The 56,235-nt window shown below is 72.9% G+C and carries 53 protein-coding genes (2 of these 53 only partly in view); 21 read left to right on the top strand and 32 right to left on the bottom strand.

The features are described 5' to 3' along the window. From HHL19_RS05505 to HHL19_RS05480, 6 genes are all read left to right on the top strand, one after another. Positions 1-1,111, top strand: the 3' portion of a protein-coding gene (locus HHL19_RS05505) for a penicillin-binding transpeptidase domain-containing protein (protein ID WP_169085985.1). The gene continues 338 nt to the left of window position 1, outside the view; 1,111 of the gene's 1,449 nt are visible here — the last part of the coding sequence; the start codon falls outside the window, past its left edge; the stop codon is at positions 1,109-1,111. 154 nt (positions 1,112-1,265) lie between these two features. Then, positions 1,266-1,649 (top strand): hypothetical protein, encoded by a 384-nt coding sequence (locus tag HHL19_RS05500; RefSeq protein ID WP_206324704.1) that lies wholly within the window; start codon positions 1,266-1,268, stop codon positions 1,647-1,649. A 157-nt stretch (positions 1,650-1,806) separates the two neighbouring features. After that, entirely contained in the window at positions 1,807-2,982 is a 1,176-nt protein-coding gene (locus tag HHL19_RS05495) for an MFS transporter (RefSeq protein ID WP_169085983.1), read from the top strand. A gap of 342 nt (positions 2,983-3,324) precedes the next feature. Then, a complete protein-coding gene (locus HHL19_RS05490) occupies positions 3,325-5,328 on the top strand; it encodes a SpoIIE family protein phosphatase (protein ID WP_346768267.1) in 2,004 nt (667 codons plus the stop codon). Then, positions 5,325-8,102: a SpoIIE family protein phosphatase gene (locus HHL19_RS05485; protein ID WP_169085981.1), complete on the top strand. Its 2,778-nt coding sequence runs from the start codon at positions 5,325-5,327 to the stop codon at positions 8,100-8,102. The genes HHL19_RS05490 and HHL19_RS05485 overlap by 4 nt, the downstream gene beginning before the upstream one ends. 73 nt (positions 8,103-8,175) lie before the next feature. Beyond that, positions 8,176-9,381: an amidohydrolase gene (locus HHL19_RS05480; protein WP_346768254.1), complete on the top strand. Its 1,206-nt coding sequence runs from the start codon at positions 8,176-8,178 to the stop codon at positions 9,379-9,381. On the opposite strand, the gene HHL19_RS05475 is transcribed toward HHL19_RS05480, so the two are convergent. Beyond that, positions 9,378-10,610: a hypothetical protein gene (locus HHL19_RS05475; protein ID WP_346768253.1), complete on the bottom strand. Its 1,233-nt coding sequence runs from the start codon at positions 10,608-10,610 to the stop codon at positions 9,378-9,380. The genes HHL19_RS05480 and HHL19_RS05475 overlap by 4 nt on opposite strands. A 195-nt stretch (positions 10,611-10,805) precedes the next feature. Here HHL19_RS05475 and HHL19_RS05470 point away from each other — a divergent pair, with 195 nt between their 5' ends. Continuing rightward, a complete protein-coding gene (locus HHL19_RS05470; RefSeq protein ID WP_169085979.1) occupies positions 10,806-11,585 on the top strand; it encodes an NAD(P)-dependent oxidoreductase in 780 nt (259 codons plus the stop codon). A gap of 390 nt (positions 11,586-11,975) precedes the next feature. Here the strand turns inward: HHL19_RS05470 and HHL19_RS05465 are convergent, their stop codons facing one another. Next, the gene (locus tag HHL19_RS05465; protein WP_169085977.1) at positions 11,976-12,356 is read right to left on the bottom strand and encodes a DUF3052 family protein; all 381 of its coding nucleotides are present in this window, start codon (positions 12,354-12,356) and stop codon (positions 11,976-11,978) included. Between the two features lie 311 nt (positions 12,357-12,667). Then, a complete protein-coding gene (locus HHL19_RS38420) occupies positions 12,668-13,642 on the bottom strand; it encodes an AraC family transcriptional regulator (RefSeq protein ID WP_346768252.1) in 975 nt (324 codons plus the stop codon). 56 nt (positions 13,643-13,698) lie between these two features. On the opposite strand from HHL19_RS38420, the gene HHL19_RS05455 reads away from it, so the two are divergent. Continuing rightward, positions 13,699-13,938, top strand: coding sequence for a hypothetical protein (locus HHL19_RS05455; RefSeq protein ID WP_169085975.1), 240 nt, complete (start codon positions 13,699-13,701; stop codon positions 13,936-13,938). Positions 13,939-13,983: 45 nt separating this feature from the next. Then, positions 13,984-15,210, top strand: a complete 1,227-nt coding sequence (locus tag HHL19_RS05450) for a TerD family protein (protein WP_169086343.1) — start codon at positions 13,984-13,986, stop codon at positions 15,208-15,210. A gap of 15 nt (positions 15,211-15,225) precedes the next feature. On the opposite strand, the gene HHL19_RS05445 is transcribed toward HHL19_RS05450, so the two are convergent. The 4 genes from HHL19_RS05445 to HHL19_RS05430 all read right to left on the bottom strand — a co-directional run bounded on the left by HHL19_RS05445 (position 15,226) and on the right by HHL19_RS05430 (position 20,178). Beyond that, complete coding sequence (locus tag HHL19_RS05445; RefSeq protein WP_169085973.1) at positions 15,226-16,242, bottom strand: 1-aminocyclopropane-1-carboxylate deaminase; 1,017 nt, start codon at positions 16,240-16,242, stop codon at positions 15,226-15,228. 100 nt (positions 16,243-16,342) lie between these two features. After that, entirely contained in the window at positions 16,343-17,032 is a 690-nt protein-coding gene (locus HHL19_RS05440) for a GntR family transcriptional regulator (RefSeq protein WP_169085971.1), read from the bottom strand. Between the two features lie 84 nt (positions 17,033-17,116). Next, positions 17,117-18,571: an alkaline phosphatase PhoX gene (locus HHL19_RS05435; RefSeq protein ID WP_169085969.1), complete on the bottom strand. Its 1,455-nt coding sequence runs from the start codon at positions 18,569-18,571 to the stop codon at positions 17,117-17,119. A 158-nt stretch (positions 18,572-18,729) separates the two neighbouring features. Next, positions 18,730-20,178, bottom strand: a complete 1,449-nt coding sequence (locus HHL19_RS05430; RefSeq protein ID WP_169085968.1) for a hypothetical protein — start codon at positions 20,176-20,178, stop codon at positions 18,730-18,732. Between the two features lie 245 nt (positions 20,179-20,423). Between HHL19_RS05430 and HHL19_RS05425 the strand changes: the two genes are divergently transcribed. Continuing rightward, complete coding sequence (locus tag HHL19_RS05425) at positions 20,424-22,265, top strand: endonuclease/exonuclease/phosphatase family protein (protein ID WP_169085966.1); 1,842 nt, start codon at positions 20,424-20,426, stop codon at positions 22,263-22,265. Between the two features lie 13 nt (positions 22,266-22,278). Here the strand turns inward: HHL19_RS05425 and HHL19_RS05420 are convergent, their stop codons facing one another. Beyond that, positions 22,279-22,992, bottom strand: coding sequence for an antibiotic biosynthesis monooxygenase (locus HHL19_RS05420; protein ID WP_169085964.1), 714 nt, complete (start codon positions 22,990-22,992; stop codon positions 22,279-22,281). 110 nt (positions 22,993-23,102) lie between these two features. On the opposite strand from HHL19_RS05420, the gene HHL19_RS05415 reads away from it, so the two are divergent. Both HHL19_RS05415 and dapA read left to right on the top strand, forming a co-directional pair. Continuing rightward, positions 23,103-23,570: a GNAT family N-acetyltransferase gene (locus HHL19_RS05415; RefSeq protein ID WP_169085962.1), complete on the top strand. Its 468-nt coding sequence runs from the start codon at positions 23,103-23,105 to the stop codon at positions 23,568-23,570. Between the two features lie 60 nt (positions 23,571-23,630). After that, positions 23,631-24,503 carry a 4-hydroxy-tetrahydrodipicolinate synthase gene (gene dapA / locus HHL19_RS05410; protein ID WP_169085960.1) on the top strand — a complete coding sequence of 291 codons (873 nt, stop codon included), beginning with the start codon at positions 23,631-23,633 and terminating at the stop codon, positions 24,501-24,503. 6 nt (positions 24,504-24,509) lie between these two features. Here dapA and HHL19_RS05405 read toward each other — a convergent pair whose 3' ends face one another. The 4 genes from HHL19_RS05405 to HHL19_RS05390 all read right to left on the bottom strand — a co-directional run bounded on the left by HHL19_RS05405 (position 24,510) and on the right by HHL19_RS05390 (position 26,746). Beyond that, positions 24,510-24,734 (bottom strand): hypothetical protein, encoded by a 225-nt coding sequence (locus HHL19_RS05405; protein WP_206324516.1) that lies wholly within the window; start codon positions 24,732-24,734, stop codon positions 24,510-24,512. 64 nt (positions 24,735-24,798) lie between these two features. Then, positions 24,799-25,785, bottom strand: a complete 987-nt coding sequence (dapD, locus tag HHL19_RS05400) for a 2,3,4,5-tetrahydropyridine-2,6-dicarboxylate N-succinyltransferase (protein ID WP_169085958.1) — start codon at positions 25,783-25,785, stop codon at positions 24,799-24,801. Positions 25,786-25,829: 44 nt separating this feature from the next. Then, the gene (locus HHL19_RS05395) at positions 25,830-26,426 is read right to left on the bottom strand and encodes a TetR family transcriptional regulator (protein ID WP_169085956.1); all 597 of its coding nucleotides are present in this window, start codon (positions 26,424-26,426) and stop codon (positions 25,830-25,832) included. Then, positions 26,426-26,746, bottom strand: a complete 321-nt coding sequence (locus tag HHL19_RS05390; RefSeq protein ID WP_169085954.1) for a multidrug efflux SMR transporter — start codon at positions 26,744-26,746, stop codon at positions 26,426-26,428. Before HHL19_RS05390 ends, HHL19_RS05395 begins: the two co-directional genes overlap by 1 nt. A gap of 62 nt (positions 26,747-26,808) precedes the next feature. Between HHL19_RS05390 and HHL19_RS05385 the strand changes: the two genes are divergently transcribed. After that, on the top strand, positions 26,809-27,870 hold the full coding sequence (locus tag HHL19_RS05385) for an oxidoreductase (RefSeq protein WP_169085952.1): 1,062 nt from the start codon (positions 26,809-26,811) through the stop codon (positions 27,868-27,870). Between the two features lie 69 nt (positions 27,871-27,939). On the opposite strand, the gene HHL19_RS05380 is transcribed toward HHL19_RS05385, so the two are convergent. The 8 genes from HHL19_RS05380 to HHL19_RS05345 form a co-directional block, all read right to left on the bottom strand. Beyond that, complete coding sequence (locus HHL19_RS05380; RefSeq protein WP_030746153.1) at positions 27,940-28,278, bottom strand: metal-sulfur cluster assembly factor; 339 nt, start codon at positions 28,276-28,278, stop codon at positions 27,940-27,942. Further along, complete coding sequence (sufU, locus tag HHL19_RS05375; protein WP_169085950.1) at positions 28,275-28,736, bottom strand: Fe-S cluster assembly sulfur transfer protein SufU; 462 nt, start codon at positions 28,734-28,736, stop codon at positions 28,275-28,277. Before sufU ends, HHL19_RS05380 begins: the two co-directional genes overlap by 4 nt. A 12-nt stretch (positions 28,737-28,748) precedes the next feature. Then, positions 28,749-30,017, bottom strand: a complete 1,269-nt coding sequence (locus tag HHL19_RS05370) for a cysteine desulfurase (RefSeq protein ID WP_169085948.1) — start codon at positions 30,015-30,017, stop codon at positions 28,749-28,751. Next, a complete protein-coding gene (gene sufC, locus HHL19_RS05365; protein WP_169085946.1) occupies positions 30,014-30,778 on the bottom strand; it encodes a Fe-S cluster assembly ATPase SufC in 765 nt (254 codons plus the stop codon). The genes HHL19_RS05370 and sufC overlap by 4 nt, the downstream gene beginning before the upstream one ends. A gap of 7 nt (positions 30,779-30,785) precedes the next feature. Next, positions 30,786-31,103 carry a bifunctional 3-phenylpropionate/cinnamic acid dioxygenase ferredoxin subunit gene (locus tag HHL19_RS05360; RefSeq protein WP_030322524.1) on the bottom strand — a complete coding sequence of 106 codons (318 nt, stop codon included), beginning with the start codon at positions 31,101-31,103 and terminating at the stop codon, positions 30,786-30,788. Further along, positions 31,103-32,284 (bottom strand): Fe-S cluster assembly protein SufD, encoded by a 1,182-nt coding sequence (sufD, locus tag HHL19_RS05355; RefSeq protein WP_169085944.1) that lies wholly within the window; start codon positions 32,282-32,284, stop codon positions 31,103-31,105. The genes HHL19_RS05360 and sufD overlap by 1 nt, the downstream gene beginning before the upstream one ends. A 158-nt stretch (positions 32,285-32,442) precedes the next feature. Beyond that, on the bottom strand, positions 32,443-33,858 hold the full coding sequence (gene sufB, locus HHL19_RS05350; protein WP_169085942.1) for a Fe-S cluster assembly protein SufB: 1,416 nt from the start codon (positions 33,856-33,858) through the stop codon (positions 32,443-32,445). Continuing rightward, a complete protein-coding gene (locus HHL19_RS05345; protein WP_169085940.1) occupies positions 33,855-34,580 on the bottom strand; it encodes a metalloregulator ArsR/SmtB family transcription factor in 726 nt (241 codons plus the stop codon). The genes sufB and HHL19_RS05345 overlap by 4 nt, the downstream gene beginning before the upstream one ends. Positions 34,581-34,750: 170 nt before the next feature. Between HHL19_RS05345 and HHL19_RS05340 the strand changes: the two genes are divergently transcribed. The 3 genes from HHL19_RS05340 to HHL19_RS05330 all read left to right on the top strand — a co-directional run bounded on the left by HHL19_RS05340 (position 34,751) and on the right by HHL19_RS05330 (position 37,489). Next, positions 34,751-35,686 carry an ABC transporter ATP-binding protein gene (locus HHL19_RS05340; protein ID WP_169085938.1) on the top strand — a complete coding sequence of 312 codons (936 nt, stop codon included), beginning with the start codon at positions 34,751-34,753 and terminating at the stop codon, positions 35,684-35,686. Then, complete coding sequence (locus HHL19_RS05335) at positions 35,683-36,447, top strand: ABC transporter permease (protein ID WP_169085936.1); 765 nt, start codon at positions 35,683-35,685, stop codon at positions 36,445-36,447. Before HHL19_RS05340 ends, HHL19_RS05335 begins: the two co-directional genes overlap by 4 nt. A gap of 73 nt (positions 36,448-36,520) precedes the next feature. Beyond that, complete coding sequence (locus tag HHL19_RS05330; protein WP_169086339.1) at positions 36,521-37,489, top strand: COX15/CtaA family protein; 969 nt, start codon at positions 36,521-36,523, stop codon at positions 37,487-37,489. Positions 37,490-37,496: 7 nt separating this feature from the next. Here HHL19_RS05330 and HHL19_RS05325 read toward each other — a convergent pair whose 3' ends face one another. The 3 genes from HHL19_RS05325 to HHL19_RS05315 all read right to left on the bottom strand — a co-directional run bounded on the left by HHL19_RS05325 (position 37,497) and on the right by HHL19_RS05315 (position 40,142). Further along, entirely contained in the window at positions 37,497-38,576 is a 1,080-nt protein-coding gene (locus HHL19_RS05325; RefSeq protein WP_169085934.1) for an amidohydrolase family protein, read from the bottom strand. A 181-nt stretch (positions 38,577-38,757) separates the two neighbouring features. After that, positions 38,758-39,102 (bottom strand): hypothetical protein, encoded by a 345-nt coding sequence (locus HHL19_RS05320; RefSeq protein ID WP_169085932.1) that lies wholly within the window; start codon positions 39,100-39,102, stop codon positions 38,758-38,760. 92 nt (positions 39,103-39,194) lie between these two features. Beyond that, complete coding sequence (locus HHL19_RS05315; RefSeq protein ID WP_169085930.1) at positions 39,195-40,142, bottom strand: heme o synthase; 948 nt, start codon at positions 40,140-40,142, stop codon at positions 39,195-39,197. A 361-nt stretch (positions 40,143-40,503) separates the two neighbouring features. On the opposite strand from HHL19_RS05315, the gene tkt reads away from it, so the two are divergent. The 5 genes from tkt to pgl are packed head-to-tail and all read left to right on the top strand — an operon-like array spanning position 40,504 to position 47,106. Beyond that, the gene (tkt, locus tag HHL19_RS05310) at positions 40,504-42,591 is read left to right on the top strand and encodes a transketolase (protein WP_169085928.1); all 2,088 of its coding nucleotides are present in this window, start codon (positions 40,504-40,506) and stop codon (positions 42,589-42,591) included. Positions 42,592-42,627: 36 nt separating this feature from the next. Further along, complete coding sequence (gene tal, locus HHL19_RS05305) at positions 42,628-43,752, top strand: transaldolase (RefSeq protein ID WP_169085926.1); 1,125 nt, start codon at positions 42,628-42,630, stop codon at positions 43,750-43,752. Positions 43,753-43,757: 5 nt separating this feature from the next. Continuing rightward, entirely contained in the window at positions 43,758-45,290 is a 1,533-nt protein-coding gene (zwf, locus tag HHL19_RS05300; RefSeq protein ID WP_169085924.1) for a glucose-6-phosphate dehydrogenase, read from the top strand. Beyond that, positions 45,287-46,357, top strand: coding sequence for a glucose-6-phosphate dehydrogenase assembly protein OpcA (gene opcA, locus HHL19_RS05295; protein WP_169085922.1), 1,071 nt, complete (start codon positions 45,287-45,289; stop codon positions 46,355-46,357). The genes zwf and opcA overlap by 4 nt, the downstream gene beginning before the upstream one ends. Then, on the top strand, positions 46,354-47,106 hold the full coding sequence (pgl, locus tag HHL19_RS05290) for a 6-phosphogluconolactonase (RefSeq protein ID WP_169085920.1): 753 nt from the start codon (positions 46,354-46,356) through the stop codon (positions 47,104-47,106). Before opcA ends, pgl begins: the two co-directional genes overlap by 4 nt. A 28-nt stretch (positions 47,107-47,134) precedes the next feature. On the opposite strand, the gene HHL19_RS05285 is transcribed toward pgl, so the two are convergent. The 9 genes from HHL19_RS05285 to HHL19_RS05245 all read right to left on the bottom strand — a co-directional run. Beyond that, positions 47,135-48,667, bottom strand: coding sequence for a PH domain-containing protein (locus HHL19_RS05285; protein WP_169085918.1), 1,533 nt, complete (start codon positions 48,665-48,667; stop codon positions 47,135-47,137). Next, complete coding sequence (locus HHL19_RS05280) at positions 48,664-49,164, bottom strand: PH domain-containing protein (protein ID WP_169085916.1); 501 nt, start codon at positions 49,162-49,164, stop codon at positions 48,664-48,666. The genes HHL19_RS05285 and HHL19_RS05280 overlap by 4 nt, the downstream gene beginning before the upstream one ends. Positions 49,165-49,167: 3 nt before the next feature. Beyond that, complete coding sequence (pgi, locus tag HHL19_RS05275; RefSeq protein ID WP_169086337.1) at positions 49,168-50,823, bottom strand: glucose-6-phosphate isomerase; 1,656 nt, start codon at positions 50,821-50,823, stop codon at positions 49,168-49,170. Between the two features lie 163 nt (positions 50,824-50,986). Further along, positions 50,987-51,322 carry an RNA polymerase-binding protein RbpA gene (locus tag HHL19_RS05270; protein WP_003957010.1) on the bottom strand — a complete coding sequence of 112 codons (336 nt, stop codon included), beginning with the start codon at positions 51,320-51,322 and terminating at the stop codon, positions 50,987-50,989. A 77-nt stretch (positions 51,323-51,399) separates the two neighbouring features. Continuing rightward, positions 51,400-51,630: a preprotein translocase subunit SecG gene (gene secG, locus HHL19_RS05265; protein ID WP_169085914.1), complete on the bottom strand. Its 231-nt coding sequence runs from the start codon at positions 51,628-51,630 to the stop codon at positions 51,400-51,402. A gap of 113 nt (positions 51,631-51,743) precedes the next feature. Next, on the bottom strand, positions 51,744-52,520 hold the full coding sequence (gene tpiA / locus HHL19_RS05260; protein WP_169085913.1) for a triose-phosphate isomerase: 777 nt from the start codon (positions 52,518-52,520) through the stop codon (positions 51,744-51,746). Between the two features lie 7 nt (positions 52,521-52,527). Next, positions 52,528-53,739 carry a phosphoglycerate kinase gene (locus HHL19_RS05255; protein ID WP_169085911.1) on the bottom strand — a complete coding sequence of 404 codons (1,212 nt, stop codon included), beginning with the start codon at positions 53,737-53,739 and terminating at the stop codon, positions 52,528-52,530. Between the two features lie 117 nt (positions 53,740-53,856). Then, positions 53,857-54,867 carry a type I glyceraldehyde-3-phosphate dehydrogenase gene (gene gap, locus HHL19_RS05250; protein WP_169085909.1) on the bottom strand — a complete coding sequence of 337 codons (1,011 nt, stop codon included), beginning with the start codon at positions 54,865-54,867 and terminating at the stop codon, positions 53,857-53,859. A gap of 223 nt (positions 54,868-55,090) precedes the next feature. Beyond that, a protein-coding gene (locus tag HHL19_RS05245; protein WP_169085907.1) for a M14 family metallopeptidase crosses the window boundary here: on the bottom strand, positions 55,091-56,235 show its final stretch. The gene runs 1,810 nt beyond the window's last position; 1,145 of the gene's 2,955 nt are visible here — the last part of the coding sequence; the start codon falls outside the window, past its right edge; it ends in the stop codon at positions 55,091-55,093.

The following is a 56,235-nucleotide window of genomic DNA, read 5'->3' as shown; positions in this document are numbered from 1 at the left end:
CGACCGGCTGAAGAACCCGGTGGACGCGGTCACCCGCACGCAGCAGGAGCCGGGCACGGTCGTCACCACGATCGACCCGGCCGTGCAGAAGGCCGGCTACGAGGCGCTCGGGAAGAAGAAGGGCGCGGCCGTCGCGATCGACCCGGTGAGTGGCCGGATCCTCGGCATGGTCTCCACACCCTCCTACGACCCCTCGGACATCGCGGGCACGAACGACGGCGCCGCCTGGAAGGAGCTGACCGAGGACCCCGACAAGCCGCTGGTCAACCGGGCGCTGCGGCAGCCGCTGCCGCCCGGCTCCACCTTCAAGCTGGTCGTCGCGGCCGCCGCCCTGGAGGACGGCCTGTACTCCTCCGTCGACGTGCCGACCACGAGCCCGCAGCCGTACACCCTGCCGAACACCCGGACCGTCCTGAAGAACGAGAACGCCTCCGCGCCCTGCGAGAACGCCACGATCCGCACCGCGCTCCGCTACTCCTGCAACAACGTCTTCGGCAAGATGGCCGCCGACCTGGGGCAGGACAAGGTGAAGGCGATGGCGGAGAGGTTCGGCTTCGACGACGACGAGCTGGACGTGCCGGTCCGGGCCTACGCGAGCGTCTACCCGTCCGGGATGGACCCGGCGCAGACCGCGCTCACCGGCATCGGGCAGTTCGACGTGACCGCCACCCCGCTCCAGATGGCGATGGTCTCGGCGGTCATCGCCAACGACGGGCGGCTCGCCGCCCCGCACATGGTCTCCGAGGTCGTCGACTCCGACGGCGACGCGCTGGAGTCCTTCGAGGACGGCGACGCCACCCGGATCGTCTCCTCCGCCACCGCCGAGCAGCTGCGCAGCGCGATGGTGACGGTGGTGGAGCAGGGCACCGGCACCAACGCGGCGATCGCCGGGGCGGAGGTCGGCGGCAAGACGGGCACGGCGCAGCACGGCGAGAACAACAGCAAGACGCCGTACGCCTGGTTCACCTCCTACGCCAAGGACCCGTCGACCGGGAAGCAGGTGGCGGTGGCCGTGCTGATCGAGGACTCGGGCGCGGCCCGCTCCGAGGTCAGCGGCAACGGCCTGGCGGCGCCGGTGGCGCGGAAGATGATGGCGGCGGCCCTGAAGTGACGTTCGCGGGGGCCGGATTGGCCCCCGCGGCCCTTCGTGCGATAGGCAGGGAACGTTCGAACAGAACATGCGTTCCCGAACTGCCGATCCTGTTCCGCGGAGGACCGTCGTGCGTCGCCTGCACCGCCTGCCCCGTTCGCTCTCCGGCTGGACCATGGCGGTCTTCGGCGTCCTCGCCGCCTCCCTCGGGGTGGTGGGCCTGGTCTCCCCGGACGTCCTCCTCACGACGATGGGCTTCGAGCCGGTGCCGGCCGGCGGGCGCGCGGAGGGCGACCACACGCTGGTCTTCCTCACCGCCTCCTCGATGGCGGCGCTCAACATGGGCGTCTACTACGTGCTCGCCGCGCTCGCCGACTGGCGGGCGTTCTTCCGCTGGACGGTCCCCTTCCGGCTGCTGACCTGCGCGGTCTTCACCGCGGCGGTGATCACGGAACGGGCCCCGTCCGGCTTCCTCGGGGTGGGCCTGTGGGAGGGGCTCGGGGCGGTGGTCACGGGCGCGGCGCTCTGGCGCGAGGACCGGGCGGCGGCCGGGGCGTAGGGGCCGGGAGCGCTCCGGACAGGGTTGGGAGCACCCGGTCGCGCTCCGGAATAGGGCGGGGAGCGCCCGGGAGCGCTCCGGAATAGGGCCCGGCAGCGCTTCGGAATAGGGCGGTTGCCCGATCCGGGCGGGACGCCTCAGACGCGAGTCTCCCTCCATGCGCTGGTATCTGACAGGTGTGGTCGTGTCCGGGTTCGGGACGACGGCGATGTGGCTGGTCTCCGGGATCTGGGTCAAGTCGCTGACGGGTTCCGACGGGCTCGCGGCCCTCACCGCCTTCGCCCTCTGGGCCCCCGCCCTCCTCGGGCCGCTGCTCGGCACGCTCGCGGACCGGGTGCGCCGCCGTCCGCTGCTGATCGCCCTCGACCTCGCCATGGTGGCGGTGCTGCCCCTCCTCCTCTGGGTGACCTCCGCCGACCGCGTGTGGCTGCTCTTCGCCGTCCTCGTCCTGTACGGGACGCAGGGCGCCGTCCATGACGCCGCCGAGCAGGCGCTGCTGTCGACCGGCTTCGACAAGGAGCGGCTCGGCTCGGTCAACGGGTGGCGGATGACGGCCAACGAGTCGATGAAGCTGATCGCCCCGCTGGCCGCGGCGGGGCTCTTCGCCCGGTACGGGGGCGGTCCCGTCGCCCTCCTCGACGCGGCGAGCTTCGCCCTCGCGGCGGGCGCCTTCGCCGCGATGCGGGTGCGCGAGGAGCGGCCGGTCCCGGCCGCGCGGGAGCCGGGGGCCGGGGGTCGGTCGTGGTGGCGGGAGACCGCCGAGGGCGTCCGGCTGCTCGCCGCCTCGCCGGTGCTGCGCCCGCTGGTCGCCACCGGGTCCTTCACGATGCTGCTCGCCGGGGTGAACGGGGCGGCGGTGTACGCGGTGGTGGACGGGCTCGGGCGGCCGGCGGCGTACGCGGGGGTGCTGTACGCGGTGCAGGGCGCCGGCTCGGTCCTGGCGGGCCTGACGACCGGACCGCTGCTGCGCCGGGTGCCGGAGCGGCTGCTCGCCGCGGCCGGGCTCGCGCTCTTCGCGGCGGCGGCCGGGGTGCGGGCGGTGCCGCACGAGGCGGCGGCCCTGGCGGCGAGCGCGGTGATCGGCCTCGGCATGCCGTGGGTCCTGGTGGCGACGATGACGGCGGTCCAGCGGGAGGCCCCGGCGGAGGCGGCCGGCCGCCTCGCGGCGACCGCGAACACCGCGCTCTTCGTCCCGAACGCCCTGGCCCTGGCCCTGGGCGCGGGCCTGGTCACCACCATGGACGTACGCCTCCTGCTCCCGGCCCTCGCGGTGGCGGGCCTCGCCTGGGCGCTCCGCGCGGCGACCGCGCCGGAGCGCGTGGCCGTGGCCTAGGCCGTGTCTTCCGGATCAGGGCCGGGCGTGCCAGGGGTCGCGGCCCCGGCCGTGATCCGCCGGACAGGCCCTGGCTCGGACCGTCTCGTGGTGCGTGCCCGCGGGGGGCCGGGGAGCATGGAAGGGACGTGGGTCAGGCGGGAGGAGGGCAGGGTGACGGCCGGTTCCTTCCCGGAGACGGGCACGGGGGCGGAGGAGGCAGGCACCGCCGTGCCCGGAAACGCCCGGTCCGGTGCCGGTTCCCCGCCCGGTTCCCCGTCCGGTTCCCCGCCCGGATCCCCGCCCGGTTCCCCGTCCGGATCCCCCTCCGGGACCGTCTTCGGCGGGCGGGGGCTGCTCGACGTGCTCGGCGTGGCCGCCGTGGTGGTGGACGCGACCGGGCGGATCGTGCTGTGGAGCCCGCAGGCGGAGGCCCTCTTCGGGTACCGGGCCGACGAGGCCCTGGGGCAGTACGTGGCCCGGCTGATCGTCGGCGAGGAGCACCGGGCCGAGGCGATGCGGCTCTTCGGCGAGGTCCTGGAGCGCGGCACCACCTGGGCGGGCACCTTCCCCGTACGGCACAAGGACGGGACGACCCGCCAGGTGGAGTTCCGCAACATGCGGCTCACCGACGACCTGGGCGACCTGTACGCGCTCGGCATCTGCGCCGACCGGACCGTCGTCGCCCGGATGGAGACGGAGCTGGCGCTCTCCGACCGGCTGGTCGACCAGTCCCCGCTGGGCCTCGCGGTCCTCGACACCGAGCTGCGGTACGTCCTGGTCAACCCGGCCCTCGAACGGTTCAACGGGCTGCCGGCCGACCGGCACCTGGGCCGCAGGCCCGCCGAGGTGCTGCCGGGCGTGGACGCGGCGCCGCTGGAGGCGGCGGCCCGGCGGGTCCTGGAGACCGGGGAGCCGCTGCTCGACCTCCAGGCGACGGGCGCCACCCCTGCCGACCCGGGCGGCGACCGGCACGCCTGGTCGGTGTCGTTCTACCGCCTGGAGGCGGCCGGCGGCCGGGTCCTCGGCGTGGCGGCCTGGGTGGTCGACGTCACCGAGCGGCACCGGGCGGACGCGGAGGCCGACCGGTCCCGGCGGGGGCTCGCCCTGATCGCGGACGCCTCGGCCCGGGTCGGCACCACCCTGGAGGTGGAGCGGACGGCCGACGAGCTGGCGTCGGTGGTGGTGCCGGCCCTCGCCGACGTGGCCGCCGTCGACGTCCTCGACTCGGTGCTCGCCCTGCGTCGGCCCGGCACCTCCGCGCAGGGCCCGGCGCTCTTCCGGGCGCTCGCGGTGAAGGCCGGGCACGACACGGAGGCGCTGGCGGCCGCCGACCCGCCGGGCTCGGTCGCGCTGTACGGCGCCGACCGGCTCGTGACCCGCTGCGTGCACACCGGGCGGCCGGTCCTGGTGGCCCGGGTCGGCCCCGAGGACCTGCCGCGGATCGCGCGCGGCCCCGAGGCCGCCGGGCGGCTCGCGCGGGCCGGGGTGCACTCGTACCTGGCGGTGCCGCTGATCGCGCGCGGCGAGGTGCTCGGGGCGCTCGACCTGAAGCGGGACCGGAACAGCCCGCTGCCGTTCGACGCGGACGACGTGCTGCTCGCCGTGGAGCTGGCGGCCCGCGCGGCCGTCAGCATCGACAACGCCCGCTGGTACCAGAGCATGCGGAACGCGGCCGTCACCCTCCAGCGCAGCCTGCTGCCCGGCGATCCGCCCGCCCGCCCGGGCCTCGCGGCGGCGGCCCGCTACCAGCCGGCGCAGGCGTCGAGCGAGGTCGGCGGGGACTGGTACGACGTGATCGCGCTGCCCGACGACCGGACGGCCCTGGTGGTCGGGGACGTGATGGGCAGCGGCATCGAGGCGGCGGCGACCATGGGCCGGCTGCGGACCGCCGTCCGCGCCTTCGCGGACCTCGGCCTCTCCCCCGGGCAGGTGCTGCGGCACCTGGACCGGATCGCGGTCGGCCTGGAGCCGTCCATCGCCACCTGCCTCTTCGCCGTGCACGATCCGGCGCGGCGGCGCTGCCGGATCTCCAACGCGGGCCATCTGCCGCCGGTGCGGCTCCCGGCCGACGGCCCCGCCGAGCTGGTCGCCGTCTCCACCGGGGTGCCGCTCGGCGTCGGCGGCGGCACCTTCCGCACCGCGCGGGTGCCGTTCCTCCCCGGCGACCGGCTCGTGCTGTACACGGACGGGCTGATCGAGACCCGGGACGCCCCCATCGACGAACGGCTCGCGCTGCTCGTCCGGCTCGTCGAGGCCACCCGGGAGCTGTCCCTGGAGGAGAGCTGCGACCGGCTCCTCCGGGAGCTGCGCCGCCCCGGCGCCCAGGACGACGTGGCGCTGCTCATCGCCCGGAGCACCGGATGACGGCCCGCCGGGACGGTGCGCGCCCGGGGCACGGCTCCGGGCTGCGGAGCGTCGCCGGGCAGGTCCTCGCCCTGGAGGCGCTGATCGCCCTCCTGGTGATCGTGGCGGCGGTGCTCGTCACCTTCCAGCAGGCCCGCGGCGACGTGCTGCGGGACGCCCGGACGCGGTCGCTCGCGGTGGCGGAGGCCTTCGCGAAGGCGCCCGGCGTGGACGCGGCGCTGACCTCGCCGGACCCGACGGCGGCGCTCCAGAAACGGGCGGAGCAGACCCGGGTGGCGACCGGGGTGGACTTCGTCGCGGTCCTCGGCCGGGACGGGGTGCGGTACACGGACGCCGTGCCGGAGCTGATCGGCGAGCGGGCGACCGGCGACCTGTCGCGGGCGGTGGAGGACGGCGAGTCGTTCACGGAGACCTTCCGCGGCTCGCCGACCGACGCCGTGCGGGCCGTGGTGCCGGTGGTCGCCGACGACGGCCGGATCGTCGGCATGGTGACGAGCGGCATCGAGGTGCAGTCGATCAGCGAGGTGGTCCAGGGCCGCCTCGTGGTCCTCCTCGCGGCGGGCGGCGGCGCGCTGCTGCTCGCGGTGGGCGGCGCGGCGCTGGTGTCGCGGCGGCTGCGGCGCCAGACGCACGGCCTGGGCCCGAGCGAGATGACCCGGATGAAGGAGCACCACGAGGCGGTGCTGCACGCGGTCCGCGAGGGCGTGCTGATCGTCGGCGCGGACCGGCGGCTGCTGCTCGCCAACGACGAGGCGCGGCGGCTCCTCGGCCTGCCGGCGGACGCCGAGCGGCGCCCGGTCTCCGAGCTCGGGCTCGATCCCCGTACGGTCGAGCTCCTGGAGTCCGGGCGGACCGCGACGGACGAGGTGCACCGGGCGGGCGACCGGCTGCTCGCGGTCAGCGTGCGGCCCACCGCCCCGGACGGCTCCGGCGTGGGCAGCGTGATGACGATGCGGGACACCACCGAGCTGGCCGCGCTCTCCGGTCGGGCGGCGGTGGCCAGGGGCCGGCTCCAGCTGCTGTACGAGGCGGGGGTGCGGATCGGGACGACGCTGGAGGTGGTGAGGACCGCGGAGGAGCTGGCGGAGGTCGCGGTGCCGCGCTTCGCGGACTTCGCCACGGTGGAGCTGCTCGAACCGGTACTGCGGGGCGAGGAGCCGCCGCAGGACGCGACGCTGGCGGAGATGCGCAGGACCGCGCTGAGCGGCGTACGGGAGGAGCAGCCGCTGCAGCCGGTCGGCGAGGTGATCCGCTTCCACGTGCCGAGCACGCCGATGGCGACGGCGCTCGCCGAGGGGCACGCGGTGGTGCAGGCGGAGCTGGCGGCGGCGGACGGCTGGCGGGCGCAGGACCCGGAGGGGGCGGCCCGGGCGCTGGCGTACGGGATGCACTCGCTGCTCACGGTGCCGCTCCTGGCCCGGGACGTGACCCTGGGGATGGCGAACTTCTGGCGGGCGGACACGGCGGAGCCGTTCGGGGAGGAGGACCTGGAGTTCGCGGAGGAGCTGGCGGCGCGGGCGGCGGTGGCAATCGACAACGCCCGGCGGTTCACCCGGGAGCACGCGATGGCGGTGACGCTCCAGCGGAGCCTGCTGCCGAGGGTGCTGCCCGAGCAGAACGCGGTGGAGGTGTCGTACCGCTACCTGCCCGCGAAGGCGGGGGTGGGCGGCGACTGGTTCGACGTGATCCCGCTGCCGGGGGCGCGGGTGGCGCTCGTGGTGGGCGACGTGGTGGGGCACGGGCTGCACGCGGCGGCGACGATGGGCCGGCTGCGGACGGCGGTGCACAACTTCTCGACGCTCGACGTGCCGCCGGAGGAGATCCTCGGCCATCTGGACGAGCTGACCGGGCGGATCGACGAGGAGGGCGAGCCGGCCCCGGGAGGCGACGGCGGACGGGGGCGGGGGCAGGAGACCATCACCGGCGCGACCTGTCTGTACGCGATCTACGACTCGGCGTCCGGGGTGTGCACGGTGGCGAGCGCCGGCCATCCGGGGCCCGCGGTGGTGGACGCGGAGGGGCGGGTGGAGTTCCCGCCGCTGGCGCCGGGGCTGCCGCTGGGGCTCGGGCTCGGGGACGTGCCGTTCGAGTCGACGGAGCTGCGGCTCGCGGAGGGCAGCAACCTGGTGCTGTTCACGGACGGGCTCCTGGAGGACCGGGGGCGGGACGTGGGGACGGGGCTGCGGCTGCTGCGCCGGACCCTGGAGCGGCCGGCCCGGAGCCCCGAGCAGATCTGCGCGGACGTGCTCGCGAACCTGCTGTCGCCGACGCCCCGGGACGACATCGCGCTGCTCGTGGCCAGGACCCGGCGGCTGCCGGCGGACCGGATCGCGGAGTGGGAGGTCGCCCGGGACCCGGCGGCGGTGTCGCCGGTGCGGAACGCGGCGGCGGCCAAGCTGGCGGAGTGGGGCCTCGACGAGGCGGTCTTCGCGGTGGAGCTGATCCTCAGCGAGCTGGTCACCAACGCGGTGCGGTACGGGGTGGAACCGGTGCGGGTGCGGCTGCTGTACGACCGGACGCTGGTGTGCGAGGTGTCGGACGGCAGCAGCACCTCGCCGCATCTGCGGCACGCGGCGGACACGGACGAGGGCGGCCGCGGGCTGTATCTGGTGGCGCGGTTCGCCGAGCGGTGGGGCACACGGTACGGGCGGCGCGGCAAGACGATCTGGGCGGAGCTGCGGGTCGGCGGGGACGGCGGCCCGGACGTCGCCGGTCCCGGGCCCGCGCCGTCGGCGCCCCTGGACCTGGACGCGCTGGAGAAGCTGGCCTGGTGACGGGGCGGGCCGCGCCGAAAGACAGCCCCATGGTATACCAAACGGGTTGTGTCCGAGCCCGAAGGAGACCCCCGTGAGCCCCACGCCCCGCACCGCGACCCTCTTCCACGGCGTACGGCCCTTCGGCGGGCCGGCCGGCGAGCTGATCGCCGTCGACGGGGTGCTCGTCGCGGAGGTCCCCGAAGGGGCGGTCGTCGAGCGGGTCGACGGCGGCGGGCGGCTCGCCCTGCCGACCCTGGTCGACGCGCACATCCACCCGGACAAGACCTCCTGGGGCGAGCCCTGGCACCGCCGCCGCCCCGCCGCCGGCATCGCCGAGTACGTCGCCGGGGACGTGGAACTCGCCCGCTCGCTGCCCACGCCGGTGGGCGAGCGGGCGCTGCGCCTGATGTCCCACGCGGCGGCGCGGGGCACCCGCGCCATGCGGGCCCACGCGGACGTGGCCCCCGCCTACGGCCTCGCCGGCATCGAGGGCATCGCCGACGCCGCCGCGAGGCTGGCCGGGATCGTCGACGTCGAGCTGGTCGCCTTCCCGCAGCACGGCGTGGTCCGCGAACCGGGCGCGGCGGAGTTGCTCGCCGAGGCGGCGGCGAGCGGTCTGGTCAGCCATCTGGGCGGCATCGACCCGACCGGATTCGACGCCTCCGGCGGCCGGGACGGCGACCAGCTGGGCCTGGTCTTCGGCCTCGCCGAGAAGCACGGCCTGGGGCTCGACATCCACCTCCACGACCGGGGCGAGCCGGGCCTCGCCGTGATCCGGGACATCGCCGCCCGCACCCGCGCGGCCGGGCTGCACGGCAGGGTGGCGGTGGCACACGCCTTCGCGGTGGCGGGCCTCGAAGGCCGGGAGCTCGACGAACTGGCCGACCTGCTCGCGGAGTCCGGCGTCGCGCTGACCACGGTCGCCCTGGGCGAGACGACGATCCTGCCGTTCCGGCGGCTCGCCGAGCGCGGGGTGACGGTCGGCCTCGGCTCGGACGGCGTCCGCGACAGCTGGAGCCCGTACGGCGACGCCGACATGCTGCACCGCGCCTGGCTGGCCGGCTGGGCCCTGGACGCCCGGCTCGACGAGGAGCTCGAAGCCTGCTTCGCGCTCGCCTCGCACGGCGGCGCCGCGCTCCTGGGCCTGCCGGCCGCCGATCTGCGCCCCGGCTCCCCGGCCGACTTCATGCTGGTCGAGGGCGAGTGCCTGCCGCAGGTCGTGGTGGACCTGCCGCGCCGCGACCTGGTGGTCCGCGCGGGCCGGGTGGTGGCCAGGGACGGCCGCCTGGTCGGCTAGGCCGTGCCTTTCGGATCAGGTCGGATCAGCTCGCGGTGCCAGGCGCCGCGAGCCCGGCATGATCCGGAAGACACGGCCTGACCGAGCTCGGCCAAGGCGGTGCGGACCGCCGCCAGGTCGGCGTCGGAGGCCAGGCCCGCGTGGTAGAGGCGGAGTTCGGTGGCGCCGTCGGCGAGGGCCCGGCGGGCGTCCTCGGCGAGCCGGCCGGGGGCGCCGCCCATGCCGGCGACGACGGAGAGGTTGGCGGCGACGGTGCCGCCGGGCGGCCGGTGGGCGGCGAAGGCGGCGAGCCGGCCGGGCCGGGCCACCACGCCGTCGGCGAGGCCGAGGACGTGCGCCGGGTCGGTGCCGGCGTCCGCGCCGCAGCGGTACGGGTCCGGGTCGGCGTGCAGCAGGATCCGGAAGCCGGGCGGGGCGGCGGCCCGTACGGCGGCGACGGCCGCCTCCTGGAAGGAGCGGGCGGTCGCGGTACGCCATGCGAGGACGGGCTCGGCGAGCTCGCCGAGCTCCCCGGCGGGCCCGGTGCCGGTCCAGACGGGCGCGAGGGCGGTGCGGACGGCGGCGGCCAGCGCGTCCGGGTCGGCGCCCCCGTCCGCGTACCCCCGCCGGCAGTGCGGGCAGAAGCAGAGCGACAGCAGCGACTGGGCGCGGTCGTCGAGCGGGACGCCGCCGGTCTTGTCGTGGGCGTGCAGATGGGCGTAGCCGTACCAGCCGCAGGACTCCAGCTCGGTGCCGGTCGCGCCGGGGCGGACGGCGGCCTCGGCGGCGAGGTCGACGAGCAGGGCCCGGACCTCGGGGTGGGCGATGCAGGGGGCCCACGGGTAGCGGTCGCCGTGGGCGTTGACGACGGAGGTGTCCGGATGGTCGGCGCCGAGCCGGGAGTTGTGGGCGAGGACGACCCAGCTGTGCACGTCGAGACCGGTGCCGTCGAGCGCCTCCGCGGCCCGCGCCCAGGCGTCGCCCGGAGCCCAGCCGCCCGCCGGGTACGGGGCGAGCCGGCGGCCGGCCCAGCGCGCCGGGTCCGGCGGGTAGAGCACGGCGGCGTGCTCGGCGGCGACGACCCGCCGGGCCGGGTGGCGGGGGCTGAGCGCCCGGGTGGAGTGGTACGCGGCGGCCAGCGTCACCTGGCGCACGCCGAGCCCGGCGAGGAGCGCGGGGGCGGCGGGGTCGCCGTCGACGTCCCAGGGATACAGGAAGGCTCCCGTACGGGGGCGGGCGGGGCTGGTCACGGGCGCTCCGAGGGTACGCGTCACACGGCGGCTCATACGTTCACATCCATGAACGCCCCGCGAACGCTAACCGCGCACAAGGCCCCGGTCAAGCCCTGAAACCCCCGCAGGACCGCATCTTGACGCCCCCTCACCCCCTCCCTAGCGTGTCCACGTCCATGAATGCGCGACCCTTCCGGCCGAGGAGTACCACCGATGCCCGCACCCCGCACCCTTCTGCTCACCGGTGCCGCCGGCGGCGTCGGCACCCTCATGCGGGGCCTGCTCCCGGAGTACGGCTACGAGCTCCGCCTCCTCGACGTCGCGCCCGTGCCCGACGCGCCGGACGCGACCGTCGCCGACCTCGCCGACCGGAAGGCGGTACGGGAGGCGGTGCGCGGGGTGGACGCGATCGTGCACCTCGCGGGCATCTCCGTGGAGGCCGACTTCGACGCGATCGTCGCGGCGAACGTCACCGGCCTCCACCGGCTCTACGAGGCGGCCCGCGAGGAGGGCGTCCGCCGCGTCGTCTTCGCCTCCAGCAACCACGCCGTCGGCTTCACCCGCCGACCGCGCGACGGCGAACCCCTGGTCCCGGTCACCACCCCGCACCGGCCCGACACCTACTACGGCCTCTCCAAGTGCTTCGGCGAGGACCTGGCGCAGCTGTACTGGGACCGGCACGGCATCGAGACGGTCTCGGTACGCATCGGCTCCTGCTTCCCCGAGCCGACGACGGTCCGCATGCTGTCCCTCTGGCTCAGCCCCGCGGACTGCGCGCGCCTGCTGCACGCGGCGCTCACGGCGGAGTCCGTCGGGCACACGGTGGTGTACGGCTCCTCGGCCAACACCCGCGGATGGTGGGACCTGGCGCCCGCCCGTGCCCTCGGCTACACCCCCGAAGACGACTCCGAACCCCACGCCCCCCGCCTCCTCTCGACCCACCTCCCCACCCCGGAAGACGACTACCTCGGCGGCACCTTCACCGCCCCCTGACCCCGCAGGCCCCGCGCCCGCCACCCCTGTGGGCATACGTCCCCGCAGGGCGGTGCCCACCCGCAGGCCCCGCGCCCGGCGTCCCTGTGGGCATACGTCCCGCAAGGGCGGGACGGGTGGGCACAGGGACGGCGCCCCCTGCCGCGCCTCGGCTTCCCGTGCCCGAACCCGCACCCGATGTACGGCTCCGTACGGGTGCGGGTTCAGGCCCGGAAGCGGAGGCACCCGCTAACGGTGCCGTTCCGTTGTGCCCACCCGTTCCGCCCCAGCGGAACGTATGCCCACAACGGAACGGCGGCGGCGACGGGTGGGCACCGCCCCAGCGGAACGATTGCCCACAACGGAACGGCGGCGCGGCGCGTGCGCCCACAACGGAACGGCGGCGGCGCTTCAGGGGCGGTACAGGTCGTGGCCCGTCCAGCTGCCGAGGGGGGTTGCGACGCGTACCCGGAGGCCCGCGTCGTCGGCGAGTTCGGCCATCTCCAGGACGGGGATGTGCCCCGGCTTGCCCTGCCGCGGCGTCAGGACCCAGATCGACCCGCCCTCCACCAACGGCCCCGCCTCGTCCGTCAGCTCGGACACCAGGTCCCCGTCCCCCTCCCGCCACCACCACAGCACCGCGTCCGCCACCTCCTCGGAGGTGTCGTCCAGCAGCTCCCGTCCCGTCACCCGCCGGACGTCGTCCCGGATCTCGTCGTCGGTGTCGTCGTCCGCGCCGATCTCCCGTACCGCCTGCCCCGCCCTGAGGCGCATCGTCTCCGCGTAACCCATCGACCCGCCCTTCTGCGACTCCCCGCGGGCCGACCGTACGAAGGGGTCGAAGAGGCTGTCCAGAGGCGGGAATCCGGCATCGCCGCGTTCCTCGGCGCCCCGGAGGGACAGCGTGCTCCCGAGGCGCGCCGCGGGCCCGGCCGGTGATACGGGGGAGCCGGCCGGGCCCGGTTCGACGGCGCGCGCTGGCAGCGCCGGACGCATCCACCGTAGGCGGCCACCAAGATCGCCGCGAGCCGCCTAACGCGGCCTCTGTCCGGAATGCGCGGTCGACGGGTGCGCGCGGGGGCACAGGGGCGCACCGGACCGCGTCAGGGGGCCGTCCGCAGCGTCCGGGAGGGGGACTCGCCGAAGCGCTCGCGGTAGCGCGCGGCGAAGCGGCCCTGGTGGGCGAAGCCCCAGCGCCAGGCGACCTCGCTGACGCTCACCTCGTCCGGTTCGGCCGCCCGCAGCTCCTCCCTGACCCGTTCGAGCCGGACCTCGCGGACGTACGCCATCGGCGACATCCCGACGTACTCCCGGAAGGACTCCTGGAGGCGGCGGACGCTCACGCGCGCGTGGAGGGCGAGTTCGGTGGTGGTGAAGGGGTGCTCGGGGCGCTCCAGGACCGCGTCCATGGCCCGCTTGACCGGGGCCGGGCGGCGCGGCCCGGCGGGGTGGGCGAGCTCGTCCCGCCAGGGGTGCTCGGCGGCCAGGAGCAGGCCGTTGAGCAGCGCCTCCTGGAGGGGGCGGGCGACGAGTTCGTGGTGGGCGAGGCCCTCCCCGGCGAGCGCCTCGGCGGCGACCCGGCGGGCGAAGCGCACCCAGCTCAGGCCCGGGCCGCGCGAGATGTCGAGGCCGGACCGGAAGGCGAGGCCGCCCTGCGGCGGGCGGCCGAGGAGGCTCTCCAGGCGGTCGCGCAGCTCGGCGGCGCCGACCTTGACGGAGAGGATCCGCCCGTCGCCGCTCCACCGGTCGAGGAAGGTGTCGCCGGCGGGGTCGAGGAGCAGCGCGTCGCGGGCGGAGGCGTACACGGCGGGGCCGTGGCCCTGGCGCATCTCCATGGTGCCGCTGAGCGGCGCGTTGACGTGGTACGCGCCGAGCTCGCCGAAGCTCATCCGGACGTCGGCGCCGCAGCTCAGGTCGCCGATGACGAGCGGCCCGAACTCGACGATGTCGAACCGGGCGGCGAAGGAGCGGTGCTCGTCGACGACGTCCATCCGGCTCGTGTAGTAGCGCGCGTCGAGTTCCTGACGCGCCTCGTCGACGTCCCCGGTCGTAAAAGAGTTCCCACCCACTGCACCCACGGTGCGAAAGATAATTCATATGACGGACCTGCCCCGGGGCGGGCAGGATGCCCGGCATGCCACGACCCCAGGGATTCACGTACGAGGAGCGCAAGGACGGTTCCGTCGTCCTCACCCACCACGGCCGCCCCGCGGGGGTGCTGCGCGGTGCCAGGGCGGCGAAGTTCCTGGCCGAGGCGGAGTCCGGCGACGTCCAGCTGCTGCTGGCCCGCTGGACGGGGGCGTACCGTTTCGGCAACGAGCGGCAGGCCAGGAACCATCCCCGTAACCAGGGTGGCCGAACCCGTCGCGGGTAAGGGAACGGCAAAGCGCCCCGGAGCGTTAGGCCTGGCATGACCGCAATGACCCCCGGCTCGAACCTCCCGCTCACCACCCCCCGCGTGGCGGTGGACGTCGCCGCCCCCGTGCGGCTCGACGTCTCGGGCCTGCTGCTCGGCGCCAACGGCAAGGTGCGCTCGGACGACGACTTCATCTTCTACAACCAGCCCGCGGGCCCCGGTGTCACCTACCGCTCCGGCGGCGGCACGGCGCCGGACGCGATCCTGGTGGACACCGGCGGCCTGCCCGCCGGCATCGAGAGGATCGTGGTCACGGCCAGTCCGGACGCCGCAGGACAGACCTTCCAGGGCATCGAGCCCACCGCGACCGTCCGCGACGCCGACAGCGGCGCGGTCATCGCCACCTTCACCCCGCCGCAGCTGGCCACCGAGACGGCCCTGGTGGTCGTCGAGATCTATCTGCGCAACGGCGCGTGGAAGGTCCGCGCCGTCGGCCAGGGGTACGCGAACGGCCTGGCCGGCATCGCCACCGACTTCGGCGTGAGCGTGGACGAGGAGCCCGCCGCCGCCCCGGTCCCGCCGGCTCCGGTGGCGCCGCCCGCGCAGACGGTGCCCTCCTTCACTCCCCCGCCGATGCCGCCGGCCCCGCCGGTGGACCCGCGGCTCGCCGCCGCGGCCCCGGCCGCCGCCGCGCCCGCGCCCGCCGCCACCGGCAAGATCAACCTCGACAAGGGCCGGGTCAGCCTCCAGAAGAACCAGACGGTGTCGCTGGTCAAGGGCGGCCGTCCGCTGCTCTCCCAGGTGAAGATGGGCCTCGGCTGGGAGCCCGCGTACCGGGGCAAGGACATCGACCTGGACGCCTCGGTCATCGCGTACGGCCCCCAGCGCAACCACCTGGACAGCTGCTACTTCGGCAAGCTGACCATCCTCGGCGGGGCGGTCCGGCACTCCGGGGACAACCTGACGGGCGAGGGCGCGGGCGACGACGAGGTCATCACCGTCGACCTCGGCCGGCTGCCCGCCGACGCCACCGGCCTGGTCTTCACGGTGAACTCCTTCTCCGGGCAGAAGTTCACCGAGGTCGCCAAGGCGTACTGCCGGCTGATGGACGCGGCGACCGGCGAGGAGCTGGTCCGCTTCGACCTGACCTCCGCCGAGCCGCAGACCGGCGTGATGATGGCCAAGCTCATCAAGCAGTTCACCGGCGAGTGGGAGATGACGGCGATGGGCGACTTCGTGAAGTCGCGGACGGTCCGGGGCATGGTGAAGCCGGCCGCCCAGGCGCTCTGAGCGGCCGCAGGGGCCTCAGAACAGCGCGCTGTAGGCGTTGAGGGCGGGCTGGCCGCCGAGGTGGGCGTAGAGCACGGTCGAGTCGCGGCCGATCTCGCCCCGGTCCACCAGGTCGATCAGGCCCGCCATCGACTTCCCCTCGTAGACGGGGTCGGTGACCATGCCCTCGGTGCGGGCGGCGAGCCGCATCGCGTCGAGGGTGGCCTCGTCCGGGACGCCGTAGACGCCGGCGTGGTAGCGCTCGTCGAGCTCCACGTCGGCGCCGGTCAGCTCGCGCTCGACGCCGATGAGGGCGGCGGTGTCCCGGGCGATGCGGGTGATCTGCTCGTGGGTCTCGGCGGGCTTCGCGGAGGCGTCGACGCCGATGATCCGGCGCGGCCGGCCGCCCTCCTCGGCGAGCGCGGCGAAGCCGGCGACCATGCCGGCCTGGGTGGAGCCGGTCACCGAGCAGACGACGACCGTGTCGAAGAAGACGCCGAGCTCCCGCTCCTGCTCGGCCACCTCGTAGGCCCAGTCGGCGAAGCCGAGGCCGCCGAGCGGATGGTCGGAGGCGCCGGCCGGGATCGCGTACGGCTTCCCGCCGCCCTCCTCGACCTCGCGCAGGGCCTGCTCCCAGCTCTCCTTGAAGCCGATCCCGAAGCCGGCCCGCACCAGCCGCACGTCGGCGCCGGCGAGCCGGCTGATCAGGATGTTGCCGACCTTGTCGTAGACGGCGTCGGGCCACTCGACCCAGCTCTCCTGCACCAGCACGCACCTGAGCCCGGCGCGGGCGGCGACGGCGGCGACCTGGCGGGTGTGGTTGGACTGCACGCCGCCGATGGAGACGAGGGTGTCGCAGCCTTGTGCGAGCGCGTCCGCGACCAGGTACTCCAGCTTGCGCGTCTTGTTCCCGCCGTACGCGACACCGGAGTTGCAGTCCTCGCGCTTGGCCCACAGCGCGGCCCCGCCGAGATGGTGCGCGAGCCGCTCCAGCGGATGCGTCGGCGAGGGCCCGAAGAGAAGCGGGTAACGGTCGAAGTCGCTGATCGGCACGGCTGGCTCTCCCTGGGACGACGGACGGAACGACGAGGGGTACGACTCCGAGGACGGAGGCACGGGGCGACGCGGGCCCTGCTCCGCGGGCGCGGGCGGGTCAGACCGGGGCGGGGATGCCGGTGACCTCGGCCACCTCGATGGCGTCGTCGGCCAGCTGTTCGAGCGCGGCCCAGATCTCGCTGGTGATGCGGACGGCCGCCTCCGCGTCGCCCGCGGCGCAGGCGTCGATGAGGCGGGCGTGGAGCTCGACGGAGCCGCAGCTGCCGGAGTCGCCGAAGAGCCGGCGCTCGACCCGGCGGATCAGCGGGGTGTAGCGGGCGATGGTGGCGGCGGCCGCGTGGTTGCCGCTGGCGCCGACGAGGACCTGGTGCAGCTCGTCGTCGGCGGCGAGGGCTGCCTCGACGTCGGAGGCCAGGACGGCGGCGGCGAAGCGCTCGTTGGCCTCGCGCATGGCGCGGATGGCCTCGGGGCCGAGGAGCGGCACGGCGGTGCGGGCGGCGAGTTCGTGCATCACCCGCACCACGGAGGCGGCGTCCCGGACGATCCGGCTGACCGGCCGGGTGACCCGGGTGTAGCTCTGCGGCTTGGTCTCCACCAGGCCCTCGACGGTGAGCCGGGCGAGGGCGTCGCGGACGGGGGCGCGGGAGAGCCCGAGGCGGTCGGCGAGGTCGCAGTCCTTGAGCAGCGCGCCGGGGGCGAGTTCGCCGCGCACGATCGCCTCGCGCAGCGATTCGTAGGCCCGGTCGCGCAGCAGGGTCCGGCCCACGGGCCGCAGAGCGTCGTCCATGGACTGACAGGTTAGATGTCAGTCCATGGAGGCGACAGGGGGTCGGGGAAGTCGGCGGGAACCCGTCGCGGACCCGACGGGGTGTCAGCGGCGGGGCTGGCGGCGCCAGGGACCGGTGATCGCGACCATGATGCCCGGGTTCTGGATGGAGGCGTACAGGGTGTCGCCGTCGGGCGAGAAGACGACGCCGGCGAACTCGCTGTCGTTGAGGTCGTTGCGCGCGATCGGGTAGGTGCGGCCCGAGCCGGTGGCGCCGACGAGGTGCTGGACGCCCTCGCCGTCCTCGGCGATGACGAGACCGCCGTACGGGGAGACGGTGATGTTGTCCGGGGAGTCGTAGGCGCCGTCCTGCTCGGGCGCGGGGTTCACGCCGAACAGCACCTTGAGGGTGAGGGTGCGGCGCTTGGGGTCGTAGAACCAGACCTGGCCGTCGTGGTCCTCGCCGGGGCTCTCCTCACGGGCGTACGAGGAGACGACGTACGTGCCGCCGTCGGCCCACCACATGCCCTCCAGCTTCCGGCCGCGGGTGACCTGGCCTTCGGTGAACTGCTTGCGGACGGGCGTGGTGCGGGCGTCGCGGTCGGGGACGTCGACCCAGTCGACGCCGTACACGGTGCCGATCCGGGTGGCGCGGGAGAGGTCGTCGACGAACCGCCCGGCGGAGTCGATGCACCGGGCGGCCTGGAGCACGCCGGCGTCGTCGGCGAGGGTGCGCAGCCTGCCGCGGCCGTGCTCGAAGCCCTGCGGCGGGACCCAGCGGAAGAGGAGGCCGTTGGGCTTGGAGGCGTCCTCGGTGAGGTAGGCGTGGCCGCGCCTGGGGTCGATGACGACGGCCTCGTGGTCGTAGCGGCCGAAGAACTTGAGGGGCTTGGGGTCGAGGTTGGCCCGGCGGTCGCGGGGGTCGACCTCGAAGACGTACCCGTGGTCCTTGGTCATGCCGTTCTTGCCGGCGAGGTCGGAGTTCTCCTCGCAGGTCAGCCAGGTGCCCCAGTCCGTGCGGCCGCCGGCGCAGTTGGTGGAGGTGCCGGCGATGCCGACCCACTCGGCGACGCTGCCGTCGCGGTGCACCTCGACGACGGTGCAGCCGCCGGCCGCCTTCGGGTCGTAGACGAGACCCTCGGCGAGCGGGACGGGGAACTCCACCTTGGCGCGGTCGCCCTTGATCTCGTGGTTGTTCACGAGGTACGTGGTGCCGCGCGGCCCGGCGAAGGCGGCGGTGCCGTCGTGCTTGGCCGGGGTGAACTCGCCGCTCTCCAGGCGGGTGACGCCGGTGCGGGTGATCACGCGGTAGGCGAAGCCCTCGGGCAGCGCGAGGATGCCCTCGGGGTCGGCGACGAGCGGGCCGTAGCCGAGGCGGTCGTGACCGTGACCGTGGCCGTCGTCGTGGCCGTGGTCGTGGTCGTGGCCGTGGTCGTGTCCGTGGGCGTCCTCGTCGCCCGCGAGGGCCTCGGGGGCGGTGGCGAGGACGCCGACGGCGCCGGTGAGCGCGAGGCCCGCGACGGCGGACCTCCGCGTGAACTCTCTGCGGTTGAGGGCCATGGTGTGCGGTCTCTCCCCTGCTGCTGGCCGGTTGTCGCGCACACCCTCGCGCGCCCACGGGAACGGCGGCTGAACGCCACGGGAACGTCCGCGGAGCGCCTCCCCCCGGACCGGGGGAGGACACCCGCCCACCCGGCACGGGCGGCCCCGGACGGGGGTCAGGCCGCGCCGGTGCGGGAGCGGGCCTTGAAGGCGGCCTTGCGGGCCTCCTTGGCGGACGTCCTGTCCGGGTGGAGCCGGCCGATCGCGTCGAGGACCTCGGCCGTGTACGGGTGCTCGACCCGCCAGGCGGTCTCCAGGAAGCCGGTGTGGCGGCTCGTCAGGCCCTCGACGAGCTCCCGGAGTTCCTCCAGGTCGCCGCCGGCGTCGAGCTGGGCGGCGATGGTGTCCACGGCGAGCCAGAAGATCATGGACTCCGGCGGGGCGGGGACGTCCGCCGCGCCCCGCTCGGCGAGCCAGACGCGGGCGAGGCCGCCGAGCTCGGGGTCGTCGAGGACCGCGCGGACCACCGGCTCGGCCTCGGCGCCGACGAGGGCGAGGGCCTGCTGGCAGTGGAGGCGGCGGAGCGGGGAGGCGGGGTCGGAGCCGCGGGCGGCGGCGAGGAGTTCGGCGGCGGCGGGCACCGGCTCACGCCCGTCGAGCCAGGCCTCGGTCTCGGCGCGGGCGGCGGCCTCCGGGTAGCCGGTGAGCCCGGTGAGGAGGGTCTCGGCGTCCTTCTCCGCGAGGTCGCCGACGGCGGGGGCGTCCACGCCGGCCTCGACCATGCGGGTGCGGACGCCGTAGAGGCCGAGCGGGGTGAGCCGGACCATGCCGTAGCGGGAGACGTCCTCGTCGTCGACGGGCGGGGCGGGCTCCTCGCCCTCCTCGGCCATCAGGGCCTCGTCGACGGGCTGGTACTCGACGAGGCCGATCGGCTCCAGGAGCCGGAACTGCTCGTCGAGCCGCATCATCGCGTCGGAGACCTGCTCCAGGACGTCGTCGGTGGGCTCGCCCATGTCGTCGGGGACGACCATGGAGGCGGCGAGCGCGGGCAGCGGCACGGGCCCCTCGCCGGGGCCGGCCTCGCTGACGGTCAGCAGGTAGAGGTTGCCGAGGACGCCCTCCAGGAATTCGGCCTCCGCCTCCGGGTCCCAGTCGAGGGTGTCGAGGTCGAGGCCGCCGTCCTCGTCGAGCAGCGGCTCCAGGTCGTCGAGGACGGGCGCGACGGCGTCGGCGAAGACGGCCTCGAAGGCGTCGAGCCAGAGCGCGAGCACGTCCTTCGGCGCGCCGCCGGTGACGACGGCGAGGTTCTCGCCGGGGGCCGCGGTGCCGGGGGTGTCGTCGTCGGCGCCGTCCTCGACGTCGACGAGGCCGGTGTCGACGGCGAGCCGCCAGGCGTCGCCCGCCCAGTACTCGGCGTCCTCGTCGTCGCCGAGGCCGAGGACTCCGACGGCGTCCGGCAGCTGCTCGTCGACGAGTTCGCCGCCGGCGCCGACCCGGGTGTCGGGTCCGGCCCAGCGGGCGAGGCGGACGGCGTGGGCGAGGAGGGGGGCGGCCAGGGCGTCCCGAGCCAGCTCCGCGTCCGAGGGCAGCCGAACGGGGGGAAGGGTGGGGTGCTCCGCAGCCATGTGGGGGACTCCTCGACGCGTGCGTGGACCGGTGTAGGGGATCGCAATGGGGACCGGCGGGAAACCGGTCCGGTACCGGTGGGACCGGCTTCCTCAGCGTAGACGCATCCGGGGGGCCTCCCGACGGTTCACGGGCCCGTCAGCCTTCGTACACCCGTCGACCCTTGACAAGTGGTGGGCTCTCGAAAGAGATTGACGCGCGTAGATCTCTCTGCCGTTCCTCCAAGCACCCTCGGAGCCTCCTGATGTCTTCCTCCATACCGAGAACCGCCGCCGTCTCCGCGGTCGTCGCGGCCGCCCTCGCGGCCGGACTGCTCGTCGGCTCGCAGACCGCCGCGGCCGAGGACGCCGCCGCGGTCCGCATCCACGACGTCCAGGGCACGACGCGGGTCTCGCCGCTGGTCGGTAAGCAGGTCACCGGGGTGACGGGCATCGTCATCGGTGTCCGCGGCTACGGCTCCTCGCGCGGCTTCTGGATGCAGGACCCGCAGGGCGACGAGAACCCGGCCACCAGCGAGGGCCTGTTCGTCTTCACGGGCTCCGCCCCGACGGTCGCGGTCGGCGACGCGGTCAGCGTCGACGGCACGGTCACCGAGTACGTCCCCGGCGGCCTGAAGTCCGGCAACCAGTCGCTGACCCAGCTCTCCCGCCCCAAGATCACGGTGGTCTCGCAGGGCAACGCGCTGCCCGCCCCGGTCACCATCGCCCCCTGGTCGGTGCCGGACGCCTACGCGCCCGCGGGCGACCCGGCGAACGGCGGCTCGATCAACGGCCTGGAGCTGGACCCCGAGACGTACGCCCTGGACTACTACGAGTCCCTGGAGGGCACCAACGTCCGCGTCGGCTCCTCGCGGGTGGTCGGCGCCACCGACCCGTACTCCGAGCTGTGGGTCACGGTGAAGCCCTGGGAGAACGACAACGAGCGCGGCGGCACGGTCTACGGCTCCTACGAGTCTCAGAACACCGGCCGGCTCCAGATCCAGTCGCTGATCCCGCTCGCCCAGCAGCCGTTCCCGAAGGCGAACGTCGGCGACTGGCTGGCCGGTTCGACCGAGGGCCCGCTCGACTTCAACCAGTACGGCGGCTACACGCTCACCGCCCGCACGATCGGCACCGTCCAGGACATGGGCCTGGAGCGCGAGGTCACCGAGCGGCAGCACAAGAACGAGCTGGCCGTGGCCACGTACAACGTGGAGAACCTCGACCCGAGCGACCCGCAGGAGAAGTTCGACGCGCTCGCGAAGGCGGTCGTCGAGAACCTCGCCGCCCCGGACATCCTCGCCCTGGAGGAGATCCAGGACGACAACGGCGTCAAGAACGACGGCACGGTCTCGGCCGGCCAGACGCTGAAGAAGTTCACGGACGCGATCGTGGCGGCCGGCGGCCCGGCGTACGAGTGGCGCGGGATCGACCCGGAGAACAACAAGGACGGCGGCCAGCCCGGCGGCAACATCCGTCAGGTCTTCCTCTTCAACCCCGAGCGGGTCTCCTTCGTGGACCGCGCGGGCGGCGACGCGACCACCCCGACCGGTGTCACCGGCTCGAAGGGCCGCGCCGCCCTCACCCTCTCCCCCGGCCGGATCGACCCGGCGAACACCGCCGCCTGGGAGTCCAGCCGCAAGCCGCTCGCGGGCGAGTTCACCTTCCGCGGCCGGACGGTCTTCGTCGTCGCCAACCACTTCGGCTCGAAGGGCGGCGACGAGTCGCTCGTCTCCCACCACCAGCCGCCGAACCGTTCCTCCGAGGAGCAGCGCCTCCTCCAGGCGCAGGCCGTCAACGCCTTCGTGAAGGAGATCATCGCGGTCGACAAGCAGGCGGACGTCCTCGTCGTCGGCGACATCAACGACTTCGAGTTCTCCGGCACGACCGAGGCGCTGACCGACGGCGACGCCCTCTACCCGGCCGTGACGTCGCTGCCCCGCTCCGAGCGCTACTCGTACGTCTACCAGGGCAACAGCCAGGTCCTCGACCAGATCCTGACCAGCCCCGGCGTGCACCACTTCGAGTACGACAGCGTGCACATCAACGCCGAGTTCGCGGACCAGAACAGCGACCACGACCCGCAGGTCCTGCGCTTCCGCCCGTAACCCGGATCCCGCGCTACGCGCCCGCGCTCAGGCTGAGCGCGGGCGCGTACGCGCGTACGCGACTCCCGACCAGGCCCGGGTGGTGGTGGACGGCCCGCCAGGCCTCGTTCGGCTCCCCGGCGCCCGCCTGCCACGCCACGTGGTCCTCCTCGCGCACCCACTCGGCGTGGTTGAAGACCCGGGTGCCGTCCACGGAGAGGTGGAAGTGGGCGCCGATGCCCCCCGTGGCCGGCCGGCGTCCCTCGTCGTCGGCGAGGGCGGCGGCCACCGCGTCCACCCAGGCCCGCTGCCGCTCCGGGTCGGGCCCCTCGAAGTCGGCCTCGACGGCGACGAGCGCCCCGGGCACGGCCCCGGCGGCCTCCCCGCTCAGCGCGACGGAACGGAACGGCGGCGCGTAGGGGCGCAGTTCGATCCGCCGGATGCCGGGCACGGCCGCGTCGATCTCGCCGTTGCGGTCGTCGCGGTGGGTGGCCACGAAGTCGAGGTACGCCTCCCAGGCCGTCCACTGCGAGTAGTGCAGCAGGGTGTCGCCGTCGCGGCCGGCGTAGATCGTGTACGAGAGCAGCCGGGGGTCCGGCCAGGGCCGGGACTCCCAGGCCTTGCGGACGGCCTCGACGGCGGCGCGCTGGCGCTCGGGGGTGCCGACGCTCCAGGTGCTGATGAGGACCTGGCCGACGCCGGGGCGGTACAGGTCGGGGCGGGCGTCGGGGTGCACGACGGCGTTCATGGGTGTCTCCTCCTGAGCGGTCCGGATGTTCGGTGCCGAGGTCGACCCTCCTTCCTCGACCTAGGTCGAGGTCAAGGGTGTCCGGCAGGCGGCATGGGAGACTTCCGGCCATGATCCTCCGCCCCGCCACCCGCGCCGAACTCCCCGCCGTCCTCGCCCTCCTCGCCGACGAGGAGCGGGTCGTCGACCCCGCGACGGTCAGGGTCACCGAGGCGTACGAACGGGCCTTCGCCGCCATCGAGGCCGACCCGCGCAACGAGATGCTCGTCCTGGTGGACGGCGGCCTCGTCGTGGGCTGCCTCCAGGCCACGTACATCCCGGGACTCGGCAAGGGCGGCGCCGAGCGGGCCCTGGTCGAGGCGGTCCGGATCCGGGCCGACCGGCGCGGCGGCGGGCTCGGCCGCCGGCTGATGGAGCTGGCGGCCGACCGGGCGCGCGGGCGCGGCTGCGCCCTCGTCCAGCTGACCAGCGACAAGAAGCGCGCCGACGCCCACCGCTTCTACGCCTCGCTCGGCTACGCCCCCAGCCACGAGGGCTTCAAGCTGCCCCTCGGAGCCGCCATTTCTCAGCCCGGATGAACATTCCGGCGAAGCAGATCTAAGTGGACCCTCACGCTCGTCGCCGCCCAGACTTCCCGCATGAGCACTCACCGGCCCTTCGGCCGCGCCCTGTGCGCGATGGTCACCCCGTTCACCGACTCCGGCGCCCTCGATCTCGACGCCGCCGCGAAGCTGGCCGCCCGGCTCCTCGGCGACGGCTGTGACGGTCTGGTCCTCAACGGCACCACCGGGGAGTCCCCGACCACCACGGACGCCGAGAAGGCGGCGCTGATCCGGGCCGTGCGGGAGGCGGTCGGCCCGGCGGCCCCGCTCGTCGCGGGGGTCGGCACGGCGGACACCCGGCACACCGTGGAGCTCGCGCGCCAGGCCGAGGCGGCCGGCGCCGACGGACTGCTCGTCGTCACCCCGTACTACAGCCGCCCGCCGCAGGACGCGGTCGCCGCCCACTTCCTGAAGGTCGCGGACGCCACCGGCCTGCCGATGCTTGTCTACGACATCCCCGGCCGCACCGGCACCCGCGTCGAGCCCGACACCCTGCGCCGGCTCGCCGGCCACCCGCGGATCACGGGCGTGAAGGACTGCTCGTACGACCTGCTGGCGGCGGCCCGGCTGATCGCCGAGACCGGGCTGGCGTACTACTCCGGCAGCGAGGAGCTGAACCTCCCGCTGTACGCGGTCGGCGGCGCCGGTTACATCGGGACGGTCGCCAACGTGGCGCCGCGCCCGTTCGCGGCCGTCCTCGACGCGTACGACTCCGGCGACACCGCCCTGGCGGCCCGGCTGCACGCCCGGACGCTGCCGCTCGTCGAGCGGATGATGGCCGGCGGCCTGCCGGGTACGGTCACCGTGAAGGCGCTGCTCGGCGGCCCGGTCCGGGAACCGCTGCGGCCCGCCGACCGGGAGACGGCCGACGGGCTGCGGGTGCTGCTCGAAGAACTGCTGCGGGACTGAGCCGGCTCAGGCGGAGTCGGTGGTGTTCGTCCGCCCGAGGATCGCGGCGTGCTCCAAAACGTCCTCCAGCGGATCGTCGATCTGCCCGGTGTGCAGGTTGAGGGCGGGGCCGTTGGTGACGGTCGGCCCGTTGTGCGTGTGCGTCTCGTCCGCCGCGGCCGTCCCGGCGGGCAGCAGGGCCGCCGCCATCGTGAGCATCCCCGCGACCATGGGCCTCGTCCCCAACCTCATGCCGACTCCTCGCCTCGACCGATTGCGGTGATCTCCGCACCCGGCTAACGCAGAGTCACCGGAATCAGTTGTGGCTGTGGAGGATCTCGTTCAGGCCGCTCCAGACCGCGTTGTTCGGGCGGGCCTCGACGGCGCCGGTGACCGAGTTGCGGCGGAAGAGGATGTTCGAGCGGCCGGAGAGGTCACGGGCCTTGACGATCTCGCCGTCGGGCATGGTGACCCGGGTGCCGGCGGTGACGTACAGACCGGCCTCGACGACGCACTCGTCGCCGAGCGCGATGCCGACGCCCGCCTCGGCGCCGATCAGGCAGCGCTCGCCGATGGAGATGACGACGTTGCCGCCGCCGGAGAGGGTGCCCATGGTGGAGGCGCCGCCGCCGATGTCGGAGCCGTCGCCGACGACGACGCCCGCGGAGATGCGGCCCTCGACCATGGAGGTGCCCAGGGTGCCGGCGTTGAAGTTGACGAAGCCCTCGTGCATGACGGTGGTGCCGGCGGCCAGGTGGGCGCCGAGGCGGACCCGGTCGGCGTCGGCGATGCGGACGCCGGCGGGCACGACGTAGTCGGTCATGCGGGGGAACTTGTCGATGCTCGTGACGGCGAGGTGGAGGCCCTCGGCGCGGGCGTTGAGCCGGACCTTCTCGACGTCCTCGACGGCGACCGGGCCCAGCGAGGTCCAGGCGACGTTGGCGAGCAGGCCGAAGACGCCGTCCAGGCTCTGGCCGTGCGGCTTCACCAGACGGTGGCTGAGCAGGTGGAGGCGGAGGTACGCGTCGTGGGCGTCGAGCGGCTTGTCGTCCAGGGAGGCGATGACGGTGCGGACGGCGACCACCTCGACGCCGCGGCGGGCGTCCACGCCGAGGGCCTTGGCGGCGCCCTCGCCGAGGGCGTTCACCGCCTCGTCCGGGGAGAGTCGCGTGGTGCCGGCCTCGCCGGGCTCTTCGGTGAGCTCGGGGGCGGGGAACCAGGTGTCGAGAACGGTGCCGTCACCGGCGAGGGTGGCGAGGCCGGCGGCGACGGCGCCGGTGGTGCGGGGAGCAGTGGTGGTCATGACGGAAAACCTAACGGTCGGGCCCCCGCCCGGGCCAACCGGTCTCAGGTGCCGGGCGGGCGCGCCGGAGCTTCCGACAAGCCCGCGGCCCGCGTCTTCGGGCCTTCGTTCAGGATCCGGGCGAGCATCTCCCGGGCGTGGGCCTCGTCGTACGGCGCGCCGGTGAGCAGGACCTGGAGGCCGATGCCGTCGAGGAGGGCGACCAGGGCGCGGGCGGTGGCCCGTCCGGTGCGGGGGGCGAGGGCGGCGGCGGCCTCCTCGGTCCATTCGGCGGCGACGGGCCGCAGCGCGGGGCGGCGCAGGGCGGCGAGGTAGAGCTCGTACTCCAGCTCGACCCGGCTCCGTTCGGCGCCGAGCCACTCCCCCAGGAGCCGGGCGAGTCCGCCGGCGAGGTCGTCCCCGGCGCGGCCGGCGCCGCTCCGCAGCCAGGCGGCGAAGCCGGCGTTGACCTCGCGGAGGGCGGCGACGAGGAGTTCGTCGAGGGAGGAGAAGTGGTAGGTGGTGGAGCCGAGCGGCACATCGGCCTCGGCGGCGACCGCGCGGTGGCTCAGCGCGGCGATGCCGTCCCGCCGCACCACCCGCAGGGCGGCGGCGACGAGCCGGTCCCGGCGCTCGGGGTCGTACCGCCGGGGGCGGGCCATCAGTGCGCCCCGCCGAGGTTGAGGACGGCGACCCCGGCGACGATGAGGACGATGCCGGCGACCTTGGCGAGGCTCAGGGTCTCCCCGAGGAAGAGGATCCCGATGCCGGCGACGGCCGCGGTGCCGGCCCCGGACCAGATCGCGTAGGCGGTGCCGACCTGGAGGGTCTTGAGGGCCTGGGCGAGCAGTGCGAAGGCGATGAGGTAGCCGGCCCCGGTGATCAGCGAGGGCCAGAGCCTGCTGAAGCCCTCGCTGTACTTCATGGAGGTGGTGGCGATGATCTCGGCCGCGATGGCCCCGGCGAGCAGTCCGTAACCCATGCGCGGAGGCTACCCGCCGTTGTGTACGGGCGTACACAACGGTGGCCGATACCGTATGGCGCATGACTTATGCCCCTGGGCCGTACGGGTACGGCTACGCGCCCGCCCCGCCGCCGCCGAAGCCCGGCGTGATACCCCTGGCGCCGCTCGACCTGAACCACGTCCTGTCGGGTGCGTTCGGCGCCTACCGCCGGCACTGGAAGACGCTGTTCGGCATGGCGCTGGCCTCCTACGCGCTGGCCGCCGTGGTGGTCGTCGGCCTGGGCATCGCCGCCTGGGCCACTCTCGGCGACCAGTGGGAGGCGAGCCCCGCCTCCCAGGATCCCAGCCTCTCGGACCTCGCACCCTTCCTCGTCGTCCTCGGCGCCCTCTGGCTGGTCGTCGCGCTGGGGATGCTGCTCGCCACCGGTCTGCTGCACGCGGCCGCCGCGGTCGTGGTGCAGGAGGCGGTACTCGGCCGCCGGGTCGGTTTCGGGACCGTATGGCGCCGGGCCTGGTCCCGGCTCGGCTCGGTGCTCGGCACGATCGTCCTGTCCGCCCTGGCTGCCCTCGTGCCGATGCTGCTCTTCCTGGTCGGCCTCGTCCTCATGCTGGGCGCGATGATCGCGGGCATCGCCGCGAGCGAGGGGAACCACGTCGACGACGGCACGGGGCTCGCGCTCACCGGCCTGCTCGTCCTGCTCCTGGCCCTGGGGACGATCCCGGCCGTCGTCTGGATCTGGGTGAAGTTCAGCCTGGCCCCCACGGCCGCGGTCATCGAGTCCGCCGGCCCGCTGACCGCGATGCGCCGCTCCGCGCAGCTGGTCCGCGGCGACTGGTGGCGGATCTTCGGCTACACGCTGGTGATGGTGCTGATCGTCGGCGGCATCTCGTTCGCGGTGCAGATGACCCTCCGCCTGGCGACGCACCTGACCGTCTTCGCCGAACCTCTCACCCGGCACGCCACCCCCGGCACGGTCTTCGCGGCCGCCACCACCGCGATAGCCGTCACCGGTCTGCTCCAGCTCCTGGCCCAGGTCCTCCTGGGCCCCCTCCAGCCGCTGGCCTCCGGTCTCCTCTACGTCGACCAGCGCATCCGCCGGGAGAACCTAGGCCCGGCCCTGGCCGCCCAGACGGCGGCGTAACGACATGAAGGTACGAGAAGAGGCCCCCGGCGGAAGGCATGCCGGGGGCCTCTTCTCGTACGTCACCGCTCAGACGTTGAAGCCGAGCGCGCGGAGCTGCTCGCGGCCGTCGTCGGTGATCTTGTCGGGGCCCCACGGGGGCATCCAGACCCAGTTGATCCGCAGCTCGCTGACGATGCCGTCGGTGGCGGAGCGGGCCTGGTCCTCGATGACGTCGGTCAGCGGACAGGCCGCCGAGGTCAGCGTCATGTCCAGCGTCGCGACGTTGGAGTCGTCGATGTGGATCCCGTAGATCAGGCCGAGGTTGACGACGTCGATGCCCAGCTCGGGGTCGACGACGTCGTACAGCGCCTCGCGGACTTCTTCTTCGGAGGCCGGCTTGATCGTGGCCTCGATGTTCTCAGTCATGCCGACTTCCTCTCCGCGTCGCCCAGGGCCTGGGCGGTCGCGTCCTTCCACGCCATCCAGCTGAGCAGCGCGCACTTCACCCGGGCCGGGTACTTGGAGACGCCCGCGAACGCGACGGCGTCCTCCAGGACCTCCTCCATGGCGTCGTCCGGCTCGACCTGGCCCTTGGACTGCATCAGCTCCAGGAAGGTCTCCTGGATCTTCCGCGCCTCGGTCAGCTCCTTGCCGACGAGCAGTTCGTTGAGGACGGAGGCCGAGGCCTGGCTGATGGAGCAGCCCTGGCCCTCGTACGACACGTCCGCGATGCGCTCGCCGTCGTACTTCACGCGGAGCGTGATCTCGTCGCCGCACGTCGGGTTGACGTGGTGCACCTCGGCGTCGCCGTCCCGCAAGCCCCGCCCGTGCGGGTGCTTGTAGTGGTCCAGGATGACGTCCTGGTACATCGAATCCAGCTTCACAAGTCGCCGCCTCTAGCCGAAGAAGTTCCGGACGTGCTCCAGTCCCTCGACCAGGGCGTCGACCTCGGCCGGGGTGGAGTACAGATAGAACGACGCCCGCGTGGTCGCAGGAATTCCGTACCGCAGGCAGACCGGCCGCGCGCAGTGGTGGCCGACCCGGACCGCGATGCCCTGCTCGTCGAGGACCTGACCCACGTCGTGCGGGTGGATGTCGCCGAGCGTGAAGGAGATCGCCGCGCCGCGGTCCTCGGCCGTGGTGGGGCCGATGATCCGCAGGTCCGGGACCTCCTGGAGGCGGCGGACGGCGTACTCGGTGATCGCGTGCTCGTGGCGCGCGATGTTCTCCATGCCGATCGCCGACAGGTAGTCCACGGCCGCGCCGAGGCCGACGGCCTGGGCGATCGGGGGCGTACCCGCCTCGAACTTGTGCGGGGCCGGCGCGTAGGTGGAGGAGTGCATCGAGACGGTCTCGATCATCTCGCCGCCGCCGAGGAAGGGCGGGAGGTCCTCCAGGAGCTCCTGCCGTCCCCACAGCACGCCGATGCCGGTCGGGCCGCACATCTTGTGGCCGGTGAAGGCCACGAAGTCGGCCTGGAGCGCCTGCACGTCCAGAACCTGGTGCGGGGCCGCCTGGGAGGCGTCGATGCAGACGAGCGCACCGACCTCCTGGGCACGCCGGACGATGGTCTCGACCGGGTTCTGGGTGCCGAGCAGGTTGGAGACCAGCGTGAAGGAGACGATCTTCGTCTTCTCCGTGATGACCTCTTCGATGTTCGACAGGTCGAGGCGGCCGTCGTCGGTGAGGCCGAACCACTTCAGCTTCGCGCCGGTGCGCTGCGAGAGCAGCTGCCACGGGACGATGTTGGAGTGGTGCTCCATCTCCGTGATGGCGATCTCGGTCTCGTGGTCCACGCGGTAGGGCTCGTCGGCCCAGCCCAGCATGTTGGCCACGAGGTTGAGCGACTCGGAGGCGTTCTTGGTGAAGATCACCTCGTTGCGGCTCGGCGCGTTGATGAAGGCGGCGACCTTGTCGCGGGCGCCCTCGTACAGCGCGGTGGCCTCCTCGGCGACCGTGTAGACGCCGCGGTGGACATTGGCGTTGTGCCGCTCGTAGTAGGCATTGAGCGCGTCGAGGACCTGGCGCGGCTTCTGCGAGGTGGCCGCGGAGTCCAGGTACACGATCTTCTTGCCGTCGTGGACCGTGCGATCCAGGAGCGGGAAGTCCTTGCGGATCGCCTCGGTGTCGAGGAGGCCGGTCAGCCCCTGATGGGCGGAAGTCACGCGGATGCGCCACCCTTCACGTACTTGTCGTAGCCCTCGTTCTCCAGCTGGTCGGCGAGCTCGGCGCCGCCGGACTCGACGATGCGGCCGTTCGCGAACACGTGCACGAAGTCGGGCTTGATGTAGCGCAGGATGCGCGTGTAGTGGGTGATGAGGAGGGTGCCGACCTCACCGGTCTCGCGGACGCGGTTGACGCCCTCGGAGACGATGCGCAGGGCGTCGACGTCGAGGCCGGAGTCGGTCTCGTCGAGGATCGCGATCTTCGGCTTGAGGAGCTCCAGCTGGAGGATCTCGTGGCGCTTCTTCTCACCGCCGGAGAAGCCCTCGTTGACGTTGCGCTCGGCGAAGGCCGGGTCCATGGACAGCTTGTCCATGGCCTCGCGGACCTCCTTGACCCAGGTGCGCAGCTTGGGGGCCTCGCCGCGGACGGCGGTGGCGGAGGTGCGCAGGAAGTTGGAGACCGACACGCCGGGGACCTCGACCGGGTACTGCATGGCGAGGAAGACGCCGGCGCGGGCGCGCTCGTCGACGGACATCTCCAGGACGTCCTCGCCGTCGAGGGTGACGGTGCCGCCGGTGACCTTGTACTTGGGGTGGCCCGCCAGGGAGTACGCCAGGGTCGACTTGCCGGAGCCGTTGGGGCCCATGACCGCGTGGGTCTCACCCTGCTTGATGGTCAGGTCGACGCCCTTGAGGATCTCGCGGGGGCCGTTCTCCGCCTCGACGGAGACGTGCAGGTCGTGGATTTCGAGCGTTGCCATGGGTGACTCAGGACTCCTGGGTGACGGAGACGAGCACATCGTCCCCTTCGATCTTTACGGGGTACACGGGGACGGGGCGCGTCGCGGGAAGGCCGGACGGCTTGCCGGTGCGGAGGTCGAAGCTGGAACCGTGCAGCCAGCACTCGATGGCGCAGTCCTCGACCTCGCCCTCCGAGAGGGAGACGTTGGCGTGCGAGCAGATGTCGTTGATCGCGAACACCTCGCCCTCGGTGTGGACGACCGACACCGGCGTGCCGTCGACCTCGACCCGCTTCGGGGTGTCGGCCTCCAGCTCGCTCAGCGCGCAGACTCGGACGAAGGCCATCAGACGGAAGCCTCCAGCTCGGCCTCGACCTTGGCGATCAGGCGCTCCTCGACGTCCGGCAGACCGATCTGCTGGACCAGCTCGGCGAAGAAGCCGCGGACGACGAGGCGGCGGGCCTCGGTCTCCGGGATGCCGCGGGCCATCAGGTAGAAGAGCTGCTCGTCGTCGAAGCGGCCGGTGGCGGAGGCGTGGCCGGCGCCGGCGATCTCGCCGGTCTCGATCTCCAGGTTCGGCACGGAGTCGACCCGGGCGCCGTCGGTGAGGACGAGGTTCCGGTTGAGCTCGTAGGTGTCGGTGCCCTCGGCGGCGGCCTGGATGAGGACGTCGCCGATCCAGACCGCGTGCGCGTCCTGGCCCTGGAGCGCGCCCTTGTAGGCGACGTTCGAGGTGCAGTGCGGGGTGTTGTGGTCGACGAGGAGGCGGTGCTCCTGGTGCTGGCCGGCGTCGGTGAAGTACAGGCCGAAGAGCTCGGCGGCGCCGCCGGGGGCGGTGTACTCGACGCGCGGGTGGATGCGGACCAGGTCGCCGCCGAAGGTCACCACGACCGACTTGAAGGAGGCGTCGCGGCCCACGAGGGCGTTGTGCTGGGCGACGTGGACGGCCTTCTCGTCCCAGTCCTGGACGGAGACGACGGTGAGCTTGGCGCCGTCGCCGAGCACGTAGTCGACGTTGGCGGCGAGCACCGCGTCGCCGGTGTGGTCGAGGACGACGACGGCCTCGGCGAAGGCGCCGAGTTCGATCACCTGGTGGCCGAAGGCGACGCCGCCCTCGCCGTGCACGGCGATCCGGATCGGCTCGGCGAGCACGGCCTCCTTGGCGACGGTGACGACCGACGCCTTCTCGAAGGAGGAGTACGCCTGGGCGGCGACCCGGTCGACCGGCTTGGCCTTGCCGAGGCGGGCGTCGTCGCGGCCGACGGTCTCCACGGTGACGCCCTCGGGGGCCTCGATCTCGACCCGGACGCCCTCGCCGGTGGCGACGGCGGTGCCGTCGTGCAGACCGCGGAGGCGGGCGAGCGGGGTGAACCGCCACTCCTCCTCGCGGCCGTGCGGGACGGGGAAGTCCGCGACGTCGAAGGACGGCGGGGCGCTCATGCGGGTGGCGACGGTGGACTCGGCGGCCACCGCGATCGAGCCGGCGGTCGTGGAACCGGCCGGGATGTTCTGCTGAGCCTCAGCCATGGCTAACGTGTTGCTCTCTTCCTGCCTCGTCGTACGTGCCCGCTCGCGTGGCCGGTCCGGCCGGACGCCTTCCGGCGCCCGCCGTACCCTGCCGCCGTGTGGCGGGCTCGCGGGGCTCAGCGAGTGAGCCCGGGTCGTTTACCTGGTCCGGGGGCGCTCTAGCCCACCGCGCCTTCCATCTGCAGCTCGATCAGCCGGTTCAGCTCCAGCGCGTACTCCATCGGCAGCTCCTTGGCGATCGGCTCGACGAAGCCGCGGACGATCATCGCCATGGCCTCCTGCTCGGTGAGACCGCGCTGCATCAGGTAGAAGAGCTGGTCCTCGGAGACCTTGGAGACGGTGGCCTCGTGGCCCATGGTGACGTCGTCCTCGCGCACGTCCACGTAGGGGTACGTGTCGGAGCGGGAGATCGTGTCGACGAGCAGCGCGTCGCAGAGGACGTTGGACTTGGCGCCGGGGGCGCCCTCGCCGATCTCGATCAGACCGCGGTAGGAGGTGCGGCCACCGCCGCGCGCCACCGACTTGGAGACGATGGACGAGGAGGTGTTCGGGGCCAGGTGGACCATCTTGGCGCCGGCGTCCTGGTGCTGGCCCTCGCCCGCGAAGGCGATGGAGAGCGTCTCGCCCTTGGCGTGCTCGCCCATGAGGTAGACGGCCGGGTACTTCATGGTGACCTTGGAGCCGATGTTGCCGTCGACCCACTCCATGGTGGCGCCCTCGTAGGCGACGGCGCGCTTGGTCACCAGGTTGTAGACGTTGTTCGACCAGTTCTGGATGGTCGTGTAGCGGCAGCGGCCGCCCTTCTTCACGATGATCTCGACGACCGCGGAGTGCAGCGAGTCGGAGGAGTAGATCGGGGCGGTGCAGCCCTCGACGTAGTGGACGTAGGCGTCCTCGTCGACGATGATCAGCGTCCGCTCGAACTGGCCCATGTTCTCCGTGTTGATACGGAAGTAGGCCTGGAGCGGGATCTCGACGTGCACGCCCTTCGGCACGTAGATGAACGAGCCGCCGGACCAGACGGCCGTGTTCAGCGAGGCGAACTTGTTGTCGCCGACCGGGATGACGGTGCCGAAGTACTCCTTGAAGAGCTCCTCGTGCTCCTTCAGCGCGGTGTCGGTGTCGACGAAGATGACGCCCTGCTCCTCCAGGTCCTCGCGGATCTGGTGGTAGACGACCTCGGACTCGTACTGGGCCGCGACACCGGCGACGAGCCGCTGCTTCTCCGCCTCCGGGATGCCGAGCTTGTCGTACGTGTTCTTGATGTCCTCCGGCAGGTCCTCCCAGGACTCGGCCTGCTTCTCGGTGGACCGCACGAAGTACTTGATGTTGTCGAAGTCGATGCCGCCGAGGTCGGAGCCCCAGGTGGGCATGGGCTTCTTGTCGAAGAGCCTCAGGCCCTTGAGGCGGAGCTTCAGCATCCACTCGGGCTCGTTCTTCTTCGAGGAGATGTCGCGGACGACGTCCTCGTTCAGGCCGCGCTTGGCGGTGGCGCCTGCGGTGTCGGAGTCGGCCCAGCCGTACTCGTACCGACCCAGGCCCTCAAGCTCGGGGTGGCTGATCTCGGTGGTCATGCGGGCTTCCTCCCGGCCGTACTTGCGGATGCTGTCTCAGTGGTCTGCGGGGTGCTGTGCGGGATGAACGTGGTGCAGACGCCGTCACCGTGGGCGATGGTGGCCAGACGCTGGACGTGCGTTCCCAGGAGGCGGGAGAAGATCTCCGTCTCCGCCTCGCACAGCTGGGGGTACTGCTCGGCGACGTGGGCGACCGGGCAGTGGTGTTGGCAGAGCTGCTCGCCGACCGGCGCGTTCCGCGCAGTGGCAGCGTACCCGTCCGCCGTCAAGGCCTTGGCCAGAGCCTCGGCCCGCCGTTCGGGCTCGACCGACTCGACGGCCTCGCGGTAGTTCTCGGCCTGGGCCTCGATCCGGTCGCGGGCGAAGGCCGCGACGGCGGCCTCTCCCCCGGCGTTGCGCTCGATCCAGCGGAGCGCCTCGACGGCGAGGGAGTCGTACGACTGGTCGAAGGCGTCCCGGCCGCCGTCGGTGAGGGCGAAGACCTTGGCCGGGCGGCCGCGGGTACGGGCGCCGTAGACGCGCTTCTCGCGCGCCTCGACGACCTGCTCGGCGACGAGCGCGTCGAGGTGCCGGCGGACGGCGGCCTGGGTGAGGCCGAGCCGCTCGGCGAGGTCGGCGACCGTCGACGGGCCGTGATCCAGGATGGACCGCGCAACCCGGTTGCGGGTCGACCGCTCTCGGGTCGCGAGTTCCTCCGCAGGAGCCGCGCCAAGGTTTTTCACAACGCCATTGTTGCGTAATTAATCGGGCAGTGACAAGCCACGCCGGAAGCGGTCACGATGGCGTGCATCACTCAGGTAAGGCTTACCTGACCTGCGGAAACGATCATTGGTGGGATGAATCCGGGGCCCGGGCGGACGGGTCGCGCACGCCCTCTCCTAGACTTCCCGGCATGCGAAACGAGTCCGTCGACACCGCCGTCCGCGTCCGCGGCCTGGTCAAGCGGTACGGCACCAAGACCGCCGTCGACGGCCTCGACCTCGACGTGCGGACCGGCACCGTCACCGCCGTCCTCGGCCCCAACGGCGCCGGCAAGACCACCACCATCGAGACCTGCGAGGGCTACCGCAGGCCGGACGCCGGCACCGTCCGCGTCCTCGGCCTCGACCCGCTCGCCGACGCCGCCGCCCTGCGCCCCCGCGTCGGCGTGATGCTCCAGTCCGGCGGCGTCTACTCCGGCGCCCGCGCCGACGAGATGCTCCGCCACATGGCCAAGCTGCACGCCCACCCGCTCGACGTCGACGCGCTGATCGAACGCCTCGGCCTCGGCTCCTGCGGCCGGACCACCTACCGGCGGCTCTCCGGCGGCCAGCAGCAGCGGCTCGCCCTCGCCATGGCCGTCGTCGGCCGCCCCGAACTCGTCTTCCTCGACGAGCCCACCGCCGGCCTCGACCCGCAGGCCCGCCGCGCCACCTGGGACCTCGTCCGCGAGCTGCGCGCCGACGGCGTCACCGTCGTCCTCACCACCCACTTCATGCAGGAGGCCGAGGAGCTCGCCGACGACGTCGCCATCGTCGACGCCGGCCGGGTCGCCGCCCAGGGCAGCCCCGAGCTGCTCTGCCGCGGCGGCGCCGAGAACACCCTCCGCTTCACCGGCCGCGCCGGCCTCGACCTCGGTTCCCTGCTCAAGGCGCTCCCGGACGGCACCGAGGCCGCGGAGCCGCTCCCCGGCACGTACCGGATCACCGGCACCGTCGACCCCCAGCTGCTCGCCACCGTCACCACCTGGTGCGCCCAGCACGGCGTGATGCCCGACCGCATCGCGGTCGAACGCCACACCCTCGAAGACGTCTTCCTGGAACTGACCGGCAAGGAGCTGCGCGCATGAGCGCCGGTACGTACGCGCCGAAGCCGGGGGCCGCCCCCGTCGGACGGATGATCGCGGCCCAGACGGCCCTGGAGACCCGGATGCTGCTCCGCAACGGCGAGCAGCTCCTCCTCACGGTGATCATCCCGTCCCTCCTGCTCGCGCTCTTCTCGACCGTCGACGTCGTCGACACGGGCGACGGGAAGGCCGTGGACTTCCTCGCCCCGGGCATCCTCGCGCTCGCCGTGATGTCCACCGCCTTCACCGGCCAGGCCATCGCCACCGGCTTCGAGCGCCGCTACGGCGTCCTCAAGCGGCTCGGGGCCTCCCCGCTGCCCCGCTGGGCCCTGATGACCGCCAAGACGCTCGCCGTCCTGGTCACCGAGGTCCTCCAGGTCGCGCTCCTGACCGCCATCGCCTTCGGCCTCGGCTGGTCCCCGCACGGCAACCCCCTCGCCGTGCTGCTCCTGCTCGTCCTCGGCACCGCCGCCTTCTCCGGCCTCGGGCTGCTGATGGCGGGCACGCTCAAGGCCGAGGCGACCCTCGCCGCCGCCAACCTGGTCTTCCTGCTGCTGCTCGTCGGCGGCGGGGTGATCGTCCCGCTGGAGAAGTTCGGCGCGGCCGGCGACGTGCTGGCGCTGCTGCCGATCTCCGCCCTCTCCGACGGCCTCAGGGACGTCCTCCAGGACGGCGCGGGGATGCCGTGGGCCGACGCCGGGATCCTCGCCGTCTGGGCCGTCCTCGGCCTCGGCGCGGCGGCGAGGTTCTTCCGCTGGGAGTAGCGGCACCGAGCCAGAGGGTGACGTTTCCTGACAAGCCCCCCCTCGTGAAAGCGTGCACAAGCCCGCGCCTACGATAGGGCCCGTGCAGACCCCCCTCGCCTTCATCGCCCAGCGCTGGACCCCGACCCCCCGGATCCTCCGGCGCGCCGCGCTCTCCGCCGTCGTGATGAGCGTGCTCATCATCGTCACGGGCGGCGCGGTCCGGCTGACCGGTTCCGGTCTCGGCTGCGACACCTGGCCGAAGTGCACGGACGACAGCCTGATCGTGACGCCCGAGCAGGGCTACCGCGGGCTGATCGAGTTCGGCAACCGGATGCTGACCTACGTCCTGTCGGCCGCCGTCGGCTGGGCGATCATCGCCGCCCGCTCGACCAAGCCGTGGCGCCGCGGCCTCACCCGCTGGGGCTGGGCGCAGTTCTGGATCGTGATGAGCAACGCCGTCATCGGCGGCATCACCGTCTGGATGGGCCTGAACCCGTGGACCGTGGCCGGCCACTTCCTCGCCGCCAACGCGCTGCTGACCGTCGCCGTGATCACCTGGCACCGGACCGGCGAGGGCGACACCGCCCCGCGTCCGCGCGTGCCGGGACCGGTACGGAAGCTGTCCTGGGCGATCACGGTCACCTCGGGCCTGCTGATCGTGCTGGGCACCACGGTGACCGGCGCCGGCAAGCACGCGGGCGACAGCAGCGACGTGCCCCGCATGCCGTGGGACTGGACGAACGCCGCCCACCTCCACGCCGTCGCCGCCTGGGCCGTCTGCGCCCTCGCCGTCGCGATGTGGCTGGTGCTGCGCGTGGTCGACGCCCCGGACGACACCCGTGCCCGCGCCCGCGACCTGCTGATCGTGCTGCTGCTCCAGGGCGGCATCGGCTACGTCCAGTACTTCACCGGCGTCCCCGAGCTCCTCGTCGCCGCCCACATGCTCGGCTCATCGCTGATGTGGATCGCGGTGCTCCGCCTGGCCCTGAGCCTGCGCGAGCGCCCGCTGCCGACGGCGGAGATCCCGGCCCAGGCGGACCCGGAGCTCGCGAAGGCGTGAGCCCGGCTCAGCCCAGCCGGTAGACCCGCGTCGCGTTCCCCGCGGCGATCATCGCGGCGACCCGCTGGGCGTCGGTACGGGACCAGGCGCCGTCCTGGACCCAGGCGCCCAGCACCCGGCCGAGGGCGGTGCGGAAGGCGCTGGCGGCGACCACGTGCAGCTCGGGCAGGGCGCGGGCGCCGCTGGAGTACAGCAGCTTGCCGAACGGGGCGAGCTCCAGGACCTCGGCGAGGACGTCCGCCGCCCGCGCCCCGGTGTGCGCCAGGGCGGCGCCCAGATCGGCGTAGAGGTGCGGGAAGACCGCCGCCATCCGGGCGGCCGTGCGGTGGTGCGGCGCGCCGTGCAGCAGCACGAGGTCGGCGCCGAGCCCGGCGGTGGCGGCGGCGAAGCCGGCCAGTGCGGCCGGGTCCCGGTCCCCGGTGTGCAGCTGGAGCGGCCGGCCCGCGCCCACCGCGATCCACAGCAGCCGGCGCAGCAGCACCGGCGAGTCGAGGGGGCCGCCGGCGGGCCGCTGCGCGAGCCAGCGCCCGGCGGCGCGGCGGGTCTCGGCGCGCCCGGGGGGCTCCGCGTCGGCGGCGAGGCCGCAGTGCGCGGCGGAGACCGAGGAGAAGGCGACGGAGCGCGTCGCGGCGTCCTGGACGGCCTCGGTGAGGTTCGCGAGGAAGGCGTCGACGGTGCCCGAGGTGTCGGCGACCTGCTCGGCGAGGGGTTCGAGGCGGACGATCTCGTGGGCTCGGGCCTCGCCCGCGGCGGCCAGCTCGGAGGGCCCGGTGAGGTCGCCGGGGAGGCCGGTGTCGACGAGGTACGTGGCGATGCCGGCGGCCCGCAGCAGCCGGCGGCCGGTCTCGGCGACGCCGAGCTCGCGGCGGCGGGCGAGGTAGCGGGCGGGCGGGCAGTGCGGTTCGAGACCGAGGAGCGGCGGGCACCAGCGCCGTACGGCGAAGCCCGTCTGGGTGTCGAAGAAGGTGGTACCGGAGGCGGGCAGCACGGCGGCGGGCCCGAGGTGGGCCTCGAAGGTGCCGAGACCCAGCTCCGTCCGGAGCACCCCGTGGCAGTACTGGTCCACCAGGCGTGGCATGTCGATCATCTCGGGGGCTCCCTGCGTGGACGTGTCTCCACACGTCCTAACGGGTGACCCCCGGGTGAGGTTGTTGCCTACCGCCCACGCCTCGCCCGACCCGGCCGCCTCGCCCGACCCGGCCGCCGTGGGCGGTGCGGCCCCTGGCCGTGGTCGGGTCGGCCGTGGGGCCCGGTCCCGCCCCGCCCGTTCAGGCGTTCGTGGGGCCGCCGAGCTGGATGCCGGCCATGCGGGTCCACTCGTAGGGGCCGGTGACGACCTTCGCGGCGAACTCGCCGTCGAACTCGTCGTGGAGGGTCAGCTCGGCCTTCTCCGCGGCCTGCTGGGCGATCGCGTAGGTGGGGGCCACCAGGTCGCCCCAGCCGCCGTCCTCGCCGACGAGGACGATGCGGGTGCCGGCCTGGCCGATGTGGGCGAGCTGGCCCTCGACGCCGCCGTGCTCCTTGCCGAAGGCGCGGATCTCCTTGGCCAGCTTGGCCGCCTTGCGCGCGTCGCGCGGGGCGACGGCCGTGGTGTCTTCCTTGGTGTCTGCCATGGCAAGGATGCTACCGAGCGGTAGATCGACTGACGACGGCCGGGCCGCGTGGGACAGCCCACACGACCCGGCCGTCGGAGCCGGAGGTCCCGCTAGCGCAGGAAGGGGTCCACCGCGACCGCCACGAAGAGCAGCGAGACGTAGGTGATGGACCAGTGGAAGAGGCGCATCTCCTTGAGCTTCGCGCCGGTGACCTCGGCCTTGGCGCGGTTGAGGAGGCCGTGCGCCTCCCAGAGCCACCAGCCGCCGGTGGCCAGGGCGACGGCGGTGTAGAACCAGCCGGTGTAGCCCAGCGGGGTGAGCAGCAGCGAGACCCCGACCATGACCCAGCTGTACGCGACGATCTGCTTGGCGACGACCTTGTTGGAGGCGACCACGGGGAGCATGGGCACGCCCACGCGCGCGTAGTCCTCCTTCACCTTCATCGACAGCGGCCAGTAGTGCGGCGGCGTCCAGAAGAAGATGACCATGAAGAGGATGACGGCGGCCCAGGACATCGAGTTCGTGACCGACGACCAGCCGATGAGGACCGGCATGCAGCCGGCGATGCCGCCCCAGACGATGTTCTGCGCGGTGCGCCGCTTCAGGAGCATCGTGTAGATCACGACGTAGAAGAGCAGCGCGCCGAGCGAGAGCCAGGCGGAGAGCCAGTTGACGAGCAGGCCGAACCACAGGGTGGAGACGACGGCGAGGGTGAGGCCGAAGACCAGGCCCTCGCGCGGCGACACCACGCCGGTGACCAGCGGGCGCTGCGCGGTGCGGTCCATCAGCGCGTCGATGTCGCGGTCGATGTACATGTTGAGCGCGTTGGCACCGCCGGCGGACAGGTAGCCGCCGAAGCAGGTGGCGAGCACCAGCCACAGGTCCGGCACGCCCTGCTCGGCGAGGAACATCACCGGAACGGTGGTGATGAGCAGCAGTTCGATGATCCGCGGCTTGGTCAGCGCCACGAATGCCTTGACGCGGGCCCCGAACGGCCGATGGCCCCCCGGGCCGTTAGCCAGGACGACCCCTGCGGGTCGGGACTCGACGGCCGTCACGCACACCCCTGACAGAGAAATTCCCAGCAAGTTCCCCGGATAAAGGCGGGGTGAAACTTGCGCGTACCACGCCACTGTAGACGTTGCCCAGACACCGATCTTCGCGGGGGTGGGGTCGTGTTGGCGGGGCTCACCCGTGGGCGCGTGTCCCCTCTCCCGTCCCCCCTCGTATCAAGGGGCGGACACCGTTCGGCGCGCCGTTCGGGAGGCGGAGCACCACGGCCACCGGCACTCTTGCTCTGTCCGCTCATTTGAGGGGCATGGACACGAAAAGAGGGGGCTTTTTCGGGGGTAGGCTCGACAGCGCCGGTACACCCTCAGTCACCGGCTACAGACATGTGGAGAGGAGCCCTGACCCAGGGTGAGCACTAAGCCGACCACCACAGACCTCCAGTGGACCGAATTGGACCAGCGGGCCGTCGACACCGCCCGCATCCTGGCCGCGGACGCCGTACAGAAGGTCGGCAACGGCCATCCCGGTACGGCGATGAGCCTCGCGCCGGCCGCGTACACCCTCTTCCAGAAGGTGATGCGCCACGACCCCGCCGACCCCGAGTGGGTCGGCCGCGACCGGTTCGTGCTCTCCGCGGGCCACTCCTCCCTGACCCTGTACACCCAGCTGTACCTGGGTGGCTTCGGTCTGGAGCTCGACGACCTCAAGGCGTTCCGCACCTGGGGCTCGAAGACCCCGGGCCACCCCGAGTACGGCCACACGGCCGGCGTCGAGACCACCACGGGCCCGCTGGGCCAGGGCGTGGCGAACGCGGTGGGCATGGCGATGGCCGCCCGCTACGAGCGCGGCCTCTTCGACCCGGAGGCGGCCCCCGGCACCTCCCCCTTCGACCACAAGGTCTACGTGATCGCCGGCGACGGCTGCCTCCAGGAGGGCATCTCCGCCGAGGCGTCCTCGCTCGCGGGCCACCAGAAGCTCGGCAACCTGATCCTGCTGTGGGACGACAACCACATCTCGATCGAGGGCGACACCGAGACCGCCGTGTCCGAGGACACGATGAAGCGGTACGAGGCGTACGGCTGGCACGTGCAGCGCGTCGAGCCGAAGGCCGACGGCGACCTGGACCCGGCCGCCCTGTACGCGGCGATCAAGGCCGCCGAGGCCGAGACCGAGCGTCCGTCGTTCATCGCGATGCGCTCGATCATCGCCTGGCCCGCGCCGAACGCGCAGAACACCGAGGCCGCGCACGGCTCGGCGCTCGGCGACGACGAGGTCGCGGCCACCAAGCGCGTCCTGGGCTTCGACCCGGAGCAGAGCTTCGAGGTCACCGACGAGGTCATCGGCCACACCCGCGCGCTCGGCGACCGGGGCCGCGAGGCCCGCGCCGCCTGGGACAAGCAGCTCGCCGAGTGGCGTACGGCCAACCCGGAGCGGGCCGCCGAGTTCGACCGGATCCAGGCGAACGAGCTGCCGGCCGGCTGGGAGGAGAAGCTCCCGGTCTTCGAGGCGGGCAAGTCCGTCGCCACCCGCGCCGCCTCGGGCAAGGTCCTGCAGGCGCTCGGCGGAGTCCTCCCGGAGCTGTGGGGCGGCTCGGCCGACCTCGCGGGCTCGAACAACACGACGATCGACAAGTCGTCGTCGTTCCTCCCCGAGGGCAACCCGCTGCCGGAGGCGAACCCGTACGGCCGCACGATCCACTTCGGCATCCGCGAGCACGCCATGGCCGCGGAGATGAACGGCATCGCGCTGCACGGCAACACCCGCATCTACGGCGGCACCTTCCTGGTCTTCTCGGACTACATGCGCAACGCGGTGCGCCTGTCGGCCCTGATGCACGTGCCGGTGACCTACGTGTGGACGCACGACTCGATCGGTCTCGGCGAGGACGGCCCGACCCACCAGCCGGTGGAGCACCTGGCCTCGCTGCGCGCCATCCCGGGTCTGAACGTGGTCCGCCCGGCCGACGCCAACGAGACGGCGATCGCCTGGCGCGAGATCATGAAGCGGCACACCCGCGAGTACCTGAAGGGCGCGCCGCACGGTCTGGCGCTGACCCGTCAGGGCGTGCCGACCTACGCGCCGAACGAGGACGCGGCCAAGGGCGGCTACGTGCTGTTCGACGCCGAAGGCGGCGAGCCGCAGGTCGTGATCATCGCGACCGGCTCCGAGGTGCACCTGGCCGTCGAGGCCCGTGAGCAGCTCCAGGCCGACGGTGTCCCGACCCGCGTGGTCTCGATGCCGTCCGTCGAGTGGTTCGAGGAGCAGGACCAGGCCTACAAGGACTCCGTTCTGCCGCCGTCGGTGAAGGCGCGGGTCGCGGTCGAGGCCGGTGTCGGCCTGACCTGGCACCGGTACGTCGGTGACGCCGGCCGGATCGTCTCCCTGGAGCACTTCGGTGCCTCGGCCGACGCCAAGGTCCTGTTCCGTGAGTTCGGTTTCACGCCGGAGGCCGTCGCTTCCGCCGCTCGGGAATCGATCGCCGCCGCCGCGCGCTGACGCGGATACGTACGACTTTTTGGAGATGCATTTCTCATGACAGACGCTCTCAAGCGCCTCTCCGACGAAGGCGTCGCGATCTGGCTGGACGACCTGTCGCGCAAGCGGATCACGTCCGGCAACCTGGCCGAGCTCATCGACCAGTCGCACGTGGTCGGGGTCACCACCAACCCGTCGATCTTCCAGAAGGCGATCACCTCCGGCGACGGTTACGAGCAGCAGCTCGCCGACCTGGCCGCCCGCAAGGTGACCGTGGACGAGGCCATCCGCATGATCACGACGGCGGACGTCCGCGACGCCGCCGACATCCTGCGCCCGGTCTTCGACGCGACCGACGGCCAGGACGGCCGGGTCTCGATCGAGGTCGACCCGCGGCTCGCCCACGAGACGGCCGCCACGATCGCCGAGGCCAAGCAGCTGGCCTGGCTGGTGGACCGCCCCAACACGCTCATCAAGATCCCGGCCACCAAGGCGGGTCTGCCGGCGATCACCGAGGTCATCGGCCTGGGCATCAGCGTGAACGTGACGCTGATCTTCTCCCTGGAGCGCTACCGCGCCGTCATGGACGCCTACCTGGCGGGCCTGGAGAAGGCCCGCGAGCGCGGCCTCGACCTGTCGGAGATCCACTCGGTGGCGTCCTTCTTCGTCTCCCGCGTGGACACGGAGATCGACAAGCGCCTGGACGGCATCGGCACCGCCGAGGCCAAGGCCCTCAAGGGCAAGGCCGCGCTCGCCAACGCGCGCCTGGCCTACGAGGCGTACGAGGAGATCTTCTCGGACTCCTCGGAGCGCTGGGCGGCCCTGGACAAGGCGCACGCCAACAAGCAGCGTCCGCTGTGGGCCTCGACCGGCGTCAAGGACCCGGCGTACAAGGACACGCTGTACGTGGTGGACCTGGTCGCCCCGGGCACGGTGAACACCATGCCGGAGGCGACCCTGGAGGCCACCGCCGACCACGGCGAGGTCACCGGCGACACCATCCGCGGGACGTACGAGCAGTCCCGCGCCGAGCTGGCGGCCGTCGAGAAGCTGGGCATCAGCTACGACGACGTCGTGCAGCTCCTGGAGGACGAGGGCGTCGAGAAGTTCGAGGCGTCCTGGAACGACCTGCTCGCCTCGACCGAGGCGGAGCTCGCGCGCCGCGTCCCTTCGGAGGGCTGACCACCTTGAGCACCGTCGACGGAGCCAACCCGCTCCGTGACGCCGCCGACCGACGGCTCCCGCGCATCGCGGGGCCGTCGGGCCTGGTCATCTTCGGCGTCACGGGCGATTTGTCCCGTAAGAAGCTGATGCCCGCCGTCTACGACCTGGCCAACCGCGGCCTGCTGCCGCCGGGCTTCTCGCTCGTCGGCTTCGCCCGCCGGGAGTGGCAGGACGAGGACTTCGCGCAGGAGGTCCACGACGCGGTCAAGCAGCACGCCCGCACCCCCTTCCGCGAGGAGGTCTGGCAGCAGCTCATCCAGGGCATGCGGTTCGTCCAGGGCGACTTCGACAGCGACGAGGCCTTCGAGCAGCTGAAGGAGACCATCCAGGAGCTGGACAAGGCCCAGGGCACCGGGGGCAACTTCGCCTTCTACCTGTCCGTGCCGCCGAAGTTCTTCCCCCTGGTCGTCCAGCAGCTGAAGAAGCACGGCCTCGCCGACCAGAAGAACGGCTCCTGGCGCCGCGCCGTCATCGAGAAGCCCTTCGGCCACGACCTCGCCTCCGCCAAGGAGCTCAACGAGGTCGTCCACGAGGTCTTCCCGCCCGAGGCGGTCTTCCGCATCGACCACTACCTCGGCAAGGAGACCGTCCAGAACATCCTGGCGCTCCGCTTCGCCAACACGCTCTTCGAGCCGACCTGGAACCGGTCGTACGTCGACCACGTCCAGATCACCATGGCCGAGGACATCGGCATCGGCGGCCGCGCCGGCTACTACGACGGCATCGGCGCCGCCCGTGACGTCATCCAGAACCACCTGCTCCAGCTGCTCGCGCTGACCGCGATGGAGGAGCCCGCCTCCTTCGACGCCGACGCGCTCGCCGCGGAGAAGACCAAGGTCCTGGGCGCGGTCCGGCTGCCGAAGGACCTGTCGAAGTCCACCGTCCGCGGTCAGTACGCGGCCGGCTGGCAGGGTGGCGCGAAGGCCGTCGGCTACCTCGAGGAAGAGGGCATCGACCCCCAGTCGAAGACCGACACCTACGCGGCGATCAAGCTGGAGATCGACAACCGCCGCTGGGCGGGCGTCCCCTTCTACCTGCGCACCGGCAAGCGCCTCGGCCGCCGGGTCACCGAGATCGCGGTGGTCTTCCAGCGCGCCCCGCACTCCCCCTTCGACCACACGTCGACGGAGGAGCTGGGCCGCAACGCCATCGTCATCCGGGTGCAGCCCGACGAGGGCGTCACCGTCCGCTTCGGCTCCAAGGTGCCCGGCACCCAGATGGAGATCCGGGACGTGTCGATGGACTTCGCCTACGGCGAGTCCTTCACCGAGTCCAGCCCCGAGGCGTACGAGCGGCTCATCCTGGACGTCCTGCTCGGCGACTCCAACCTCTTCCCGCGCGTGGAGGAGGTCGAGCTGTCCTGGAAGATCCTCGACCCGATCGAGCAGTACTGGGACAGGCACGGCAAGCCCGCCCAGTACGAGTCCGGGACCTGGGGTCCGATCGAGGCGGACGAGATGCTCGCACGAGACGGCAGGAGCTGGCGCCGGCCATGAAGACCGACCTGACGGACACCACGTCCTCGAAGATCAACAAGGCGCTGGTGCTCGGGCGGCGGGCGATCGGCACCCCGGCCGTCGGCATGGTACTCACCCTCGTCATCGTCACCGACGAGGAGAACGCCTACGACGCCCTGAAGGCGGCCAACGAGGCCTCCCGCGAGCACCCCTCGCGGACCCTCGTGGTCATCAAGCGGGGCTCGCGCTCGCCCCGTGACCGGGCCAACACCCGGCTCGACGCCGAGGTCCGCCTCGGCGCCGACGCCGGCTCCGGGGAGACGGTGATCCTCCGGCTGTACGGCGAGGTCGTCGACCACGCCCAGTCGGTGGTGCTGCCGCTGCTCCTCCCGGACGCCCCCGTCGTCGTCTGGTGGCCGGTGAACGCGCCGACCGACCCGGCGAACGACCCGCTGGGCGCCCTCGCCCAGCGGCGGGTGACCGACACGTACGCCGCCGAGCAGCCCATCGAGGAGCTGACCGCGCGCGCGGGCACCTACACCCCCGGCGACACGGACCTGTCGTGGACCCGGATCACCCCGTGGCGCTCGATGCTGGCCGCCGCGCTCGACCAGGTCCACTGCACGGTGACCTCGGCCGACGTGGCGGGCGAGGAGTTCAACCCGAGCGTCGAACTCCTCGCGATGTGGCTGGCCGAGCGGCTGGAGGTGCCCGTGCGGCGCTCCCGGTCGAACGGCCCCGGCCTCACCTCCGTACGGCTGCAGACCAGCGCCGGACCGATCGTCCTCGACCGGCCCGACGGCTCGCTCGCCACCCTCTCCATACAGGGACAGCCGGACCGCGCGGTGGCGCTCAAGCGGCGCGAGACGGCCGAGCTGATCGCGGAGGAGCTGCGCCGGCTCGACCCGGACGACACCTACGCGGCGGCACTGCGGTTCGGTCTGGAGCGGCTCGACGAGGAGGCGGCCACCATGGCCCCCGCGCCCGAGGAGCCGGTGGACGTGACCGCGGCCCCCACGGCCGAGGCGGAGGCAGAGGTCGAGGCGGAGGCGAAGAAGAAGGCTCCCGCCAAGAAGGCCCCGGCGAAGAAGGCGGCGGCCAAGTGAGCGCCCCGCGCCTGGTGGTCCACCGGACCAAGGAGCTGATGGCCGAGGCCGCGGCGGCCCGGCTGATCACCTCCGTCGTGGACGCCCAGTCCGCCCGGGGCACCGCCTCGGTCGTGCTGACCGGCGGCCGCAACGGCAACGGCCTGCTCGCCGCGCTCGGCGCGGCGCCCGCCCGGGACGCGATCGACTGGTCGCGGCTCGACCTGTGGTGGGGCGACGAGCGGTTCCTGCCCGAGGGCGACCCGGAGCGGAACGTCACCCAGGCCCGTGAGGCGCTCCTCGACCGGGTCCCGCTGGACCCGGCCCGGGTGCACGCCATGCCGGCCTCGGACGGTCCCTACGGGGACGACGCCGACGCCGCCGCGGCGGCCTACGCGGCCGAGCTGGCCGCCGCGGCCGGTCCGGGGGCCGAGGTGCCGGCCTTCGACGTGCTGATGCTGGGCGTCGGCCCGGACACCCACGTGGCCTCGCTCTTCCCCGAGCTCCCGGCGGTCCGGGAGACCGGGCGGACGGTGGTCGGGGTGCACGACGCGCCCAAGCCGCCGCCGACCCGGATCTCCCTGACCCTCCCGGCGATCCGGGCGGCCCGGGAGGTCTGGCTGCTCGCGGCCGGCGAGGACAAGGCGAAGGCCGCGGCCCTCGCGCTCTCCGGCGACGCGGACGAGGTGCGCGTCCCGGCGTCCGGCGCCCGGGGCGCCGAGCGCACGCTGTGGCTGATGGACACGGCGGCGGCCTCGGAGCTGCCGTAGCGCCGGCAGGCCCTGACGGAGGCCCGGTTCACCGAGAGGTGGGCCGGGCCTCCGGCGTCCGCGCCGGTACGAGGAAGGGCGCGAGCAGCCCCGGTACGGCCGCGTCGGCGAGGGCGAGGCCCTGGGACTCCCCGGCGTCCAGGACGTCGTAGGCGCCCTCTCCGGCGGCCGTGGTGGCGGTGACGGTGAGGATTCCGGCGCGGCGCTGGAAGTACGACTGCTTGACCGTCCAGCCGATGATCCCGGTCCGCTGCAGGGCGACGGTGGCCCGGCGCACCGTGCCCGAACGGGTCACCAGATAGCCGCCGCTGACGGTGTGCCCGAGGGAGCGGTACGCGTCCCGGGCGAGGAGCACGGCGAGCGGCGCGAGCACCACGGTCCAGCCGGCTGCCACGTACAGCAGCGCCGGGGTGAGGAGTGCCCCGAGGAGGGCGAGGACGGCGGCGGGGATCAGCACGGCGGCGAGGGCCCAGCGGAGCCTGCGGGTGCGGGCGGCCCGGGGGTGGGCGGTGAGCGGGGCGGAGGTGGGCGGTTCGGGCTCGCGCAGCACCTCGGCGGCGACGCGGTCGGCGACGGCCCGGGGCGCGGCCGGCAGGAGGGCCTTGAGGTCGGTGTGCTTCTCGTCGTCGTCCTCGGTGAGGCCGGTGGCGACGGCGTCGAGCCGGGCGGCTCCGAAGAACCGGACGCCGAGGGGCTCGACCCGTTCGACGCCGCGGAGCCGGCGCTCCTCCAGGGTGACCGAGCGGGTGGTGAACAGGCCGCGGCGGACCCGGAGGGTGCCGCCCGGTTCGCGTTCGAGCCGGAAGTTCCACCACATCTCGATCCAGAGGCCGAGGGCGCCGACCGCGCCGGCGAGGGTGGCGAGGAGGATCAGGTCGACGATCATCCAGGGCAGCGAGACGGACGCGAAGCGGTCCCCTATCCAGTCGATGACCTCGGCCTGGGCGCCGAACCACTCGCTGACCTGCATGACCGCTCCGGCCGCGGCGCCGCCGAGGGCGGGGGCGACGAAGGAGACGGGGGCGTAGCGGATCCAGCGGGGGTCGAGGACGGCGAGGGTGCCGTCGTGGGCGGGGTCGGCCGCTGCGGCGGGGCGGGTGAGGAGTTCGCGGCGGAGCCGTTCGCCCTCGGCGCGGGTGACGAGTTCGAGTTCGAGGGTGGACTCGCCGCCGCCGGTGGACTCGCCGGTGCCGATGCGGACCTCGACGAGGCCGAGGACGCGCTGGAGCGGGTTGGCGGTGAGGTCGACGCTGCGGATCCGGTCGCGGGTCAGCGAGCGGCGCTTGAGGAGGAGGAGCCCGGTGTGGAGTTCGACCCGGTCGGGGCCGATCCGGTAGCGGGTGCGGCGGCAGCGCACCCAGTCGGCGACGGTGCCGCCGCCGACGAGGAGGGCGGCGCCGGCGAGGACCCAGGAGACGGCCCGCCACAGCGGCATGCCGCCGGCGAGTCCGGCGGCCACGGGCACTCCGGCGCCGACCGCGATCCCGCAGAACACGGCGGCGGTGACGAGGAGGGTGCGCGGGTCGAGCCGCCGCCACTCCCCCTCAGGTCCGGCGCTCACGTGGCGTCCCCGGGGGTGGCCCGGGTGAGCGCGGTGAGCCGTTCGGCGAGCTCGGCGGCGAGCTCGTGGTCGAGCCCCTCCACCCGGAGCGCGCCCTTGGAGGAGGCGGTGGTGACGGTGAGGGTGGCGAGCCCGAAGAGCTGCTCCAGCGGGCCGCGTACGGTGTCCACGGTCTGGATCCGGGACATGGGGGCGATCCGCCACTCCTGCCACAGGGCTCCGGTGCGGACGTACACGGCCTCGTCGGTGACCTCCCAGCGGTGCACCCGGTACCACCAGGCGGGGAAGAACGCGGTGCAGGCGAGCCCGAGGGCCGCCAGGACGGCGGCCGCGGCGAGCAGCCAGGTCCTGGCCGGTCCGATCAGGACGCCGAGCACGGCCGGGACGGCGACCGGGACGGCGGTGCCGAGCAGGCACTGGGCCCGCCACCAGCCGACCGCCCTGCGGTCCACGGCGTTCCTGGGCGGCCGGAGCCGTACCGCGTCCTCCCCCGCCATCGGTCAGCTCCGGCCGCGCAGCGCGCGGTAGGCGGAGACGAGGGCCGCGGTGGAGCTGTCGAGGCCCCCGGTGTCCCCCTCACCGGTCAGGACGGGCTCGATCCTCTTGGCGAGGACCTTGCCGAGCTCGACGCCCCACTGGTCGAAGGAGTCGATGTTCCAGATCGCGCCCTGGACGAAGACCTTGTGCTCGTAGAGCGCCACCAGCTGGCCGAGGACCGAGGGGGTGAGGGCGTCGGCGAGGATCGTGGTGGTGGGGTGGTTGCCCCGGAAGGTCTTGTGCGGGACGAGCTCCTCCGGCACGCCTTCGGCGCGCACCTCCTCGGGCGTCTTGCCGAAGGCGAGGGCCTGGGTCTGCGCGAAGAAGTTGGCCATCAGCAGGTCGTGCTGGGGGACCAGGCCGGGCAGCAGGTCGTCGACGGGCCGGGCGAAGCCGATGAAGTCGGCGGGGATGACCTTGGTGCCCTGGTGGATCAACTGGTAGTAGGCGTGCTGCCCGTTGGTGCCGGGGGTGCCCCAGACGACCGGTCCCGTCTGCCAGTCGACCGGCTCGCCCTGGCGGTCCACGGACTTGCCGTTGGACTCCATGTCGAGCTGCTGGAGGTAGGCGGTGAACTTGGACAGGTAGTGGGAGTACGGCAGGACGGCGTGCGACTGGGCGTCGAAGAAGCCGCCGTACCAGACGCCGAGGAGGCCGAGCAGCAGCGGCGCGTTCTCCTCCGCGGGGGCGGTGCGGAAGTGCTCGTCGACGAGGTGGAAGCCGTCCAGCATCTCGCGGAAGTGGTCCGGCCCGATGGCGATCATCAGGGAGAGGCCGATGGCGGAGTCGTACGAGTAGCGGCCGCCGACCCAGTCCCAGAACTCGAACATGTTGGCCGTGTCGATGCCGAAGTCCTGGACCTTCTCGGCGTTGGTCGAGAGCGCCACGAAGTGCTTGGCGACGGCCTCCTGGCCGGCCCCGAGGCCGGTGAGGAGCCAGTCGCGGGCGGAGGTGGCGTTGGTGACCGTCTCGATGGTGGTGAAGGTCTTCGAGGCGACGACGAAGAGCGTCTCGGCGGGGTCGAGGTCGCGGACGGCCTCGTGGAGGTCGGCGCCGTCGACGTTGGAGACGAAACGGAACGTCAGGTCCCGCCGCGTGTAGGCGCGCAGGACCTCGTAGGCCATCGCGGGGCCGAGGTCGGAGCCGCCGATGCCGATGTTGACGATGTTCTTGACCGGCTTGCCGGTGTGCCCGGTCCAGGCGCCGGAGCGGACCTGGTCGGCGAAGCCGGCCATCTTGTCGAGGACGGCGTGGACCTGGGGGACGACGTTCTCGCCGTCGACCTCGATCACGGCCCCGCGGGGGGCGCGGAGCGCGGTGTGGAGGACGGCCCGGTCCTCGGTGGTGTTGATCTTCTCGCCGCGGAACATGGCGTCGCGCAGGCCGGCGACGTCGGTGGCGGCGGCCAGGTCGCGCAGCAGCGCGAGGGTCTCGTCGGTGACGAGCTGCTTGGAGTAGTCCAGGTGGAGGTCGCCGACCCGCAGGGTGTAGCCGGTGCCGCGCTCCGGGTCGGCCGCGAACAGCTCGCGCAGATGGGTGTCGCCCAGCTGCTCCCGGTGCTTGCCGAGGGCCGCCCACTCGGGCAGCCGGTTGAGCCTGATGCGTCCTTCAGTGGTCATTTCGGACATCGCCCACTTCTTCTCGTACGTTTCTGCCCCGCTGCTCCTCCAACCTAATTGATCGCGCGGGGCGATCCGTGCCACCGGAACCGGACACGACGAAGGGCCCTGGTCGCGAAGCCGGTTCGCGTCCAGGGCCCTTCGGCCGGTGTTCGTCCTGTGTTCAGATCTCGCCCCGCAGCTTGGCGAGCGCCTCGGCGAGGATGGCCTCGCCGTCCGCGTCGCTGCGGCGCTCCCGCACGTAGGCGAGGTGGGTCTTGTACGGCTCGGTGCGCGGCGGGTCCGGCGGGTTGTCCCGGTCCTGGCCGGCCGGGAAACCGCAGCGGGGACAGTCCCAGGTGTCGGGGACCTGCGCGTCGCTCGCGAAACTCGGCTGGGTCTCGTGCCCGTTCGAGCACCAGAAGGAGATGCGGAGGCGCGGTGCCGACTCGCCCCGCTCGGCCTCCCCCATCGGCCCCGCTCCGACCCGGCTTCCCCGGATCGCGTTGCCACTTGCCACGGTCGTAACTCCCTGCGTGATGGTGCTCGAAGATGCCCCAGTCTACGGAAGGCCCAACGCGCGTCCAGTGTGCGGAGTTACCCGTCGAGCTTCATGAGCAGACCAAGTACCACAATGCAGGCGAACCACAGCAGGGCGACCACGACCGTGATCCGGTCGAGGTTGCGCTCGGCGACCGAGGAGCCGCCGACGGAGGACTGCATGCCGCCACCGAACATGTCGGAGAGGCCGCCGCCCTTCCCCTTGTGCATCAGCACCAGCAGCATCAGCAGGCCGCTGAAGACGATCAGGGCGATCGAGAACCCCATAACCACGGCTGGACCAACTTCCTCGGAGCTTGAAAAGGGACGGGGGCCGGGCGCCTGCCCGACCCCCGCAAGGGTACGACGGATCACCTCCGCCGCTCTACATCGTCACATCGTCACTGGTCACGGAAGCGGACGATCTTGACGAACTCGTCCGCGTCCAGCGAGGCACCGCCGACCAGGGCGCCGTCGATGTCGGGCTGCGCCATGATCTCGGCGACGTTGCCGCCCTTGACCGAGCCGCCGTACTGGATGCGGATCTTGTCGGCGACGTCCTGCGAGTACAGCTCGGCGAGCTTGCCTCGGATCGCCCCGCAGACCTCCTGGGCGTCCTCGGCGCCGCAGACCTTGCCGGTGCCGATGGCCCAGACGGGCTCGTAGGCGACGACGACCGTCTCGGCCTGCTCGGCCGGGACGCCCTTGAGGCCGCCCTCGACCTGGGCGAGGGTGTGCGTGACGGCGTCGCCGGCCTCGCGCACGTCGAGCTCCTCGCCGACGCAGAGGATCGGGGTGATGCCGTGGGCGAAGGCGGCCTTCACCTTGGCGTTGCACAGCTCGTCGGACTCGCCGTGGTACTGGCGGCGCTCGGAGTGGCCGACCGCGACGAAGGCGGTGTTCAGCTTGGCGAGCATGGCGCCGGAGATCTCACCGGTGTACGCGCCGGACTCGTGGGCCGACAGGTCCTGGGCGCCGTACTTGATCTTGAGCTTGTCGCCCTCGATCAGGGTCTGCACGGAGCGCAGGTCGGTGAAGGGGACGAGGACGGCGACGTCGACGGCGTCGTAGTCCTTGTCGGTGAGGGTGAAGGCGAGCTTCTGGACGTGGGCGATGGCCTCCAGGTGGTTGAGGTTCATCTTCCAGTTGCCAGCCATCAGCGGGGTGCGGGTGGTCATGGGAAGGTCAGTCCTCCAGTGCGACGAGGCCGGGGAGCTGCTTGCCCTCGAGGTATTCGAGGGAGGCGCCGCCACCGGTCGAGATGTGGCCGAAAGCGTTCTCGTCGAAGCCCAGGATGCGGACCGCGGCGGCGGAGTCGCCACCGCCGACCACGGTGAAGGCCGGGGAGTCGACGAGCGCCTGGGCGACGGCCTTGGTGCCGTCGGCGTAGTCGGGGTGCTCGAAGACGCCCATCGGGCCGTTCCAGAAGACGGTGGCCGCGTCGGCGAGCTTCGAGGCGTACAGCTTGCGGGTCTCCGGACCGATGTCCAGGCCCTCCTGGTCGGCCGGGATGGCGTCCGCGGCGACGGTGGTGGGGTTCGACGGAGCCTTGGTCTTGAGGTCCGGGAAGGACGGCGAGACCAGGACGTCGACGGGGAGGACGAACTCCACGCCCTTCTCCTCGGCCCGCTTGAGGTAGTCGAGCACGGCCGGGATCTGGTCCTCCTGGAGGAGGGAGATGCCCACCTCGTGGCCCTGGGCCTTGAGGAAGGTGTAGGCCATGCCGCCGCCGACGAGGATGCGGTCGGCCTTCTCCAGGAGGTGGTCGATCACGCCGAGCTTGTCGGAGACCTTGGCACCGCCGAGGACGACCGCGTACGGCCGCCGGACGTCCTCGGTCAGCTTCTTCAGGACGCCGACCTCGGTGGCGATCAGGTAGCCGGCGGCGTGCGGCAGCTTGCCCGGGAGGTCGTAGACCGAGGCGTGCTTGCGGTGCACGGCGCCGAAGCCGTCGCCGACGTAGAGGTCGGCGAGGGCGGCCAGCTGGTCCGCGAAGGCGTCGCGCTCGGCGTCGTCCTTCGAGGTCTCGCCGGCGTTGAAGCGCAGGTTCTCGATGACGGCCACCCGGCCGTCGGTCAGGCCCGCGACGGTCGCCCGCGCGGACTCGCCGACGGTGTCGGTGGCGAAGGCCACCTCGGCGCCGAGCAGTTCGCCGAGCCGCGCGGCGGCGGGGGCGAGGGAGAACGCGGGGTCCGGGGCGCCCTTGGGGCGGCCCAGGTGGGAGGCGACCACGACCCGGGCGCCGGCGTCGGCGAGCGCCTTGACCGTGGGGACGACGGCGCGGATGCGGCCGTCGTCGGTGATGGTGGTGCCGTCGAGGGGCACGTTGAGATCGGCGCGGACGAACACCCGCTTGCCCTCGACGCCCTCGCCGAGAAGCTCGTCGATCGTCTTCATCTGTTACTGACTCCTTGGTACGCGGTGGAGCACACGAGACAGGGCCCGCGCAGCGCTTCGTCGCGCTGCCCGAGCCCTGCTCACATCGAAAGCCCTGCCCTGTTGAACCCTAGTACGTCAGAGCTGGTCGCCGACGAAGGAGGTGAGGTCGACGAGACGGTTGGAGTAGCCCCACTCGTTGTCGTACCAGCCGAGGATCTTGACCGAGTTGCCGTCCTGGACCATGGTCAGGGAGGAGTCGAAGGTGCACGACGCCGGGTCGCTGACGATGTCCGAGGAGACGATCGGGTCCTCGGTGTAGAAGAGGATGCCCTTCAGCGGGCCGTCATCGGCGGCCTTCTTGAAGGCCGCGTTGACCTCGTCCTTGGTGACCTCGCGGTCCAGGGTGACGACCAGGTCGGTGGCGGAGCCGGTGGGGACCGGGACGCGCATGGCGATGCCGTCCAGCTTGCCCTTGAGCTGCGGGAGGACCAGGGCGGTGGCCTTCGCGGCACCCGTCGTGGTCGGGATGATGTTCTCCGCGGCGGCGCGGGCGCGGCGCAGGTCCTTGTGCGGGAAGTCCAGGATGCGCTGGTCGTTGGTGTACGCGTGGACCGTCGTCATGAGACCGCGGACGATGCCGAAGTTCTCGTCGAGGACCTTGGCCATCGGGGCGACGCAGTTGGTGGTGCAGGACGCGTTCGAGATGACGTCGTGCCGCGCCGGGTCGTACTTGTCCTGGTTGACACCCATGACGATGGTGATGTCCTCGCCCGTGGCCGGAGCCGAGATGAGGACCTTCTTGGCGCCGCCGGCCAGGTGCTTGGCGGCGTCGTCGCGCTTGGTGAAGATGCCGGTGGACTCGATGACGATGTCCACGCCGAGCTCGCCCCAGGGGATGTCGGCGGGGTTGCGCTCGGACAGCACCTTGATGGTGTGCCCGTCGACGGTGATGGTGTCGGCGGTGTGGGAGACCTCGGCCTTGAGGCGACCCAGGATGGTGTCGTACTTCAGCAGGTGCGCCGTGGTCGCGGTGTCGCCCAGGTCGTTGACGGCCACGACCTCGATGTCGGCACCCTGCTCAAGGAGCGCGCGGAAGTAGTTGCGACCGATACGGCCAAAGCCGTTGATGCCTACGCGGATCGTCACGAACCGATCTCCTCGTATGAGAACGCCGGGTGAAATGTCACACCGGCGAGATCTTGATTTTTTTGGGATGTCCCCGACCGCTTACGACCCTACCCCTCCGGGCGCCCCCGAGTGACATCGAGCGCAGCCGTTCGAGCCCGGAAAGTGACCGGAAAAGGGCCGACGGCCCGTGCCTACCAACGGGTACGGGCCGCCGTGGGACCTTTGTCCCCCTTACTCTCCGTCAGCGGCGGAGCGCGGTGAGGGCACGGTCGAGGAGCCGCTGCCGTTCGGCCGCCGATCCGACGTGCTCCAGGCCGAAGCCGAGGAGGACGGTGTCACGGGTGGTGACGGCGGCGACGGAGTGGAAGAGGGCCGACGAGCGGGTCCAGTCGGCGCCGTTGCCGGGGCTGCCGGCCGGGGCGCCGGGCACGGTCCAGGCGCCGAGCGAGCTCTCGAAGCCCTCGCGTTCGGTGCCGGCCGCGGTGACCAGGCGGACGTCGTCGACGAAGGCGCCGGTCTCGCCGGTGCCGGGGTCGGAGACGTACGAGAGGGAGAGCTCGACCTGCTTGCCCGCGTAGGCGGAGAGGTCGACGGAGGCCTGCCGCCAGCCGTTGGAGGGGCCGGTGAAGGCGTTCCAGGCGCCGCTGGTGCCGGTGGGCACGCAGCCGTCCTCGCCGAGGGTGAGGTAGCGGCCGAGGGCGGGGTGGAGCTTCAGGTAGTAGCCCTCGCCGCAGTCGGCGGGCGGCTCCGCGGAGGTGCCGCCGTTGCGGTCGGGCAGGGTGGTCCAGTCGTCCTGGCCGACGGTGCGGGCCTCGACGACGAGGTTGTCGTAGCCGGGCTCCGTGTCGTGGCTGACCTGGAAGTCGAGCCGGGGGCCGTCGGCGGCGGCGGTGCCGGTGAGGTCGACGGTGCGGCTGAGCCGGGCCCAGGTGTCGTCGGCGTGCTTCACGGCGGCGAAGGACGTGCCCTCGGCCGGTTCGAAGGGGGTGCGCAGGCCGGGGTAGTCGCCGGCCGGGGCGCTGGAGGCGAACTGCGGGTGGGTCTCCGGGTCGAGGCTGTCGGAGGTGACGGTGAAGGCGCCGGCGTTGTCGAGCGGGTTGCCGTCGGCGGCGCCGAGCCCGGTCGGCGGGCCCGCGAGGCGGCCGGAGCCGGCGAAGGAGGGCGGGGCGTCCAGGCCGGCCCGGTGGTAGGCGCCGAGCCAGTACTGGGCGAAGTCGTTGGACTCGGCCCGGCCGATCCGGGTCGGGCCGCCGGTCTTCTCACCGGCGTTGAGAAGCTTTCCGCCCTCGTTGAGGTAGGAGCGGACGGCGAGCTCGACGGCCCCTGAGGGGCGCTCGGCGCCGGTGTACCAGACGACGGTGCGGAAGTGGGAGAGGGTGCCGAGGG

The organism is Streptomyces sp. R302 (assembly GCF_012927245.1).
Taxonomy (GTDB): domain Bacteria; phylum Actinomycetota; class Actinomycetes; order Streptomycetales; family Streptomycetaceae; genus Streptomyces.
This window is presented reverse-complemented; position numbering and strand designations above follow the sequence as displayed.

Coding starts and splice junctions, on each gene's coding strand:
- HHL19_RS05430 (WP_169085968.1), bottom strand. CDS start 20,178: ATGGCTGCGGAGCACCCCACCCTTCCCCCCGTTCGGCTGCCCTCGGAC.
- HHL19_RS05280 (WP_169085916.1), bottom strand. CDS start 49,164: ATGGCGGGGGAGGACGCGGTACGGCTCCGGCCGCCCAGGAACGCCGTG.
- HHL19_RS05380 (WP_030746153.1), bottom strand. CDS start 28,278: ATGACTGAGAACATCGAGGCCACGATCAAGCCGGCCTCCGAAGAAGAA.
- HHL19_RS05420 (WP_169085964.1), bottom strand. CDS start 22,992: ATGAACGCCGTCGTGCACCCCGACGCCCGCCCCGACCTGTACCGCCCC.
- HHL19_RS05390 (WP_169085954.1), bottom strand. CDS start 26,746: ATGGGTTACGGACTGCTCGCCGGGGCCATCGCGGCCGAGATCATCGCC.
- HHL19_RS05255 (WP_169085911.1), bottom strand. CDS start 53,739: ATGAAGACGATCGACGAGCTTCTCGGCGAGGGCGTCGAGGGCAAGCGG.
- opcA (WP_169085922.1), top strand. CDS start 45,287: ATGAAGACCGACCTGACGGACACCACGTCCTCGAAGATCAACAAGGCG.
- HHL19_RS05440 (WP_169085971.1), bottom strand. CDS start 17,032: ATGGACGACGCTCTGCGGCCCGTGGGCCGGACCCTGCTGCGCGACCGG.
- HHL19_RS05335 (WP_169085936.1), top strand. CDS start 35,683: ATGAGCGCCGGTACGTACGCGCCGAAGCCGGGGGCCGCCCCCGTCGGA.
- HHL19_RS05385 (WP_169085952.1), top strand. CDS start 26,809: ATGACTTATGCCCCTGGGCCGTACGGGTACGGCTACGCGCCCGCCCCG.
- secG (WP_169085914.1), bottom strand. CDS start 51,630: ATGGGGTTCTCGATCGCCCTGATCGTCTTCAGCGGCCTGCTGATGCTG.
- HHL19_RS05415 (WP_169085962.1), top strand. CDS start 23,103: ATGATCCTCCGCCCCGCCACCCGCGCCGAACTCCCCGCCGTCCTCGCC.
- sufC (WP_169085946.1), bottom strand. CDS start 30,778: ATGGCAACGCTCGAAATCCACGACCTGCACGTCTCCGTCGAGGCGGAG.
- tal (WP_169085926.1), top strand. CDS start 42,628: ATGACAGACGCTCTCAAGCGCCTCTCCGACGAAGGCGTCGCGATCTGG.
- HHL19_RS05405 (WP_206324516.1), bottom strand. CDS start 24,734: ATGAGGTTGGGGACGAGGCCCATGGTCGCGGGGATGCTCACGATGGCG.
- HHL19_RS05320 (WP_169085932.1), bottom strand. CDS start 39,102: ATGGCAGACACCAAGGAAGACACCACGGCCGTCGCCCCGCGCGACGCG.
- HHL19_RS05360 (WP_030322524.1), bottom strand. CDS start 31,103: ATGGCCTTCGTCCGAGTCTGCGCGCTGAGCGAGCTGGAGGCCGACACC.
- HHL19_RS05485 (WP_169085981.1), top strand. CDS start 5,325: ATGACGGCCCGCCGGGACGGTGCGCGCCCGGGGCACGGCTCCGGGCTG.
- dapD (WP_169085958.1), bottom strand. CDS start 25,785: ATGACCACCACTGCTCCCCGCACCACCGGCGCCGTCGCCGCCGGCCTC.
- HHL19_RS05425 (WP_169085966.1), top strand. CDS start 20,424: ATGTCTTCCTCCATACCGAGAACCGCCGCCGTCTCCGCGGTCGTCGCG.
- sufB (WP_169085942.1), bottom strand. CDS start 33,858: ATGACCACCGAGATCAGCCACCCCGAGCTTGAGGGCCTGGGTCGGTAC.
- sufD (WP_169085944.1), bottom strand. CDS start 32,284: ATGGCTGAGGCTCAGCAGAACATCCCGGCCGGTTCCACGACCGCCGGC.
- HHL19_RS05495 (WP_169085983.1), top strand. CDS start 1,807: ATGCGCTGGTATCTGACAGGTGTGGTCGTGTCCGGGTTCGGGACGACG.
- HHL19_RS05465 (WP_169085977.1), bottom strand. CDS start 12,356: ATGGGTTACGCGGAGACGATGCGCCTCAGGGCGGGGCAGGCGGTACGG.
- HHL19_RS05325 (WP_169085934.1), bottom strand. CDS start 38,576: ATGATCGACATGCCACGCCTGGTGGACCAGTACTGCCACGGGGTGCTC.
- HHL19_RS05395 (WP_169085956.1), bottom strand. CDS start 26,426: ATGGCCCGCCCCCGGCGGTACGACCCCGAGCGCCGGGACCGGCTCGTC.
- HHL19_RS05450 (WP_169086343.1), top strand. CDS start 13,984: ATGACCCCCGGCTCGAACCTCCCGCTCACCACCCCCCGCGTGGCGGTG.
- HHL19_RS05340 (WP_169085938.1), top strand. CDS start 34,751: ATGCGAAACGAGTCCGTCGACACCGCCGTCCGCGTCCGCGGCCTGGTC.
- pgi (WP_169086337.1), bottom strand. CDS start 50,823: ATGACCACTGAAGGACGCATCAGGCTCAACCGGCTGCCCGAGTGGGCG.
- dapA (WP_169085960.1), top strand. CDS start 23,631: ATGAGCACTCACCGGCCCTTCGGCCGCGCCCTGTGCGCGATGGTCACC.
- HHL19_RS05455 (WP_169085975.1), top strand. CDS start 13,699: ATGCCACGACCCCAGGGATTCACGTACGAGGAGCGCAAGGACGGTTCC.
- HHL19_RS05500 (WP_206324704.1), top strand. CDS start 1,266: ATGGCGGTCTTCGGCGTCCTCGCCGCCTCCCTCGGGGTGGTGGGCCTG.
- tpiA (WP_169085913.1), bottom strand. CDS start 52,520: ATGACCACCCGCACCCCGCTGATGGCTGGCAACTGGAAGATGAACCTC.
- HHL19_RS05470 (WP_169085979.1), top strand. CDS start 10,806: ATGCCCGCACCCCGCACCCTTCTGCTCACCGGTGCCGCCGGCGGCGTC.
- HHL19_RS05435 (WP_169085969.1), bottom strand. CDS start 18,571: ATGGCCCTCAACCGCAGAGAGTTCACGCGGAGGTCCGCCGTCGCGGGC.